This is a genomic window from Streptomyces sp. NPDC043878 (assembly GCF_056435735.1).
Genome location: NZ_JBWKDW010000014.1, coordinates 116,136 through 173,806, shown reverse-complemented (window position 1 = coordinate 173,806; position 57,671 = coordinate 116,136). Strand labels below are relative to the sequence as shown.

Below are 57,671 nucleotides of genomic sequence, written 5' to 3'. Positions count from 1 at the left end.
TGCGGGGGCTCCTCGAAGGCGGGTCCTGAGGGACGACCGACGGCGCAACGCCAGAACTCCGCGGGGAGGGGGTCGGCCTCGGTTACAGGCCCTCGCCGCGGCAGCTAAGGAGGAGAAGCAGCCCGATACGCATGATGCTCCGCAGCCTAGCCGAGCCGCGCTGGAGGCGTGGGCCCGTATCAGTATGCGGGATCACGCCGACCAGAAGGGGCGAAGTGGACAAAAAGTGCTCCATACCACTCCGCCACGGAGCGTGACGTTTCTTGTCCGCACATTTCACCAATCATGGTGGCGGGTAGTGACACCGTCATGACTCAGTGCAAGGGTGCGGGGCATGACGAAGACCAACGGGGGCTTCGAGCCCGTCTTCTGCACCGTCGTACCGCCCCACGTCCTCGACCGCCTCGCCCGCAGCGCGGACCCCGCGATCGCCGGCGCGGCCCAGCGCACCCTGGTGCGCGACGCCCAGGAACGCGCCCGCCGCCGGGTGACCGCCGAGTACGGCCTCGCCACCGCCCCGGCCGCGAAGGCGCCCGCCGACCAGCCGCTGCGCACCCTCTACGACGCCCGGCACGGCACCGCCCTGCCCGGCACCAGGGTGCGCGGGGAGGGCTCGGAACCCGGCCAGGACGCCACCGTCGACCGCGCCTACGCCGGTCTCGGCGCCACCTTCGACCTCTACCTCCAGGCGTACCGGCGCCACTCCATCGACGGCGACGGCCTGCCCCTCGACGCGACCGTGCACTACGACGAGCACTACAACAACGCCTTCTGGAACGGCGAGCAGATGGTCTTCGGCGACGGCGACGGCGAGATCTTCCTCGACTTCACCATCCCGGTCGACGTCATCGGCCACGAACTCACCCACGGCGTCACCCAGCACACCGCGAACCTCACCTACTACGGCCAGCCGGGCGCCCTCAACGAGTCGATGTCGGACGTCTTCGGCTCGCTCATCAAGCAGTACACGCTCGGCCAGACCGCCGCCGAGGCCGACTGGCTGATCGGCGCCGGCCTGCTCGCCCCGGGCGTCACCGGCACGGCCCTGCGCTCCATGAAGGAACCGGGCAGCGCCTACGACGACGACGTGCTCGGCAAGGACCCGCAGCCCGCGACGATGGACGGCTACGTCCGCACCGGCCGAGACAACGGCGGGGTCCACATCAACTCGGGCATCCCCAACCACGCCTTCTACCTGACCGCCACCGCGCTCGGCGGCCACGCCTGGGAGCGGGCCGGACAGCTCTGGTACGACGTCCTGACCGGCGGCGACCTCAAGGAGCGGGCGTTCTTCGGCGACTTCGCCCGGCTGACCGTCGACGCCGCGCGCGAGCGCTACGGCGCCGGCGGTGAGGAGATCCAGGCCGTGAGCAAGGCGTGGGAACAGGTGGGGGTGCGGATCCTGTGACTCCGTACTAGACAGGGACCCATGCGTATTCAGGTGAGTCGCACGGGCGGGTTCGCGGGCATCGAGCGCCGAGGCGAGGTCGACACCTCGGGACGGCCCGACGCCGGCGAATGGCAGGCCCTGGCCGAGCAGGCGCTCGCCGACGGCCGGGGCACCCCCGCCGAGGGGGTGCCGGACGGTTTCGTGTACGAGATCACGGTGGACGGCCGGACGGTCCACGCGGCCGACCCACGGCTGACGGAGGAGCAGCGCCGGCTGATCTCGCTGGTGCTGAAGGAGGGTGCGTAACTCGTTGTTCACGCCCGCCCGTTGACTTCTGTTACCGCTGGTACGGATGATCCGGCGCATGGCGACGAACCCGATACCCCAGTTCCCGGCAGGCTTCCTGTGGGGCGTCTCGACCTCGGCCCACCAGATCGAGGGGGCGGTGGACCTGCGCGGGCCGTCCGTGTGGGACACCTTCACCGCCGAGCCGGGCCGGATCAAGGACGGCTCGACGGCGGCGGTGGCCTGCGACCACTACCACCGCTACGGCGAGGACGTGGCGCTGCTGGCCGGCCTCGGCGTGGACGCGTACCGCTTCTCGATCTCCTGGCCACGGGTGAACACGCCGGGCGGCCTCGACTTCTACGACCGGCTCGTCGACGCACTGCTGACAGCGGGCGTACGCCCCGTCCCGACCCTCTTCCACTGGGACCTGCCGGCCGAACTGGACTGGCTGGAGCGGGACACGGCGTCGCGGTTCGCCGACCACACCTCCGTCGTGGTGGACCGGCTGGGCGACCGGGTGAAGAAGTGGATCACCCTCAACGAACCCGCCGAACACACCCTGCTGGGTCACGCCCTCGGCACCCACGCCCCCGGCCGGCAGCTCCTCTTCGACTCGCTGCCGGCCGCCCACCACCAGCTGCTGGCCCACGGCCTGGCCGTACGGGCCCTGCGCGCGGCCGGCGCCACGGACATCGGCGTCGCCAACTCCCACGGCCCGACCTGGCCCGCGTCCGGGGAACCGGCCGACCTGGAGGCCGCCGCGTTCTACGACGTCCTGCTCAACCGTCTGTTCGCGGAGCCGCTGCTGCTGGGCGAATACCCCGAGGGACTCGGTGAGTTGATGCCGGGAGACGTGGCCTCGGACCTGAAGGTGATCTCCGAACCGCTCGACTGGTACGGCGTCAACTACTACGCCCCCACCAGGGTCGGCGCCCCCCAGGGCACCGAGATCGAGTTCGGCGGGATCACCATGCCGGCCGAACTCCCCTTCTCCGTGCGGGAGATCGAGGGCGTACCGGTGACCGACTTCGGCTGGCCGGTGGTCCCCGAGGGTCTCACCGAGCTGCTCACCGGCTTCAAGGAGCGCTACGGCGACCGTCTCCCGCCGATCGTCATCACCGAGAACGGCTGCTCCTACCCGGGCCTCGACGACCAGGACCGGATCGCCTACCTCGACGGCCACCTCCGCGCCCTGCACCGGGCAGTCGAGGCGGGGGTCGACGTCCGCGGCTACTTCGTGTGGTCGCTGCTGGACAACTTCGAGTGGGCGGAGGGCTACGAGCGCCGGTTCGGCCTGGTCCACGTGGACTTCGAGACGCTGGAGCGGACCCCCAAGGCGTCCTACGGCTGGCTGCGGGACGTCCTTCGGGCGCAGAGATGACGACGGCGGCGCTCGCCGAGCCCGTCGAACGGGTCGGCAGAGGCTGGGCGTCGGCGCTCTCGCTCGCCAACGGGGCGATCTGGGTGGGCTGGTACGGCCCCCTCCAGATCCTGCTGGCCTCGCAGTCGGAGGACTTCGCCCCCGGCACCGGCATGTCCAAGGAGACGCTGCTCGCCTGGGTGACCGGCGCGGGCGCCGTGGTGTCGCTGGTCGCCAACCCGCTGTTCGGCGCCCTGTCGGACCGGACGACGGCGCGCTGGGGCCGGCGTACGCCGTGGATCGTGGCCGGGGCGGCGGGCGGCGCGCTGTCGCTGCTGCTGCTCGCCGGGGCGGGCGGGGTGTGGACGATGGCGGCGGGCTGGTGCCTGGTCCAGCTGACGCTCAACGCGGCCTTCGCCGCGATCACGGCCGCGGTGCCCGACCGTGTGCCCCGCTCCCAACGGGGTTCGGTGGGCGGCTGGTTGGGAGCCGCGCAGATCCTGGGCGTGGTCGGCGGGACGGGCCTGGCGACGCTTGCCGGGGGCACCGGGGCGGGCTACGCGGCCTGCGCGCTGTTCACGGTGGCGGGCGTCCTGCCGTACGTCGTGCGCTACGAGGATCTGCGGCTGGCGCCGGCGGACCGGCCGCCCTGGTCCTGGCGGGGCTTCCTGGCGGGGTTCTGGCTGAGCCCGCGCCGCCACCCGGACCTCGGCTGGGCCTGGCTGACCCGCTTCCTGATCAACCTGAGCAACGCGCTGGTGCTGCTGTACCTGCTGTACTACCTGCGCGACCGTCTGCACCACGACGACCCGGAACAGGGCGTGCTGATCCTCACCGCGGTGAACGGCGTGACCCTGCTGGCCACGGTCGTCGCCGGGGGCGTCTGGTCGGACCGGATCGGCCGCCGCAAGCCGTTCGTGATCTGGTCGGGCGTGCTGATGGCGGTGGCGACGGCGGCTCTGGCCGGCTGGCAGACCTGGCCGGGCGCGATCGTCGCGGCGGCGGTCCTCGGCGTCGGCTTCGGCGTGTTCACCTCGGTGGACTTCGCCCTGATGACGGACGTCCTGCCCACGGCACTGGACCGCGGGAAGGACCTGGGCGTGATCAACGTGGCCAACGCCCTCCCCCAGGTGGCCGCCCCCGCCCTGGCCGCCCCGATCGTGACGTACCTGGGCGGCTACCGGGTGCTGTACCTGGTGGCGGCGGTGATCGGCCTGGCGGGAGCGCTGCTGGTACGCCGGATCCGGGGAGTGGACTGAGCCCGCTCCCCGCTCTCCTGGCGGGGGGTCCGGGGTCGGATCCCCCCGTCAGAAGCCCAGCTTCCGCAGCTGCCGGGGATCCCGCTGCCAGTCCTTGGCGACCTTCACGTGCAGGTCCAGGAACACCGGCGTCCCCAGCAGCGCCTCGATCTGCTTGCGCGACTTGATCCCGACCTCCTTGAGCCGCTTCCCCTTGGGCCCGATGATGATGCCCTTCTGGCTCGGCCGCTCGATGTACACGAACGCGTGGATGTCGAGGAGGGGCTTGTCCGCCGGCCGGTCCTCACGCGGCAGCATCTCCTCGACCACGACGGCGATGGAGTGCGGCAGTTCGTCCCGCACCCCCTCCAGCGCGGCCTCCCGGATCAGCTCCGCGATCATGACCTGCTCGGGTTCGTCGGTGAGGTCGCCCTCCGGGTAGAGGGCCGGCCCCTCCGGCAGCAGCGGGACGAGCAGGTCGGCCAGCAGGTCCACCTGCTGGCCGGCGACCGCCGACACCGGCACGATCTCCGCCCACTCGAACCCCAGCTCCCGGCCGAGCTGGTCGATCGCGATGAGCTGCTCGGCGAGCGTCTTGCTGTCCACGAGGTCGGTCTTCGTGACGATCGCGATCTTCGGCGTCTTCTTGATGGACGCCAGTTCCTTCGCGATGAAACGGTCACCGGGGCCGAGCTTCTCGTTGGCCGGCAGGCAGAAGCCGATCACGTCGACCTCGGCCCAGGTGGTCCGTACGACGTCGTTGAGGCGCTGGCCGAGCAGCGTCCGGGGCTTGTGGAGCCCGGGGGTGTCCACCAGGATCAGCTGGGCGTCGGGCCGGTGCACGATGCCCCGCACCGTGTGCCGCGTCGTCTGCGGCTGGTTCGCGGTGATCGCCACCTTCTGCCCGACCAGAGCGTTCGTGAGGGTGGACTTGCCCGCGTTGGGGCGGCCGACGAAACAGGCGAAGCCGGCCCGGTGGACGGTCTCCGGCGATTCCGACGGCTCGGATGACTGGCTGCGAACGCTCATGGGGCCCATTCTCCCTGATCCACAGAGCCCTGCCGTACAAGCGTCCGCCCCCGGGCCTCCCCGTGAGCTTCCGGAAACCCTCACGCAACGAAACCTGACGGAAACACGCTCGTGCACAGCCGGAAACCAGGGCCGGTGAACCTCTGACGAGCCCCCACACCGCAGGAGACGACCGTGACCCTCGCCGCCCCCCTCGCCGCAGGGCGTGCCGACACCGGCGACACCGCCTGGCTGCTCGCCGCCACCGCCCTGGTCCTGCTGATGACCCCGGGCCTGGCCCTGTTCTACGGCGGCATGGTCCGCACGAAGAGCGTCCTCAACATGCTGATGATGAGCTTCGTGTCGATCGCCCTGGTCACGGTGGTCTGGCTGGCGGCCGGCTACTCCCTGGCCTTCGGCGACGACGCCGGCGGCGGGCTGGTCGGCGGGCTGCGGCACGCCGGCATGGCGGGCCTCGGCCCGGACAGCGTGCACGGCACCGTCCCGACCCTCCTGTTCGCCACCTTCCAGCTCACCTTCGCGATCGTCACGGCCGCGTTGATCAGCGGCGCGGTCGCCGACCGGGTGAAGTTCGGCGCGTGGCTGGTCTTCGTGCCGGTGTGGACCCTGCTGGTATACGTTCCGGTCGCGCACTGGGTGTGGGGCCCGGGTGGCTGGATCGCGGAGCGGCTCGGTGCGCTCGACTTCGCGGGCGGACTCCCGGTGGAGATCACCTCGGGCGCCTCCGGACTCGCGCTGTGCCTGGTCCTCGGCCCGCGGCTCGGCTTCAAGAAGGACGCGATGCGTCCGCACAACCTGCCGATGGTCATGCTGGGCGCCGGTCTGCTCTGGTTCGGCTGGTTCGGCTTCAACGCGGGCTCGGCCCTCGGTGCGAACGGTCTCGCCGCGGCCGCCTTCCTGAACACGCTCGCGGCCGGCTGCACCGGTCTGCTCGGCTGGCTCTTCGTGGAGCAGCGGCGCGACGGCCATCCGACCACGCTGGGCGCGGCCTCCGGCGCGGTCGCGGGCCTGGTCGCCGTCACCCCCTCGTGCGGTTCCGTCTCGCTGCTCGGCGCGCTGGTCGTCGGGCTGGCCGCCGGCGTGCTCTGCTCGTACGCCGTGAGCTGGAAGTTCCGGCTGAACTACGACGACTCGCTCGACGTCGTGGGCGTCCACCTGGTCGGCGGGGTCGTCGGCACCCTGCTGATCGGCGTGTTCGCGGTCGACACCATGACGGGCGGCACCGAGGGGATCCTCTACGGCGGCGGACTCGCCCAGCTCAGCAAGCAGGTGGTGGCGGTCCTCGCGGTGGGGACGTACGCCTTCCTCGTCACGTACGGGCTCGGCAGGCTGATCGACAGGGTGCTCGGCTTCCGGGCGAGCGAGGAGCAGGAGCACACCGGCCTGGACCTTACGGTGCACGCCGAGACCGCCTACGATCACGGGGTCCTGGGCCATGGCGCCCCGGTCTCCGCATCCGCCCTCCCCTCCGGCCAGAAGGTCAAGACGCAGGCATGAAGCTCATCACCGCGATCGTCAAGCCGTACCGCCTCGACGAGGTCAAGACCGCCCTCCAGGAACTGGGCGTGCACGGTCTCACCGTCACCGAGGCCAGTGGCTACGGCCGGCAGCGCGGTCACACCGAGGTGTACCGCGGCGCCGAGTACCAGGTCGACCTGGTCCCCAAGGTCCGGATCGAGGTCGTCGTCGAGGACGCGGACTGCGACCCGGCCCTCGACGCGATCGTCAGGGCCGCGCGGACGGGGAAGATCGGCGACGGAAAGGTGTGGGCGCTGCCGGTGGAGACGGTCGTACGCGTGCGGACGGGTGAGCGCGGCCCCGACGCGCTCTGACCAGCAGGACACCTGCCACGACGCCCGCGCCGAACAGGACGGCCGCCACCAGCCACGGCAACGCGAGGAAGCTCGCGCTCGCCGACTCCCGGGTGTCCTTCGCGCTGGCCGTCAACGTCACGTCGCCCCAGTCGAGTTGGGGAGCGCCCCGCCACGGTTCGGTGAGGTGCACGCGCTGGCCGGGCAGCAGTTCGGCGGGGATCTTCGCGAGGTCGCGGGCCAGCAGCGTACGGCCGAACAGGCCCGTGGCCCGCAGCTCCACCTTCGGGTTCAGGGTGACGTTGCCGGTGTTGCGCAGGGTGTAGGAGACCGTCGCCGTGCTGGCCCCGAGACCGGGGACCAGCGGCTGGTGGTGGGTGAGGTGGACGTCCTCGACGGCGATCGCGGCGAGCGCGGGCCCGCCGACCCTCAGGTAGACGCGGGCTCCGACGGCCCGCTGCACGCCGAGTGCGAAGGAGCCGTCGCCCCGGTCGATCCGTTCGTCGAGGGCCACCAGCGCACCCGGGTGGTCGCCGGGTTCGGCGCCCTCGGGCACGGTGATCGTGAAGGGCACGGTGACCTTGCCGCGCGCGGGTACGGTGACCTTGGAGCGGGCCGGGCGCGCCCAGGCGCCCACGCCCCGCTGGGTCTCCTTCGGGGTGCGCACCGCGAAGCCGCCGTCACGCGCGGTGTTGTAGGCGTCGGCCGCGTACAGCCGGAAGGTCAGCGGCGCGGCCGTCTTGTTGGCGACGACCACCTTGTCCCGCAGGGTGGTTCCGGGGTCGGCGGACAGGTAGAAGTACGGCCGGGCCGCGACCTGCGAGGAGACGGGGTAGACCGACCAGCTGCCGTTGTCCGCGGCGTGCGCGGGACCGGCCGGGAACACGGCGAGGACCGGACACAGCAGCAGGCCCAGCAGGCTCAGGAGGAGGACGTACGGCTTGCGCATGGGTGCGGACCCCCACGGACCGGATCGGGGTGGACGGGCGGGTGCGGCCCTGTGCGGAGGGGCGCCCGGCCACCGGAGACGGACATGCGGTCAGGTGAGCGTGAGGGTGAGGACGCCGGAGTACGTGCCCGGCGGTGTGAACGCCGGCACGTTCAGGGACAGTCCCGCGTCCGCGGTGAACTCACCTCCGGTGAGCGTGCCGTTGGGGGTGGAGGCAAGGGTCGCTCCCGAACCGCCCACCGGGCCCGCCGAACCGGCCTGGCAGGTGCTCGGGCTGCCCGCCTTGGTGGCGCAGGCGGGGGTCCAGCTCAGCTTCCCGGCGTCGATCTTGGCGCCGGGACCCGTGAAGTCGGTGACCTTGCCGGTCAGGGACCAGCCCGCGGGACCGCCGCGGAAGTCCTTGACGGTCACCGAGCGCAGGGCGCCGTCCGAGGCGCCGCCCTTGCCGAAGTCGACCGCGGACAGGTTCACGGCGTCCCCGGCCTGGGACATGGACAGCGTGCCGGCCTTCACCGTGGTGGTGATCTTCTGGCTGCCGGCCGGGACCGGGGTGTCGTCGACGACGACGTAGGCCGCGGGGCCCGCGCCCTTGTCCGCGTTCCAGGCGGAGCCCTCGAACGCCACCACTCCCGTCGTCGTCTTGTCGCTGACGACGAGCGAACCGCTGAAGTGGCCCTGCGCGTCCGCGGTCACGGTCGCCGTGTCCGCGGTCTGGGTGGCGCCGGACCGTCCGGCCAGGGTGACACTCGCGCCCGGGGTGAAGTCGCTGCCGGAGACGGTGACGCTGTCACCGGGCTTGCCGGAGGCCGAACCCAGGGAGATGGCGCGGGTGTTGGCCGACGTTCCGTCGGTGGCGGTGACGGTCTCGGACACGGGTGCGGGCGGATTGGTGACCGTGCACGGCGTGTCGAGTTCGAGGATGTAGCTGGTGTGGATGTTGTAGTCGCCGGGCGAGAGGGTGATCGCGCCGGGCGCGGTGACGGTGAAGGTGCCGGTCATCGAGAAGGACGGGAAGGGGGCCTTGCCGGGCACCGGGTCGTTCTTCTTCGGTCCGGTGACGGTGATGCTGCCCGTCTGCGCCCCGCCGAGGATGACCTTGCCTGACGGCGTCATGATGTCGGCCGGCAGAGCGAGGTCGGTGGGGTTGTTCGCGGCGGGCTTGACCACCGTGTACTTCACGGTGACCGTGTCGCCGACCTTGGGAGCGGCCTTGTCCACCTCGATCTTCGCGGTGGTCGTGCCGTCGATCGGCGGGAGGCCCGCGACCGCGGGCGGGATGCAGTGCGTGGCGAAGTCGACGTCGGCGGACGCGGCGCCGGCCGGAGCGGCCAGCGCACCACCCGCGGTGACGGCGAGCGCGGTCGCCCCGAGCAGTGACGCCCAGCGCCGTCTTCGGGAACCTCGGGTGTTTCCGGAACTTCGGGGTGAACCCATGTGTGCCCCCTCCTCCAGGGTGCGGGCGCAGCGGCTCTTCTGCGCCGACAGGGGGCATTGAGGTGCGGATCGCGTGAGAAGTCAATGGACATCACGCGGTGAGCTGATGGGCCGTCAGTTTCCTGGTCCCGCCAGGAAACCGACGGCCTGTTGGCTCGGTTTCCAACCGCTATCAGCTGAACACGAACGGGCCAGGCGCCTGCGACCCGGTCGCCGTACAGGTGACGGTGATCCCGAAGACGACCATCTTCAGCGAACCGCCGTAGAAGTTCAGGCTGTCACCGGAGGCCACGGTGCCGTTGAGCGGACCGACCGTGATCGGGGCGCCGGTGGCCATGGCGGGGTTCACGGTGCCGCTGAAGACCCTGGCGGCACCGGTCGAGTTCGCCATCGTGAGCGTGGAACTGATGCTGTTCGCGCCGATCGGGATCGGCGCGGTGATGGCGGTGGAGGACAGTTTGAGGGTGGCGGCCGTGCCCGTCTGGGTGGCCGTGAGGGTGGCTGCGCCGCCTCCGAAGAGACCGCAGTTGGCGGTGACGGTCGCCGTCAACGGGGTGACGGCGACAGCCGAGGGCGCGAGGGCCAGCCCGGTGACCGCGAGGGCCCCGACCAGCATTGCCGCACCTGATCCGATTCGCTTGCCTCTCATGGGATCCGCTCCCTTCCCGAGTACGGGAATCCATGTGGGGGGTGGATGAGTGGGAGCCGGCGGAACGTCCCCCCGGAAGGGATGGGTGCGGACACCCTGCCCGGGGCCGAATCTGACGGTCCGTCGGAACGTGCGATCCCATTGATGCGCGAGCGACACGAAAACGGCAAGGTGGAAAACCGGCCTACCTCGGGCGCCCCACCGCGGGCTGCCCGATGCCCGGGTCCGCCCGCGGGCTGCCCGCTGCCCGGATTCACCCGCGGACTGCCCTCATCCGCCCGCGGGTTGCTCCGGACGCGGCCTCCCGCTGCCGTCGGCCCGCGGGAAACGGCCTGCTGTCAGCCCGCCGGGACGGTCAGCCGGACGGTCCCGTCGGGAGCGGCCACCAGGACCGGAGTCGCCGGCCCGCCGAGGTCCCGCACGGCGGCGAGATCGGCCTCGGCGGCCGCCTCCGACGCGGTCACCACCGCCGCCGCCTCCAGCGACCGCGCCCCCGAGGCCACCGCCATCGCCACCGCCGTCTGCAGCGCGCTCAGGCGCAGCGACGGCAGATCCACCGTCCCCGCGACATACGTCCGGCCCGTCTCGTCCCGCACGGCGGCGCCCTCCGGCACACCGTTGCGGGCCCGGGCCGAACGGGCCAGGGTGACGATCTTGCGGTCCTCGGGGTCGAGCGCGCTGCTGTCGGTCATGCCCCGAGCATACGGAGCGCCTCCGGCACGGCACGGCCACGGGGCCACCCTGCCGCGTCCCGGGGACACGGGAGGTCAGGGCCGGTCCAGCCGCAGCCGCTCCGCCCTCGGCAGGCCCGCCACAACGAGGTCGTAGGAGTCCTCGACGAGCTCTCTGACCAGCCGGTCGGGCAGGTCGCCGTCGGCGGTCACCGTGTTCCAGTGGCGCTTGTTCATGTGGTAGCCGGGGATGATCAGGCCCGGGTACTCACCCCGCAGCCGGACCGCGTCGTCCGGGTCGCACTTCAGGTTCACGGTGAGCGGGCTGCCCGCCAGGTTCGTCAGGGCGAACAGCTTGCCCAGCACCTTGAAGACGGATGTCTCGGGGTTGAACGGGAAGTCCTCCACGGCCGCGTTGAAGGACAGGCACAGGGTGCGCAGCTGCTCGGGCGTCACTCCGGCTTCTCCTCCTCCGCGGGGCCGCCCACCGGCTCCGCCAGCACGGTCACGATCTTGTTCCGGCGGCCTGCCGCCGCCTCCGCCGTCAGCTTCAGCTCGCGGCCGTCGGGCAGTTCCACCACCGCCGACGCCCCGGCGATGGGCACCCGGCCCAGCGCCTTGGCGAGCAGGCCGCCGACCGTCTCCACGTCCTCGTCGTCGTACTCCTCCAGGCCGTACAGCTCGCCCAGGTCGGTGATGTCGAGGCGGGCGGTGACCCGGTGGCGTTCGTCGCCGAGGTCCTCCACCGGCGGCAGCTCGCGGTCGTACTCGTCGGTGATCTCCCCGACGATCTCCTCGAGGATGTCCTCGATGGTGACGATGCCGGCCGTGCCGCCGTACTCGTCGATGACGACGGCGACGTGGTTGCGCTCCTGCTGCATCTCGCGCAGCAGGTCACCGGCGTTCTTGGTGTCGGGCACGAAGGCGGCGGGCCGCATCGCCGTGGACACCAGCTCGCTCTCGGCCTCCCGGCTGATGTGCGTCTTGCGGACCAGGTCCTTCAGGTACACGATCCCGACGATGTCGTCCTCGTTCTCGCCCGTGACGGGGATGCGGGAGAAGCCGGAACGCAGCGCGAGGGTGAGGGCCTGGCGGATGGTCTTGTAGCGCTCGATGACGACCAGGTCGGTGCGCGGGACCATGACCTCCCGCACCAGGGTGTCGCCCAGCTCGAAGACCGAGTGCACCATGCGGCGCTCCTCGTCCTCGATGAGGGACTCCTTCTCCGCGAGGTCGACCAGCGCGCGCAGCTCCGCCTCGGAGGCGAACGGTCCGCGGCGGAAGCCCTTGCCCGGGGTGAGGGCGTTGCCGATGAGGATCAGCAGCGACGGGATCGGGCCCATGATCCGCGCGAGCGGCAGCAGGACGTACGCGGCGGCCGTCGCCGTGTTCAGCGGATGCTGGCGGCCGATGGTGCGCGGGGACACGCCGACGGCGACGTACGACACGAGGACCATCACGCCGATCGCGGCGAACAGCGCCCCGACCGTCCCGTCGATCGCCTTCAGACAGGCGTAGGTGACCAGCGCGGCGGCCGCCATCTCGCAGGCGACGCGGACCAGCAGCGCCACGTTGAGGTAGCGGGTCGGGTCGGCGGCGACCTGCGCGAGCTTGGCGCTGCCGCGCCGGCCGGAGCGCACGGCCTCCTCGGCGCGGAAGCTGGAGACGCGCGCGAGGCCCGCCTCCGCGCAGGCGGCGAGCCAGGCGACGACGACCAGGGCGATCGCGCCCGCGACGAGGGGCAGGCTCATGAGACGGTCGGGGCCGGGGAGGGACCGGTGAGGCCCTTCTCCGCGCGCCAGCCGTCCACGATCGCCGCCTGGAGACCGAACATCTCGGCCTTCTCGTCGGGCTCCTCGTGGTCGTACCCGAGCAGGTGCAGCACTCCGTGGACGGTGAGCAGGTGGAGCTCCTCGTCCATGGAGTGCTGCGTGGGCGCCTCGGTGCCCTGCTTGGCGGCGACCTCGGGACACAGCACGATGTCGCCGAGGAGGCCCTGCGGGGGCTCGTCGTCGTCCTTCGACGGCGGACGCAGCTCGTCCATCGGGAAGGACATGACGTCCGTGGGCCCCGGCAGGTCCATCCACTGGATGTGCAGCTGCTCCATGGCGTCGGCGTCCACCACGATCACCGAGAGCTCGGAGAGCGGGTGGATGCGCATCCGTGCGAGGGCGTAGCGGGCGATGTCGAGGATCGCCTGCTCGTCGACCTCGGTTCCGGACTCGTTGTTGACGTCGATCGACATGGGCGTGCTGGTCTACTTCCGCTTGTTACGGGCGCCCTTGTGGGTGCCGTTCTCCGTACCGTTCTCGCTGTCGTACTTCTCGTACGCGTCGACGATACGGCCGACCAGCCGGTGCCGGACGACATCCTGGGACGTCAGCCGCGAGAAGTGCACGTCGTCGAGGCCCTCCAGGATGTCCTGGACCTGCCGCAGACCCGACGCGGTGCCGCTCGGCAGGTCGACCTGCGTCACGTCACCCGTGATCACGATCTTCGACTCGAAGCCGAGCCGGGTGAGGAACATCTTCATCTGCTCGGGGCTGGTGTTCTGTGCCTCGTCCAGGATGATGAAGGCGTCGTTGAGGGTGTTGTGCGTCAGCAGGTAGTCCTGCGTGACGTACAGCGAGTCCTCGGCCGCCACCTGGATGCAGACGGTCTCCTCTCGCCCCGCCGGCTCGATGCCGTCGATGAAGCGCATCGGTCGGCCCCCGCCTCCGGCCGCGAGGTACGTGTCGCGCTTGCGGACCAGGCGGAAGGGCTCGATGCCCTCGGGGAGGCGGATGTCGACGATGTGGGCGTCGTGCCGGTACCGGACCTCCCGGCCCTTGGCGAGACCCGGCGTGCGGCCCTCAGCAGCCCGGCGGCGGGTGTACGCGACACCGCCCAGCGACTGGACCAGCGCGATGACGTCGTCCCGGAGCGAGATGGATGTCGTCGTGTACTGGATACGGCAGGTGCGGTCCTTCTGCCTGACAGGACCACCGTCCGAGTCCAGCAGGCCCTGCAGGACAGCCAGTCGTACCTCGGCCGAGTTGTGCAGATAGGCGTCCGGGACGAACTTGGTGTGCGAGCGCGTGCGCAGCAGATCCAGCTCCCGCAGAACCCGTGTGACAGGGTTCTCCAGGGTGACCACGTCGCCGGCGGACCTGGTCCGGTTGAGGACGTGGTCGGGGCCGCCCTTGTGTCGCACGGTGACGCCCGGAAGCACGTTCCCCAGTGCCTGGGCCAGCTCCGGGTCCTCCGTCGCGAAGGACGGCGTGGTGGACCCGGTGAGACACCCGTCGCCGAGCAGCAGCCCCAGTGCGTACGGGTCCATGGGGACCTCCCGCTCCGGGAGACAGACCGGCGCCGTGAGCAGCGGCAGCTCGTAGCGACGCGCGTGGGCCGCGCGCAGGTTGCCGATCATGTCCTGCGTCTCCATGACACGCCACGGCTTGTCCCGGCGCTTGTCGGAGGCCGTACGGACGGTCCACAGGTGCTCGCCGCAGCACAGGGTCCAGGAGCCGTCCTGCGCGGTGACGCGGTAGACGTCCTTCTCGCCCTGTGGGTACACGCCGAGGACGGGCGTCGGCTCACCGTTCGAGCCGATGACCAGATCACCGACCTGAAGGTCACCGATGGGCCGCCAGCCGTCGGGTGTCAGCACGTTGGTGAACCGCGGCTGGGCGCGCCCGCGCATGTAGGCCAGCGGGGCCACCTCGATGGTCCCGGCCGCCATCAGCCTCGGGATCGAGTCCGGGTCCAGCATGTCGTGCAGCGCGTCGTACAGCGGGCGCAGGTAGGGGTCGATCTTCTCGTAGAGCGTGCCGGGCAGGAAGCCCAGGCGCTCTCCGGCCTCGACCGCGGGGCGGGTCAGGATGATGCGGTTGACCTGCTTGGACTGGAGCGCCTGGACCGCCTTGGCCATGGCCAGGTAGGTCTTGCCGGTGCCCGCGGGTCCGATGCCGAACACGATCGTGTGCTTGTCGATCGCGTCGACGTACCGCTTCTGGTTGAGGGTCTTGGGGCGGATGGTGCGGCCGCGCGAGGACAGGATGTTCTGCGTGAGGACCTCGGCCGGGGTCTCCTGGCCGTCGCTCTCCCCGTTCTCGCTCGCCCTGAGCATGGCGATCGAGCGTTCCACTGCGTCCTCCGTCATCGGCTGTCCGGTGCGGAGCACCAGCATCATCTCGTCGAACAGGCGCTGGACGAGGGCGACTTCACCGGCGTCGCCGACCGCGCTGATCTCATTGCCCCGGACGTGGATGTCGGCCGCCGGGAAGGCCTCTTCGATCACGCGGAGGAGAGTGTCGCCGGAACCCAGCACGGTCACCATGGGGTGCTGGGCGGGGACGGTGAACTCTGCTCTCGCCTGCCCCTGCGCGGGGGTGTGAGCTGTGGGTGTCTGAGTCATGGGCCGGCGCTGTAGGCCTTGCTCGTCCTCCTCGATACGACTCGCCCGCCTCCGGGGCGGTCTGGCGCTTCAAGGGTACGCCGCGGGACTGACAACACCGTAGGAGTTTTGCGGCCGGACACCGGCGCTTCGGCGGGGCGGGCGGGGCCCGGCGCGGCGGCCGGGTCAGGCCGACCCGCCGAACCCGATCGTGGGCACCGCCCGGCGCAGCGGCCAGGGCCGGGGCTCGGCCAGGCCGGGCAGCATGTCCGCCAGGAACGCGTACCGGCTGAGCGCCTCCGGGTCCTGCTCCCGGACCGACTGCACGGTGCGCCACCAGGCCGCGACCTCGGACCAGCCGGGGGCCGACAGGGAGCCGCCGAACTCCTGCACCGACAGGGCCGCGGTGAGTCCCGCGAAGGCGAGCCGGTCGGCCAGCGGCCAGCCCGCCAGGCTGCCGGTGACGAAGCCGGCCACGAAGACGTCGCCCGCGCCGGTCGGGTCGAGGGCCTCCACGGCGATGGCCGGGACCTCCGCGCTCTCCCCGGTCCGCCGGTCCACGGCGTAGGCGCCGTCCGCGCCGAGGGTGACCACCGCGACCGGTACGTGGTCGGTGAGGGCGTGCGCGGCGGCGCGCGGACAGCCGGCGCCCGTGTACCGCATGGCCTCCTCGGCGTTCGGCAGGAACGCCTCGCAGTGCTCCAGGTCCGCGAGGCCGGCGAGGTCCCAGGCGCCGGTGTCGTCCCAGCCGACGTCGGCGAAGACGCGGGTGCCGCGCCCCGCGGCCTGGGCGATCCAGGGGGCCCGCTTGCCGGGCGTGAGCGAGGCGACGGCGGCTCGGGCGTGCGGCGGGCACGTGGGCGCGGGCTCCTCCGGGGGCGGCTCGTGGCCGTGGGAGACCATCGTGCGCTCCCCCTCGTACGCCATGGAGACGGTGACCGGGGAGTGCCAGCCGGGCACGGTGCGCGACGCGGAGAGGTCGATGCCCTCGCCCTGCGCGAGGGCGTCCCAGCAGTACTCGCCGTAGTGGTCGTCGCCGAAGGCGGCGGCGAGCGATGTCTTCAGGCCGAGGCGGGCCAGGGCGGTGGCCATGTTCGCGACGCCTCCGGGGCTCGACCCCATGCCGCGTGCCCAGGACTCGGTGCCGCGCACCGGGGCGGAGTCGAGCCCGGTGAAGATGATGTCCAGGAAGACGGTCCCCGTGAGGTAGACGTCCCGCGGCGGGTCCTGCGGCGCGCGCAGGGCGGCGAGCGGGTCGACCTGGGGCCGGTCGCGGTGGTCCTCTCCGGTGGACATGGTCACGGTGACTCCCTGACAGGTGCGGTTCAGGCCAGTCTGCACCACACCCGTGCCGACACCGCGTGACCTCACCGGGCGCCCGCGCTTGGGCGCCCCCCGGCGCCGGACGGGCCCTGCGCGAGGGACGGCCGCCTCGCGCCGGACGGCCCCTGCGTGCCGGCCGGAGGGGGCGGTCTACCAGCGGGGGACGCTCGGGGTGACCCAGCCCGGTTCGGCGACCCGCATGGCCGCCGCGTCGTCGCGCTCGCGCAGGGAGCCGTCGTCGTCGAGCCAGCGCCGGTGCAGGAACGCCAGCCGGTCCTGGTCGAGGGTGACGCCGAGGCCGGGCGCGTCGGAGACGGTGACCTGGCCGTCGTCGAAGGTGAGGCGTTCGGTCAGCACGTCCTCGGACTGCCAGGGGTAGTGGGAGTCGCAGGCGTGGCGGAGGTCGGGGACCGTAGAGGCGACGTGGGTCATCGCGGCGAGGCTGATCCCCAGGTGGGTGTTGGAGTGCATCGAGATCCCGACACCGAACGTGCGGCAGACGGCGGCGAGTCGCTGGGTGTTGCGCAGTCCGCCCCAGTAGTGGTGGTCGGAGAGCACCACCTGGACGGCGCCCTTGGTGAACGCCTCCTCGATCTCGGCGAAGGTCGTCACGCACATGTTGGTGGCGAGCGGTACGCCGGTCCGCGCGGCCACCTCGGCCATGGCGGGGGTGCCGAGCGCGGGGTCCTCCAGGTACTCGAGGACGTCGCCGAGTTCCGCGGCCACCTTCAGCGAGGTCTCCACGGACCAGGCGCCGTTGGGGTCCAGGCGCAGCGGGTGTCCGGGGAACGCCTCGGCGAGGGCGCGGACGGCGGCGACCTCCTCGTCCGGCGGGAAGACACCGCCTTTGAGCTTGAAGGAGGTGAAGCCGTGGCGCTCCGTGAACCTGCGGGCCTGCTCGACGACTCCGGCGGGGTTGACGGCGGCGCCCCAGTCGTCCTTCTCGGCGCGCACGCCGGCCGGGTGGGCGGCCCACTTGTAGAACAGGTAGGCGCTGTACTCGACGGTGTCCCGGACCTTGCCGCCGAGCAGCTCGTGCACGGGCAGGCCGAGCGCCTTGCCGAGGGCGTCGAGGCAGGCGACCTCGAAGGCGGAGACCACGGACAGCCGCAGCTTGTCGGCGGTCTGGACACCGCGCAGTCCGCCGACGTCGACCTGGCCGGAGACGTGTGCGCTGTCGACGGCCACCTCGTCGGCGAGGGCGAACAGGCCGTTCAGGTCGCTGACCCGGCGTCCGGTCAGGCGGGCGGCGAACGGGCGGGCCAGGTCGAGGTACCTGGTGTCGCCGTACGTCTCGCCCACGCCGGTGATCCCGTCGGCCGTCTCCACCTCCACGATCAGGCGGGGGGTGTACGGCTGGTGGACGCCCTGGGTGTTGAGCAGGGGCGGGTCGGCGACCAGGATCGGGGTCAGCCGTACGTCCGTGACGGTGAGGTTCACAGGGTGGCTCCCACGAGGTCGAGTCCGGCGGTGAGCAGGGTCGCGAGGTCGGCCAGGTCGGCGGCGGACGGGTCGGTGAGCGGGGCGCGCACGGGTCCCACCGGGCGGCCGCGGAGCCGGGCCGCGGCCTTCACCAGCGACACGGCGTATCCCGGTACGCGGTCGCGGAGTTCGACGAGGGGGACGTAGAAGCCGCGCAGCAGTTTCTCGACGGTGCCGTCGTCGCCGTCGCGGAGGGCGGTGAAGAAGGCGTTCGCGATCTCGGGGGCGAAGGCGTGCACGGCGGAGGAGTAGGCGGGGACGCCGACGGCGGCGTAGGAGCGGGCCTGGATCTCGGCGGTGGAGGCGCCGTTGAAGAACAGGAAGTCCTCGGGGGCGGCGAGCGTGAGCCGTTGCAGCCGGTCGAGGTCGCTGTGGCCGTCCTTGAGCCCGATGACGTGCGGGATGCGGGCGATGCGCTTCAACGAGTCGGCTGTGTAGGCGACTTGGCCGCGCTGGTAGGCGATGAGCGGGAGCGTGGTGCGGGCCGCGAGCTGTTCCAGCTGGGCGACCAGGCCGTCCTGCGGGGCGGCGACGAGGTAGTGGGGCAGGACGAGGAGGGCGTCGGCGCCGGCGTCCTCGGCGATGCGGGCGAAGCGGGTGGCCTGGGCCCAGCCGTAGCCGACGCCGGCGACGACGGGCACGCGGCCGGCGGTCTCCTCGACGGCGACGGTGACGACCCGGCGGTACTCGTCCTCGTCGAGGGAGAAGAACTCGCCGGTGCCGCAGGCGGGGAAGACGGCGCCGGGGTCGGTGGCGACCTGGGCCGCGAGGTGCGCGCGGAGGCCGTCGGGGTCGAGCGAGCCGTCGTCGTGGAAGCTGGTCAGCGGGAAGGACAGCACGCCGCGTGTCATGCCCTCCCGCAGCCGCCGGACCGTGTCGGTGTCGAGGCTCACCCTCGCTCATCTCCCTGTGCAGACGTTATCTACGTATGTAGATGGAGGTTAGATACGCGAACGGTGGCCGTCAAGCGACGGTCCGGTCCGCTTACGATCGGCACATGTCAGAGACAGGCGGCGTCCGCGAGGTGAAGTCCGCGGCGCGCACCGTCGAGCTGCTGGAGGTGCTGGCCGCGCGCGGCGAGCGGCCGGCCCGCCTCCAGGAACTCAGCGACGAACTGGGCGTGCCGCGCAGTTCGATGTACGCGCTGCTGCAGACCCTGATCTCGCGCGGCTGGGTCCGCACCGACGTCACCGGCTCCCTGTACGGCATCGGCATGCACGCCCTGCTGACCGGCACCAGCTATCTGGACTCCGACCCGCGCGTGCGCGCCGTACGCCCGTATCTCGACGAGGCGTCGCAGGCCCTGGGCGAGACACTGCACCTGGGCCGTCTCGACGGCCGGCACGTGACGTACCTGGCGACGCGCGAGTCGCACGAGTACCTGCGCACCATCAGCCGGGTGGGGCGGCGGCTGCCCGCGCACGTGGGCGCGCTGGGCAAGGCGCTGCTGGCCGAGCGGGGCGACGACGAGCTGCCCGAGGGACCCTACGAGGCGCTCACCCCCCGCTCCCACACGAGCAGGCGGTCCCTGGCTGCCGACCTCGCGCGGGTGCGGGCGCGGGGGTACGCGATCGACCGGGAGGAGGGCGTGACCGGCATCGTCGGCTTCGGTTTCGCGCTGCGCTACGACTCCCCCGTGCGGGACGCGATCAGCTGCTCGGTACCGGTGGCCCGGCTGACGCCGGAGCACGAGGGGCGGATCGTCGCGGTGACGCGGGAGATCAGGGCGAAGATCGAGGCGACGGCGCGGGGCACCGGCGGCGCACCGCACTGGCGCCGGTAGACACACGGGAAGGGCCTGGCTCGGCCGGCCCCACACCCCGGCGGGCGACGGCCGCGCCGGGGTCCTCGTGGCATCGGCTCAGGGGAACTCGTACGCCTCCACCTCGGCGAGGTACCGGGACCGCCGCTCCTCGTCGTCCTCCAGGAAGGACGCGGCGAACGAGTTGCGGGCCAGCTCCCGCAGCCGCTCGTCGCCGAGGCCGAGCGCCTGTCGTACGGCGTCGAAGTTGTCGCCCGCGTAGCCGCCGAAGTAGGCGGGGTCGTCGGAGTTGACCGTGCAGAGCAGCCCCGCGTCCAGCATGGCGGGCAGCGGGTGGTCGGCGAGGACGTCGACCGTGCGCAGGCGGACGTTGGACAGGGGGCACAGCGTCAGCGGGATCCGGTCGCGGACCAGCCGCTCGACCAGCGCCGGGTCCTCCATGCAGCGCAGACCGTGGTCGACGCGCTCCACGCCGAGCACGTCCAGAGCCTCGGTGATGTACTGCGGCGGGCCCTCCTCGCCGGCGTGCGCCACGCGGCGCAGCCCGAGCGCGGCGGCCGCCTCGTACACCGCGCGGAACTTCGCCGGCGGGTGCCCGACCTCGGCCGAGTCGAGCCCCACCCCGGTGATCCGGTCCAGGTACGGCTTGGCCGCGTCCAGGGTCTCCAGGGCCGACTCGGCCGACTCGTCCCGCAGGAAGCACAGGATCAGCCGGGTCGACACGCCGTGCGCCGACTCGCTCGACTCCAGCGCCCGCCACAGCCCCTCGACGACCGTGTCCATACCGACGCCGCGCGCGAGGTGTGCCTGCGGGTCGAAGAAGATCTCCGCGTGCCGCACCCCCTGCGCCGCCGCCCGCGCGAGGTAGGCGTTCGCCAGGTCCGCGAAGTCCTGCTCGGTGCGCAGCACGGCCATGAGCTCGTAGTACAGGTTCAGGAAGGACTGCAGGTCCTCGAACCGGTACGCCTCACGCAGCGCGTCGGTGTCGGCGTACGGCAGCACGACACCGTTGCGGGCGGCCAGCTCGAAGGCCAGCTCCGGCTCCAGGGTGCCTTCGATATGGAGGTGCAGTTCTGCTTTCGGGAGAGGCATCGAAGTATCGTACGGGGGTTTTATCGGCGTTTCGGAACCGGGACCCGCAGCAGATCGTGCGCCACGGTCAGGGCCCCCTCGAAGCCGGCCGCCCGCGCCGCGCGCTCGAAGGCGTCGGGGTCGGGGTAGCGCTGGCTGAAGTGGGTGAGCACCAGGTGGCGCACGCCCGCGTCCCGCGCCACCCGGGCGGCCTGACCGGCCGTCAGATGGCCGTGCTCCACCGCGAGTTCCTCGTCCTCGTCGAGGAAGGTGGACTCGATGACCAGCAGGTCGCAGCCGTCCGCGAGCGCGTGCACACCGTCGCACAGCCGGGTGTCCATGACGAACGCGAACCGCTGCCCCCGGCGCACCTCACTGACGTCCTCCAGCCGCACCCCGCCCACGGACCCCTCGCGCTGGACGCGGCCCACGTCCGGGCCCTTCACACCGAGTGCGGCGAGCCGGTCGGGCAGCATGCGGCGGCCGTCGGGCTCGACCAGCCGGTAGCCGTAGGACTCGACGGGGTGGGAGAGCTTGCGGGCCTCCAGGGTGTAGCCGGGCGCGGTCGCGAGCACGCCGTCCGTGTCGACCGGAACCCGGGTGAGTTCGACCGTCTCGCGGTAGGCGGTCGCGTACCGCAGGCGGTCGAAGAAGTGGGCGCCGGACAGCGGGTAGTGCGCGGTGATCTCGTGCGGGACCCGGTCCAGGTTGACGCGCTGGATGACTCCGGCGAGGCCGAGGCTGTGGTCGCCGTGGAAGTGCGTGACGCAGATCCGGTTCAGGTCGTGGGCGGCGACCCCCGCCCGCAGCATCTGGCGCTGGGTGCCCTCACCGGGGTCGAACAGGATGCCCTCGCCGTCCCAGCGCAGCAGGTAGCCGTTGTGGTTGCGGTGCCGGGTCGGGACCTGGCTGGCGGTGCCGAGGACCACCAGTTCGCGTACGGACATCGCCCGCTATCCGGGGGGCCACTGCATGCCGCGGCCGCCCAGCACGTGGGCGTGCGCGTGGAAGACGGTCTGGCCGACGCCGGCGCCGGTGTTGAAGACGACCCGGTAGCTCTCCAGGCCGTCCTGCTCGGCGACCGCCTTCGTCTCGCGCAGCACGTCCGCGGTGAGCGCGGGATCGGCTTCCGCGAGCGCGGCGGCGTCCTGGTGGTGCGCCCTGGGGATCACCAGGACGTGGGTGGGCGCCTGCGGGTTGATGTCGCGGAACGCCACGGTGGTCCCGGTCTCCCGGACGATGGTCGCCGGGATGTGCCCTGCGACGATCTTGCAGAACAGGCAGTCGTCCTGCGGCTCCCCAGCCATGCGGTGTCTCCTCCACGCGTGGTGATCTCTGACGTCGGCATGGTATCGACTCGACCGCCGCGGGGGCGCTGCCCCCGGACCCCCGCTCCTCGAACGCCGGAGGGGCTGATCTTCCAGCCCCTCCGGGGGGTTTGCGGACGAGGCCCGTTCAGGGCCGAAGCGGGGGTCCGGGGGCGGCAGTCCGCAGAAGGGTCACGGCAGCGAGGGGGGCGTCTTGGCCGGGGTCTCCTCCAACGCGGCCAGCGCCAGCTCGATCGCCTTGTCGAGCTGCGCGTCGCGGCCCGCCGCGTGGTCCTGGGGACGCTGCACGACCTCCACGTCCGGGTCCACGCCGTGGTTCTCCACGCCCCACTCGTACCCCTCCAGCCAGAACGCGTACTTGGGCTGGGTGATGAGCGTGCCGTCGACCAGGCGGTAGCGGCTGTCGATGCCGATGACACCGCCCCAGGTGCGGGTGCCGACCACCGGCCCGATGCGCAGCGCCCTGATCGCCGCGTTGACGATGTCCCCGTCGGAGCCGGAGAACTCGTTGGCGACGGCGACGACAGGACCGCGGGGCGCGTCCTGCGGGTAGCTGACGGGACGCATCCCGCGCGGCAGGTCCCAGCCGACGATCCGCCGGGCGAGCTTCTCGACGACCAGCTGGGAGGTGTGGCCGCCGCGGTTCTCGCGGACGTCCACGACCAGGCCCTCGCGGGTCACCTCGACGCGCAGGTCACGGTGGATCTGGGCCCAGCCCGGCGCCTGCATGTCCGGCACGTGGAGGTAGCCGAGCCGGCCGCCGGACCGTTCGTGGACGTAGGCCCGCCGGTCCGCGACCCAGGCGTGGTAGCGCAGCGGTTCCTCGTCCGCGACGGGCACGACGACGGCATGGCGTGCGTCTCCGCCGCCGGACGGGGAGATGGTCAGCTCGACCGGTCTGCCCGCCGTCCCCACCAGCAGCGGGCCGGGCCCGGCGACCGGGTCGACCGGTGCCCCGCCGACCGCGACGATCGCGTCCCCGGCGCGCACCGCGACTCCTGGCGCGGCGAGCGGGGAGCGGGCGTCGGGGTCCGAGGTCTCCGTGGGCAGGATCCGGTCGATGCGCCAACTGCCGTCCTCGTGACGGGAGATGTCGGCGCCGAGCAGCCCCTGCCGGGCGCGCCGGCCGGCTCGGCCGCGCGGGACGACGTAGGCGTGCGAGGTACCGAGTTCGCCCTGCACCTCCCACAGCAGGTCGACCAGGTCGTCGTGGGTGGCGACCCGGTCGAGGACCGGCCGGTAGCGGTCGAGGACGCCGTCCCAGTCGACTCCGCCGAGGTCCGGCCGCCAGAAGTGGTCGCGCATGATGCGGCCGGTCTCGTCGTACATCTGGCGCCACTCGGCCGCCGGGTCGACCGTCTGGCGGACCCGGCCGAGGTCGACGGTGATGTTGGTGTCGCTGTCCTCGTCGTTGGAGGCGCGCCGGTCGCTGGGGACGACCTTGAGCCGGCCGTCGGTCCACAGCAGGACGCGTTTGCCGTCGCCGCTGACCGCGAAGTGGTCGGCGTCGGCGGCGAGATGCTCGATGCGCTGCTGGACGAGGTCGTAGCGTTCCAGCTCGGTGTCGGGGTCCGGGGCGTCCGGGGTGGCCCGGGAGGCGCCGAGCACTCCGCGCACGGGGTGCCGCAGCCACAGCACGCCGTCCTTGGCCGCGCGCAGGTTGGAGTAGCGGGCGGCCTCGACCGGGAACGGCACGATGCGGTCGGCGAGGCCCTCCAGGTCGACGCGGGTGGCGGGGGTGCCCTCGCTGTCGGGCGTCTCGTCCTTGTCCGGTGCCTCGAAGGGCCGGCCGTGCCGCTGCGGTCCGAAGGGGGACGGGGTGGTCGCGGCCAGGGTGATCAGGTGCGGGCGTACGCCCTCCACGAACGCCAGGTCGAAGACGTGCTCGTCGTAGACCGGGTCGAAGGAGCGGGTCGACAGGAAGGCGAGGTGCTTGCCGTCGAGGGTGAAGGCCGGCGCGTAGTCCTTGAACCGCAGCGGGGTGGCCTCGGTGACCGACAGGTCGGTGGTGTTGGCGAGCCGCAGCTGACGCAGCGGGTCGATGCCGGGGTGCGACCAGGCCAGCCAGGCGGAGTCGGGTGAGAAGACCAGCCCGGACACGTCCCCGTCCTCGCTGCGGTCGACCTCGCGGACCTCGCCGGTCTCGCGTTCGACGAGCAGGACGCGGCCGTCGTGCGCGGCGACGGCGGCGCGGCTGCCGTCGGGCGCCATGGCGAGACCGAGGACCCGGCCGAGTTGTCCGGCGGCGAGCCGGCGCGGGGTCGCACCGGGCGCGAGTCCGGTGGCGGGCGCGAACTCCAGGGCGTCCTCGCCCTCCGCGTCCGTCACCCACACCACCCACTCCTCGCCCTCGGCGCGGAAGGTGCGCGGCAGCCGGGCCCGCACACCGGGCTCGGCGGCGAGGGCGCGGGCCGGTCCGGAGCGGTGGGTGACCCAGTGGACACCGCCGCGGACGGCGACCGCGCTGCCGCGCCCGGTGTGGTCGGGGGCCGCGGAGCCGAACCAGCGGGCGGCGTTCACCGGGAACGGCTGCCGGCCGGTGCGCTGGCCGCCGAGCCGGATGTCCAGCCTGCGGGGTTCGGCGCCGTCGAGGTCGTCGAGCAGCCACAGTTCACCGGCGCAGCAGTACACGACCCTGGTGCCGTCACCGGCCGCGTGGCGGGCGTAATAGCCGTCGAGCGGGGTGTGTCGCCGCAGGTCGGACCCGTCGGCGAGGGAGGAGTACAGCGCGCCGACGCCCTCGTGGTCGGACAGGAACCCGATCCTGTCCCCCGCCCACAGCGGGTACTCGATGTTCCCGTCGAGGTCGGCGTGCAGCCGGACGAACTCGCCCTGGCCGTCGTGGTCGATCCACAGCTTGCCCGCGGTGCCGCCCCGGTAGCGCTTCCACCAGGCGGCCTCGCGTCCCATGGGCGCGGACAGCAGCACCGTGGCGGGCCCCTCGGCGACGTCGCCGACAGGGCCGTAGGGCAGGGTGGTGGCCGGTCCTCCGTCGAGCGGGACGGCGCGCGCCCAGGTCCGGCGCAGGCTGGCCTGGCCGTGGGTGGTGATCGCGAGGACCTGTCCGTCCGGGGTCCAGCCGCGCACCTGGGTCCTGCCGCTGCCCCAGTACGTCAGGCGCCTGGACGGCCCGCCGTCGACCGGGGCGATGTACACCTCGGGGGCGCCGTCCCGGCCGGAGGTCCAGGCGACGGTCGTGCCGTCGGGGGAGATCCGGGGCTGGGTGACCGGCACGTTGTCGGCGCTGACCCGCCAGGCGCGGCCCCCGTCGAGGGGGGCCAGCCAGACGTCGTCCTCGGCGGTGAAGGCGACCAACTCGCCGTGCGGGTGCGGAAAGCGGAGGTAGGCCGGTGTGGGCGACTGTGTCACCCGGTCACCCTACGCAGCGGCCGCCCGCCGCGCACAGGGAAACGGATCACTTCCCCTCGACGGGACGGCACCGCGGATCGGTCTGGCACCAGATGGTCCGGGTGACGGTCACCGTGGTGGTGGGTCCCCGCTGTCCGGGGTTGTCGACGCGGGGGGCGGTCGTGGCGTCGCAGTTGCCGAGCCCGTCCACGTGGAAGCGCACCCTGCCGCCCACCTTGGCGGTCAGATCGCCGCGCACACAGGCGCCGTTGACGGCGTGGGTGACCTTGCCGGTGACGGCGATGTCCTGCCCGTCGTCCGTCTCCCCCTTGCAGTCGACGCTCGCGACGGTCCGCTCGGTCGCCGAGGGCGCGGTGGAGGCCGACGCGTGGCCGTCGTAGGAGGCGGTGCAGGTCAGCCAGCGGACGTCCACGTTCTGCCGCTCCAGCCGCTTGGTCGCGGTCTGGTCGGTGGTGAACGCCACGCTCGCGGAACTCAGTCCGTTCGGATCGCAGGCGGCCGCGCCGCCCACCGCGACCACCGCGAACACGGCCGCTGCCGCCACCCGCCGGCCCCGCGGCCGACGCCAGATGCGCCTCAAAGCCCCCATGGAAGGCAGCCTGCCACCGACCGCGTCGTCGCGGAAGGGCGCATACGGCCACTCACGCGCCCGCGTGCGCCCCGCTGTCAGCCGCGCAGCAGCAGCCACTCCTGGAGTTCCACGAGGTTGCCCTCGGGGTCCTTGAGATGGGCGACGCGCAGCCGGTCGGTCATGGACTCCGGGCCGTTGAGCAGGGTCGCGCCGCGGGTCGCGAGGTCCGCGCAGTAGCCGTCCAGGTCGTCGACGCGCAGCACGACCAGGGAACGGTGGCCGCTCGCCGCGTCACCGAGTTCGCCCAGCACCTCGGCCATCATGGCCCGGTCCTGGAGCGCGATGCCCGCCGAGCCGGCCGCGGGGCTGAACTTCTCGTACGGCCCGTCCGCCGCCCCCGACTGCGGCCGCAGGCCGAGGACTTCGGCGTAGAAGCGGTAGCAGGCGGGGAAGTCGGTGACCAGCAGGCGTACTTGTGCGAGTTCCACGATCAGCTCTCCGGGGGTCAGGACCAGCGGCCGGTGCGGCCGAGGAGCAGGGCGGTGGCCGCCGTGCCGGCGGTCGAGGTGCGCAGCACGGTGGGACCGAGCCGGTACGCCTTCGCGCCGGCCTCCTCGAACAGTGCCAGCTCCTCGGGCGAGACACCGCCCTCGGGCCCCACGACCAGCACGATCTCGCCGGTGGCGGGCAGTTCGGCCGTCGCGAGCGGGGCGCTGCCGTAGGCGCGGTCCTCGTGCAGTACGGCGGCGAAGTCGGCCGTGGCCAGAAGTGCCGCGACCTGCTTGCTCGTCGACGCGTCCGCGACCTCGGGGAAGCGGACCCGGCGGGACTGCTTGCCGGCCTCACGGGCGGTGGCGCGCCACTTGGCGAGGGACCTCAGCCCGCGCTCGCCCCGCCACTGCGTGACGCAGCGGGCGGCGGCCCACGGCACGATCGCGTCGACGCCGGTCTCGGTCATCGTCTCCACGGCCAGCTCGCCCCGGTCCCCCTTGGGCAGGGCCTGGACGACGGTGATCCGGGGCTGCGGCGCGGGCTCCTCGGACACGCGGGTGAGCCGCAGGACCAGCCGGTCCTTGCCCTCGGCGGCGGTCACCTCGCCCTCGGCCCACCGGCCGGCGCCGTCGGTGAGGACGACGGCCTCCCCGGCGCGCAGCCGCTTCACGGAGACGGCGTGCCGTCCCTCGGGGCCGTCGAGGACGTAGGGTCCGCCGTCACCCGGCGGGACGGCCTCGACCACGAACACCGGGGCGGTCATCGGCCCGTGCCCCCGGCCGGGAACTCCGACAACGCTGTCCTGGCGGCGTCGAGTTCGGCGGCCAGCACCTCGACGAGCCGCCCGGCGGGCAGCTCGCGGGCCATCCGGTGGCCCTGCCCGGCCCACAGCGCCATGCCCTGCGCGTCGCCCGCCTTGGCGGCCGCCTTGCGCAGCGGGGAGGTCAGGTGGTGGATCTCGGGATAGGCCGCCGGCGCGTACGGGCCGTGCTCGCGCATGAACCGGTTGACCAGGCCGCGGGCCGGACGGCCGGAGAAGGCGCGGGTCAGCTCGGTGCGCACGAACAGCGGGTTGGTCAGCGCCTGCTTGTGCACGGCGTGCGCGCCGGACTCGGGGGTGGCGAGGAAGGCCGTGCCGAGCTGGGCCGCGTGGGCGCCCGCGGCGAGCACCGCGGCGATCTGGCTGCCCCGCATGATGCCGCCGGCGGCGACGACCGGTAGGTCCACGCTCTCGCTCACCTGGGCGACCAGCGACAGCAGTCCGATGCCGGAGCCGTCCGCCTCCGGGTCGTCGCGGTGGGTGCCCTGGTGGCCGCCCGCCTCCACGCCCTGCGCTATCACCGCGTCGGCGCCCGCCCGCTGCACGGCGAGGGCCTCCTCCACGGTGGTCGCGGTGACCAGGGTCACGGTGCCGGCGCGGCGCAGGGCCTCCAGGGTGTCGGGGCCGGGGACGCCGAAGTGGAAGGAGACCGCCGGCACCGGGTTGTCCAGCAGCACGGCGAGCTTGGCGTCGTAGCCGTCGTCGCGGCCGGTGTCGGGGTCACCGAGTTCGGTGGCGTACCAGCTGGCCTCGCCGGCCAGCTGGTGGGCGTAGACGTCCACGGTCGCCGGAGCGGGCGGCGCGGTGCCGGCCGGGCCGCCCGCGCCGGCCCCGGGGTACTCCGGCTGCGGCATGAAGAGGTTCACGCCGAACGGCCGGCCGGTGAGCCCCCGCACCTGCTTGATGTCCTCGTACATCCCGTCCGCGGTCTTGTACCCGGCGGCCAGGAAGCCCAGCCCGCCCGCCTCGGACACGGCGGCGGCGAGCTGCGGGACGGAGACACCGCCCGCCATGGGAGCCTGCACGATCGGATGGCGGCAGAGATCGGTCAGTGCGGTGGACATGACGGCATGTTGTCACGTCCACCCGACAGGTCCGAATCCGGCCTTCCGCCCGGCACGGGCCACCCGCACCGCCTGGCGGACGGCCTCAGCCACCGCCCGTCACCGCCCGTTGAAGGCGTCCTTGAGCCGGGAGAACAGCCCCTGCTGACCGGGCTGGAACTGCCCCGTCGGCCGCTCCTCGCCGCGCAGCTTGGCGAGTTCCCGCAGCAGTCGCTCCTGCTCCGGGTCCAGCTTGCTCGGGGTCATGACCTCGACGTGGACGATCAGGTCGCCGCGTCCGCCGCCCCGCAGATGCGTGATGCCCCGGCCGTGCAGCGGGATCGACTGGCCGGACTGGGTGCCCGGGCGGATGTCGACCTCCTCCATCCCGTCGAGGGTCTCCAGCGGCACCTTGGTGCCGAGGGACGCCGCCGTCATCGGGAGGGTGACCGTGCAGTGCAGGTCGTCGCCGCGCCGCTGGAAGGTCGAGTGCGGCAGCTCGTGGATCTCGACGTAGAGGTCACCGGCGGGGCCGCCGCCGGGGCCTACCTCGCCCTCGCCCGCGAGCTGGATGCGGGTGCCGTTGTCGACACCGGCGGGGATCTTCACGGTCAGCGTCCGGCGCGAGCGCACCCGTCCGTCGCCCGCGCACTCCGGGCACGGGGTGGGCACCACGGTGCCGAAGCCCTGGCACTGCGGGCACGGCCGCGAGGTCATGACCTGGCCGAGGAAGGACCGCGTGACCTGCGACACCTCACCGCGTCCGCGGCACATGTCACAGGTCTGGGCGGAGGTGCCCGGCGCCGCGCCCTCACCGTTGCAGGTGGTGCAGACGATGGCCGTGTCGACCTGGATGTCCTTCGTGGTGCCGAAGGCCGCCTCGTCGAGCTCGATCTCCAGCCGGATCATCGCGTCCTGGCCGCGCCGGGTGCGCGAGCGCGGGCCCCGTTGCGACGCCGTCCCGAAGAACGCGTCCATGATGTCCGAGAAGTTCCCGAAGCCGCCGGCCCCGAAGCCGCCCGCGCCACCGCCGGCCTGCGAGAGCGGGTCGCCGCCGAGGTCGTAGACCTGCTTCTTCTGCGGGTCCGAGAGCACCTCGTAGGCGGCGTTGATCTCCTTGAACCGCTCCTGGGTCTTCGGGTCCGGATTGACGTCCGGGTGCAGCTCGCGTGCGAGCCGCCGGAAGGCCTTCTTGATCTCTTCCTGCGACGCGTCGCGGCGCACGCCGAGAACGGCGTAGTAGTCCGTGGCCACTTACGACTCCGCCAGGATCTGTCCGACGTACCGTGCCACTGCGCGTACCGCTCCCATCGTTCCCGGGTAATCCATGCGGGTCGGTCCGACCACGCCGAGCTTGGCTACTGCCTCGCCGCCCGAACCGTAACCGACCGACACCACAGAAGTGGAGTTGAGTCCCTCATAGGCGTTCTCATGACCGATGCGTACGGTCATGCCCGAATCCCCCGCCTCACCCAGCAACTTGAGAAGCACGACCTGCTCCTCCAGTGCCTCCAGGACGGGCCGGATGGTGAGGGGGAAGTCATGTCCGAAGCGGGTCAGATTGGCGGTGCCGCCGATCATCAGCCGCTCCTCGTTCTCCTCGACGAGCGTCTCCAGGAGGGTGGAGAGCACCATGGCGACCGTACCGCGGTCCTCGACGTCGAACGCCTCCGGCAGGTCCTCCACGAGCTGCGGCACGTCGCTGAAGCGTCGGCCGGCGACCCGGCTGTTGAGCCGGGCCCGCAGATCCGCGAGCGACGCCTCCCCGAAGGGCGCCGGGGCGTCCACCATCCGCTGCTCGACCCGGCCCGTGTCCGTGATCAGCACGAGCATCAGACGCGCGGGGGCCAGCGCGAGCAGTTCCACGTGCCGCACGGTCGAGCGGGTCAGCGACGGGTACTGCACCACGGCGACCTGCCGGGTGAGCTGGGCGAGCAGCCGCACGGTGCGCGCGACGACGTCGTCGAGGTCGACCGCGCCGTCGAGGAAGTTCTGGATGGCGCGGCGCTCGGGCGCGGTCATCGGCTTGACGCCCGCGAGCTTGTCGACGAACAGCCGGTAGCCCTTGTCGGTGGGGATGCGCCCGGCGCTGGTGTGCGGCTGGGCGATGTACCCCTCGTCCTCCAGGGCCGCCATGTCGTTGCGCACGGTCGCCGGGGACACGCCGAGGCTGTGCCGCTCGGTGAGCGCCTTGGAACCGACCGGCTCCTCGGTGCCCACATAGTCCTGGACGATGGCGCGCAGCACCTTCAGCCTGCGTTCACTCAGCACCGCGCTCACCTCCAGACGTCGTCCCCCGGGCCCTGCTCCTGGCACTCTGTCGGTCCGAGTGCCAGCACCGACCCGCCCAGTGTACGGCCGGGGGGTGCACCCCGGGCAAGGCCGGTCGCACGGCTCGCTGCCGGCACCCCGGCGCACGACCGGCCACCGCTGTCACCTGCCCCGCGAGAGCCGCCGGACACGGCCCGGAGCGAATCCGGTGTTTCCCGCCGGGCGGGCGGCGCCGATCGCCGGACACGGCCTAGCGTCGCGGTATGACGGTGACTTGGGAAGAGCTCGGGTGGGAGTGGCTGGCAGTCGGGGTCGGGCGGCGCAGACTGCCGGGCTGGGACTGCACGGCCGGGCTGGTCGTCGGGGCGGACGCGGTCCTCGTGGTGGACGCCGGGTCCCGTCTCGCGGAGGGCGCGCTGCTGCGGGCGCGGGCCAAGGAGCTGGCGGGCCGGGATGTGACCCATCTCGCGCTCACCCACCCCCACTTCGACCACGTCTTCGGGGCGGCGGCGTTCACGGACGCGGAGGTGTTCGGCGCGGCCGGCTTCGACACGGTGACCGGGGCGGCCGGGCGGGAGGAGATGCGCGCGGACGCGGTGCGCAACGGGCTGGACGAACGGGCGGCGGGCGAGGCCGCGGCCGCGCTCACCCCGCCCGGGCAGCTCGTCCACGGTGAGCGGACCCTCGACCTGGGCGGCCGGCGGGCGCTGCTGGCGGACGCGGGTCCCGGCCACACCGCGCACGACCTGGCGGTGGTGGTGCCGGGCGACCCGCGGGTGGTGTTCTGCGGCGACCTGGTCGAGGAGTCCGGCGAGCCGCAGGCCGGCCCGGACGCCGTACCGTCGCGGTGGCCCGCCGCCCTCGACCGGCTACTCGCCCTCGGCGGCGCGGACGCGCTGTACGTGCCGGGCCACGGGGCCGTCGTGGACGCGGCGTTCGTACGGACGCAGCGGGACACCCTGGCGGCCCGCTTCGGCGTGTCGCGGGGACCCTCGTAGGGCCACCCGGGCGCTTCTCCTATCGTCATCCGAATGCGCCCACCCGTCTCCCGCCACCACCCCTCCAACGAGGGCCCTTCGGGCCCGCGGCGCCGTCTGTACTCTCCGGACCTGACCCCGCCGTGGAAGAAGCCCCAGCCCGTGCCCGAGGTGCCGGCGGAGCCGGGTCTCGTGGTGGAGGAGCCGGGCACCGGCTTCTGCGGCGCGGTGGTCCGCTGCGAGGCCGGCACGGTCACCCTGGAGGACCGCTTCGGCAAGCACCGCGTGTTCCCCATGGAGCCGCGCGGCTTCCTGCTGGAGGGCCGCCCGGTGACGCTCGTACGGCCCGCCGGACAGGCTCCGGTACGGCCCTCCCGCACCGCGTCCGGTTCGGTCGCCGTCCCCGGCGCACGCGCGCGCGTGGCCCGCGCCGGCCGCATCTACGTCGAGGGCCGGCACGACGCCGAACTGGTCGAGCGGGTGTGGGGCGACGACCTGCGCATCGAGGGCGTGGTGGTCGAGTACCTGGAGGGCGTCGACGACCTGCCCGCCATCGTGGCCGAGTTCGCGCCGGGACCCGACGCCCGCCTGGGTGTCCTGGTGGACCACCTGGTGCCGGGCAGCAAGGAGTCCCGTATCGCCGCGTCCGTGACCAGCGACCACGCGCTGGTCGTCGGCCACCCCTACATCGACGTCTGGGAGGCGGTGAAGCCGTCGGCCCTGGGCATCGCGGCCTGGCCCCGCGTCCCGCGCGGCCAGGACTGGAAGACGGGCGTGTGCCGGGCGCTGGGCTGGCCCGAGAACACGGGCGCGGCCTGGCAGCACATCCTGTCGAGGGTCCACTCCTACCGGGACCTGGAGCCGGAGCTGCTGGGCCGGGTCGAGGAGCTCATCGACTTCGTGACGGCGGACGCCTGACCGGAGGCGGCGAGCCCTGCCGGGCCGACCCCGGCGCGGGTCAGTCGACCAGGTCCCTGACCACCGCGTCCGCCAGCAGCCGTCCCCGCAGGGTGAGCACCGCGGCCCCGTCGTCGTACGGCCGCCGCTGCAGGAGTCCGTCGTTCAGCGCCCGGCCCGCCGCGGCGAGCCCCGCCGCGCGCAGCAGCGACAGCGGCACGCCCTCCCGCAGCCGCAGCTCCAGCAGGATCCGCTCCACCCGGCGGTCCTCCGCGGACAGGACCTCCCGCCCGGCGCCCGGTGAGCGCCCCGCCGCGAGCGCCGCCGCGTAGGCCCCCGGATGCTTCACGTTCCACCAGCGCACTCCGCCCACGTGACTGTGCGCGCCGGGGCCCGCGCCCCACCAGTCGGCGCCCCGCCAGTAGAGCTCGTTGTGCAGGCAGCGGCCCGCGTCCGAGGTCGCCCAGTTCGACACCTCGTACCAGTCGTAGCCCGCCGCCGACAGCAGTTCGTCGGCCATCAGGTAGCGGTCGGCGTGCTCGTCGTCGTCCGTCATGGGCACCTCGCCGCGGCGGATCCGGCGAGCCAGCTGGGTACCCTCCTCGACGATCAGGGCGTACGCCGAGACGTGGTCGGGACCGGCACCGAGCGCCGCCTCCAGCGAGGCCCGCCAGTCGTCGTCGGACTCACCGGGGGTGCCATAGATCAGGTCGAGGTTCACATGCTCGAAGCCCGCGGCGCGGGCCTCCGCCACACAGGCCTCTGGGCGGCCCGGGGTGTGCGTGCGGTCCAGCACCTTCAGGACGTGCCGCCGCGCGCTCTGCATGCCGAAGGAGACCCGGTTGAAGCCGCCGTGCCGCAGGGCCGCGAGATACGCCGGGTCGACCGACTCCGGGTTCGCCTCCGTCGTCACCTCCGCGTCCTCGGCCAGCCCGAACTCCTCACGGATCGAGCGCAGCATCCGTACGAGGTCGCCCGCGGCCAGCAGGGTGGGCGTGCCGCCGCCGACGAAGACCGTACGGACCGGGCGCGGGTCGTCGCCGAGGACCTTGCGGGCCAGGCGGATCTCGTCGATCACCGTGTCCGCGTAGTTGTCCCGGGAGGCGAGCACCCCGCCGGTGCCGCGCAGCTCGGTCGCCGTGTACGTGTTGAAGTCGCAGTAGCCGCAGCGGGTCGCGCAGTACGGAACGTGCAGATAGAACCCGAGGGGGCGGTCGGCGGCCCCGGCGAGCGCGGACGCGGGCAACGCGCCGTCGCCGGGAACGGGCTCGCCGTCGGGAAGAGCGGAAGGCATGACCCCATTGTCCAGCACCGGGGGGTCGGGCGTGTCGGGGCGGGGGCGGTGGGGCTGGCGGGGGTGCGGGGGCTGGCATGGGGGTGGGGGGCTGGCATGGGGGTGCCGGGGGGTGGGCGGCTGGCGCGGGCTGCGGGCTGCGGGCTGCGGGCTGCGGGCTGCGGGCTGCGGGCTGCGGGCTGCGGATGGTCTCGCTGCCGTACGACTGCCACAGGTGCCCGAGGCCGTGGGGCCGGCGCCGCCCGGCCACCCGCACCCACCCGCACCCACCCGCACCCACCCGCACCCGCGTGCGTACGTCGTCCGGCGGGCGGCCGGCGGGTCTCCGAGCCGGAGACGGCGCCGGCCGCGCGGGCCGCCGCCACGCGCACGGGCGGGGGCCGGGGACGGGTGCGGACCGGGGACGGGGGCGTGGGTCCGGCGCGGGCGCGGGGCCAGGGACGGGCGCGGGCCGGGGAAGAAGCCGCGTCACTCCGCCTGGAGGACCAGGAGCGCGAGGTCGTCCTCCGGCGGGCCCGTGCCGAAGTCGTGCACGAGGCACTTGATGCGCTCCGCGATCAGCTGGGCGCTCAGCCCCACGCAGCCGGTGAGCGCCGCCGCGAGGCCGTCGCCGTCGTCGAACTGGCGGGAGCCGGAGCGGCGTTCCGTCACGCCGTCGGTCACGCACAGCAGGCTGTCGCCGGGCCGCAGCACGAAGGTCTCGCTGACGTACGTCTCGTCCTCGACCACCCCGAGGAGGGTCTGCGGCCGGGCGGCCGTGCAGACCTCGCCGCCCGCCCCGAGCAGCAGCGGCAGCGGGTGCCCGGCGGAGGCGAGTGTGCAGCGCACCCCGCCGTCGAAGGGGACGAGCTCGCCGTAGAGGAGGGAGAGGAAACGGTTCTGGGGACCATCGCCGGGAAGGGCCGGTCCGGCGCCCGCGGCCACCAGCGCGCGGGCCGCCGCGTCCGCGGCCTCCGTCGCGTCGTCGAGAAGCAGCTGGTTGAGGCGGTCGAGGACGTCGGCGACGCGGTAGCCCTCCCGGGCCAGCAGCCGCAGCCAGGGCCGGGCCAGACCGATGACGACCGCCGCCTCGGGGCCCTTGCCCTGGACGTCGCCGAGCACGAAGCACCAGCGGCCGTCGCCGCCCGGGAAGAGGTCGTAGAAGTCGCCGCTCGGTCCGCCCTTGTCGCAGGGCTCGTAGACCAGGGCGCTGCGCATCCCGGGTATCTCCGCAACCGCCCCGGGCAGCAGCCCGCGCTGCAGTACGGCACTGATGGTGGCCTGCCGGGCGTACTGGCGGGCCGCGCCGATGGCGAGCGCCACCCGGCGGCCGAGGTCCTCGACCAGCCCGGTGATCTCGTCCGGGAAGCGCAGCAGACCGGCCCGGCCGATGACCAGGGTGCCCAGCGGGCGGCCGCCGGCGACGAGCCGGTAGGCGAGCGCGGAGCCGTGGGTTCCGTGCGGGCCGAGCGCCTCCCCGGGCCACGGGAAGGGGACCGGCCCGGAGCGCAGGTCGTCGGGCGGGCCCGGCGGGTCCTTCTCCAGGGCCCGGCGCAGCTCCTCGATCCGGTTCTCGCTGCCGTGCCAGACGCGGGCGAGCCGCGGCCCGGGCGCGAACCCGCCGCCCTCGCCCCAGCCCCCCGCCCCCTCGGTCTCGCCCGAACCGGGCGATCCCCACCGGCCCATGACCTCGTCCTCCATCCACACCGCGCACCAGTCGGCCAGACGCGGCACGATCAGCTGTCCGGCGAGGGCGGCGACCAGGTTCTCGTCGAGCTGCCCGGCGAGCAGGTCGGATGCCTCGGCGAGGAAGGACAGGGCGCCCCGGTCGAGCCATTCCCGGTCCTGTTCGGCCCGCAATGGTTCCGGCGCGAGGATGCCGGCGACGCGCAGACCGCGCTGGAGTGCGCGTTCCCCGACATACGCCACCTTCGCTGCGCCCGCCGTCCTGCCCTCGGCGGGCAGCCGCGCCCACACCGTCTTGGCGCCGATGCGGTAGGTGACACCCCAGGACTCGGCGAGCGCGGCCACCAGCCGCAGCCCGCGCCCGTACTCCGGGGTCTCGTACGGCGGCTCGGCGTCGGCGTCGCGCGGGGCGCGGGAGGGGTGGTGGTCCGCCACCTCCACGACGAGCGCGCCGGTGTCCGGCTCCAGCCGCCAGGCGAGCTCGACGTCGGTGCCCGCGTGCACGACGGCGTTCGTGACGAGTTCGCTGACGGCCACCACGGCGTCGTCCGCGAGACGGCCGGTGAGGTGCTGCGTGCCGGGCAGTCCGCGCTCGCGCCACTCGGCGAGCGAGTCCCGCACGAGCGCCCGGGCACAGCCCGGCGCGGCCGAACTCCCGGGCAACGCGGCATGCGCCTCGGCGCGGGCGGGGGGTGTGTCGGGGGCCGGGGGTTTCCCGGGGGGTGAGTGTTCGGCGGGCGCAAGCGGTTGGGCACGCGGTTGGTCACGCGTGGAGAGTTCGACAGACACCGGTAATTCGCTGGACGCCAACGATTCGGCGGACGCGAACGATTCGGTGGACGCCGGAAGTTCGGAAGCAGCGGACGCGGACGCGGGTGCGGACGCGGACGCGGGCGCGGGTTTCGACGCCGGCGCGGGCGCCGACGCCGGCGCGTCAGGGGCTCGCGCGGGCGTGCCGGAGTGATCCGGGGTCTCGCCCCCGGGCACCTCGGAGGCACGGGAAGCGGTCTCCCGTTGCGCCGGAATGGCCCCCATGGACAGCTCCCCGAACGGTTCGGACTAATACGCCTCGGTCGATGGCGACAGAGTGACAGACCGACCCCGCCCATAAGCGCCGAGTTACCGAAGTGGGCAGCCATGAGTGAGAACAGTGCTACGCATGTGCTCGAAGACGGACACAACGACGTTCATATTCGAGCATCCGGTGAGACACCACCGGGGCGCCGGGCCGGCGGCGGAGGCCGCGCTTCCGCCGCCGACCGCATGAGGCACCGTCACCATGAGCGCCGGGGCGACGACCGACGAGCGCGCCGGCATCCCCCTGGCCGACGACATGGAGGACAACCTGATCGCGCTGGAGGCGGTCCCGAGGTCCCTCAACGAGCCGCTCGTGCGCGCCCGTTCGGGCGAGGAGGCGATGAAGGCGCTGCTGCGCGGGCCGTTCGCCGTCACCCCGCTCGACGTCCGCAGGCCCGGCATGGACGGGCGCACCGGCTGGCCCGGGGGGACGGGGCGGCGGCGTGGTCCGTCGCCCCGCGAACGGTCAGGCCTCCCGCGAGCCCGCGTACATCTCGTCGATCAGGTGCTTGTACTCCCGCTCGACCACCGGCCGCTTCAGCTTCAGGCTCGGCGTGATCTCACCGTGCTCGACATCGAGATCCCGCGGCAGCAGCCGGAACTGCTTGATGGTCTGCCAGCGCTGAAGACCCTCGTTGAGCTCCCTGACGTATCCCTCGACGAGGGCGACGGTGGCGGGCGCGGCGACGACGTCGGCGTAGGACCTGCCCGCCAGCCCGTTCTCCTTGGCCCAGTCGAGGATCGACGGCTCGTCGAGCGCGATGAGCGCGGTGCAGAAGTTCCGGTCGGCGCCGTGCACCAGGATGTTCGAGACGTACGGGCACACCGCCTTGAACTGTCCCTCGACCTCGGCGGGCGCGATGTACTTGCCGCCGGACGTCTTGATGAGGTCCTTCTTGCGGTCGGTGATCCGCAGGTAGCCGTCGGGTGACAGTTCGCCGATGTCACCGGTGTGGAACCAGCCGTCGGACTCCAGCACCTCGGCGGTCTTCTCGGGCAGCCCGTGGTAGCCCTCCATGATGCCGGGGCCGCGCAGCAGGATCTCGCCGTCGTCCGCGATCCGCACCTCGGTGCCGGGCAGCGGCTTGCCGACCGTGCCGGTGCGGTAGGCCTCGCCCGGGTTCACGAAGGAGGCAGCGGAGGACTCGGTGAGGCCGTAGCCCTCCAGGATGTGGATGCCGGCGCCGGCGAAGAAGTAGCCGATCTCGGGCGCGAGGGCGGCGGAGCCGGAGACGCAGGCGCGCAGGTTGCCGCCGAACGCCTCGCGGATCTTGGAGAACACCAGGGCGTCGGCGACCCTGTGCCGGGCGCTCAGGCCGAACGGCGCCGAGGCCGTGCCGGTGCGCCGGAAGTTGTCCTGGGTGACCTTGGCGTACTCGCGGGCGACCTCGGCGGCCCACTGGAAGATCTTGTACTTGGCCCCGCCGCCGGCCCGGGCCTTGGCGGCGACCCCGTTGTAGACCTTCTCGAAGATGCGCGGCACGGCCGCCATGTACGTCGGCTCGACGACCGGCAGGTTCTCGATGATCTTGTCCACGCGGCCGTCGACGGCGGTGACGTGTCCGACCTCGATCTGGCCGGAGGTGAGCACCTTGCCGAAGACGTGCGCGAGCGGCAGCCACAGGTACTGCACGTCGTCGGCGCTGATCAGCCCGGTCGCGGCGGTCGCCTTGGCCATGTACGACCAGTTGTCGTGCGGCAGGCGGACGCCCTTGGGGCGGCCGGTGGTGCCGGAGGTGTAGATCAGCGTCGCGAGCTGGTCCCTGGTGATCGCGCCGACCCGCTCCTTGATCAGGTCGGGGTTCTTCTCCAGGTACGCGGCGCCGCGCTGCTCCAGTTCGGCGAGCGTGAGCACCCAGTCGCCGGTCTCGACGCCGGCCGGGTCGATGACCACGACGTGCGTGAGGTCGGGCAGCTCGCCGCGCTTCTCGCGCGCCTTGGCGAGCTGGGCCGCGTCCTCGGCGATCAGCACCCGGCTGTCGGAGTCGGCGAGGATGAAGGCGGACTCGTCGGCGTTGGTCTGCGGGTAGACCGTGGTGGTGGCCGCTCCGGCACACAGGATGCCGAGGTCGGCGAGGATCCACTCGACCCGGGTGGAGGAGGCGAGCGCGACGCGCTGCTCCGACCGCACACCCAGCTCGATCAGGCCGGCCGCGATGGCGTAGACCCGCTCGGCGGCCTGACCCCAGCTCAGCGACTTCCAGTCGTCCGGTCCCTGGCCGGAGGCCGGCGGCACGGGGTAGCGGTACGCCTCCGCGTCCGGTGTCGCCGCCACGCGCTCCAGGAAGAGGGCCGCCACGGTCGGCGGGCGGTTGTCGATCAGGGTCTGTGTGTCGCTCACGACATCCTCCGGGGCGCCCGCGGCGGTGCGGCTTGGCTCAGTTGCGGCTGCTGTTTAACTCGCGAGTAACTATCGAGCAGAGATCAGGGTAGAGCCCGACCGGCCGGTTCGTAAGAGGCCGCGGCCTGTCACTTCCTACAGAGAGCGACGCTACGCACGCGTAGGGGCCCGTCGCACTTTCGCACGACGAGCCCCCGTTGCGGCGGATTTGGCCGGGCAGGACACGGTCACCCGCAGTTACCCGCAGTTACCCGCGCCTACTTCTTGCCCTTGCCCGACCCCGCGTTGTCATCGCTGCTGAGCACCGCGATGAAGGCCTCCTGCGGAACCTCCACGGAACCCACCATCTTCATCCGCTTCTTGCCTTCCTTCTGCTTCTCCAGCAGCTTCCGCTTCCGGGAGATGTCACCGCCGTAGCACTTGGCGAGGACGTCCTTGCGGATGGCGCGGATCGTCTCGCGGGCGATGACCCGGGAGCCGATGGCCGCCTGGATCGGCACCTCGAAGGCCTGCCGCGGGATGAGCTCGCGCAGCTTGGCGACCAGCCGCACACCGTACGCGTACGCCGCGTCCTTGTGCGTGACCGCGGAGAAGGCGTCCACCTTGTCGCCGTGCAGCAGGATGTCGACCTTGACCAGGGCGGAGGTCTGCTCACCGGTGGGCTCGTAGTCCAGGGAGGCGTACCCGCGGGTCTTCGACTTCAGCTGGTCGAAGAAGTCGAAGACGATCTCCGCGAGCGGAAGGGTGTAGCGGATCTCCACCCGGTCCTCGGACAGGTAGTCCATGCCGAGCAGGGTGCCGCGCCGGGTCTGGCACAGCTCCATGATCGAACCGATGAACTCGGAGGGCGCCAGGATCGTGGCGCGCACCACCGGCTCGTACACCTCGTTGATCTTGCCCTCGGGGAACTCGCTCGGGTTGGTGACGGTGTGCTCGGTGCCGTCCTCCATCACCACGCGGTAGACCACGTTGGGCGCGGTCGCGATCAGGTCGAGCCCGAACTCGCGCTCCAGACGCTCCCGGATCACGTCCAGGTGCAGCAGCCCGAGGAAGCCCACGCGGAAACCGAAGCCGAGGGCGGCGGAGGTCTCCGGCTCGTAGACCAGCGCCGCGTCGTTGAGCTGGAGCTTGTCGAGGGCGTCGCGCAGCTCCGGGTAGTCGGAGCCGTCGAGGGGGTACAGACCCGAGAACACCATCGGCTTGGGGTCCTTGTACCCGCCGAGGGCCTCGGTCGCGCCGTTGTGGAGGCTGGTGATCGTGTCACCGACCTTCGACTGCCGCACGTCCTTCACCCCGGTGATGATGTAGCCGACCTCACCGACGCCGAGACCGTCGGCCGGGAGCATCTCCGGCGAGTTGGTCCCGATCTCCAGCAGCTCGTGCGTGGCGTTCGTGGACATCATCCGGATGCGCTCGCGCCTGTTGAGCTGCCCGTCGATGACCCGGACGTAGGTGACCACGCCCCGGTAGGAGTCGTAGACCGAGTCGAAGATCATCGCGCGGGCCGGGGCGTCCTGGACGCCGACCGGGGCGGGCACCTCCGCGACCACCTTGTCGAGCAGCGCCTCGACGCCGAGCCCGGTCTTCGCGGAGACCCTCAGCACGTCCTCGGGGTCGCAGCCGATCAGGTTGGCGAGCTCCTCGGAGAACTTCTCCGGCTGCGCGGCGGGCAGGTCGATCTTGTTCAGTACGGGGATGATCTTGAGGTCGTTCTCCATCGCCAGGTAGAGGTTGGCGAGGGTCTGGGCCTCGATGCCCTGGGCGGCGTCGACGAGGAGGACGGTGCCCTCGCAGGCGGCGAGGGACCGTGAGACCTCATAGGTGAAGTCGACGTGCCCCGGGGTGTCGATCATGTTCAGGATGTGCGTGTTGCCCGGATCGTGGGTCGGGGCCCAGGGCAGACGCACGGCCTGGGACTTGATCGTGATGCCACGCTCGCGCTCGATGTCCATCCGGTCGAGGTACTGGGCACGCATCTGCCGCTGATCGACCACGCCGGTCAGCTGGAGCATGCGGTCGGCGAGCGTGGACTTGCCGTGGTCGATGTGCGCGATGATGCAGAAATTGCGGACCAGAGCCGGGGCGGTACGGCTCGGCTCGGGCACATTGTTAGGGGTCGCGGGCACGCAGGGTCCTGTCTCTTGAGGCGCCTTGTGCCTCGGGTCGGATCGATACGTAGACTCCATGGTCCCACGGGTGGAGGGCGGAGGCGGATTTGCCCCGATCCCTTCCCGCGAGGGGCGGCGGTCCCCGGCCGGTTTGGGCTGCCCGACAGGCCACTGCTACTCTGGGTGGCTGTGTCTCATGCCCTCTCAGCAGGAGACACAACCCAAGAAATTCACCGGTGCGGGACCCGTGCGGCCCCGTGCCAGAACCTGTAGAGGCTCATTCGTGGCGAACATCAAGTCCCAGATCAAGCGGATCAAGACCAACGAGAAGGCGCGGCTGCGCAACAAGGCCGTGAAGTCCTCCCTGAAGACCGCGATCCGCAAGGCCCGCGAGGCCGCTGCCGCGGGTGACGTCGAGAAGGCCACCGAGTACCAGCGCGCTGCCGCGCGTCAGCTCGACAAGGCCGTCTCCAAGGGCGTCATCCACAAGAACCAGGCCGCCAACAAGAAGTCGGCACTGGCCGCCAAGGCCGCGTCCCTCAAGGGCTGACACTCATCTCTTGATCTGATCGCCGGAGGGAATCGAGCGGGCCCTCTCATCCGCTCCCGTCCGGCACCCCGGTATCCGCGCGCGGCCTGCGTTCGCCACGCGGGCGCGGATCCACCCTCTTGAACCGAGGCCCCGGTGCCCACCCTTCCCCAGGGCGGGCACCGGGGCCTTCGGCGTTCGGCCTCGTGTACGACCGGTGGGTCTCGTGGACGCGCGGCTTGATGGCCGCGCACGGGTTGTGGCCAGACGGGCTCGTGGCCCGAGGGAGCCGTGACCCGAGGGGGCCGTGACCTCGCGGGTTCGCAGCCCGATGGGGCCGTCGCCTCGCGGATCCGTCCCCCGACGGGTCCGCGGTCCGACGGCTTCATACCGGACGGCTTCGTGACGTCACGACCAGAATTCGTTGCTCCGGTCGATGTTCTCGACGCACTCGTCGAGGTCGCTGATCTTGTCTCCGACGATCCGGAAGACGATGCAGCCCGTCTCGTCCATGTGCCTGCCCTGGCGCTCGGCGGTGAAGCGGTGCACTGCCACCGCGTGACCCCGGCCGTCCACGAGCACGGAACGCACGTCCACGCGCAGGGTCCCTCCCGTCTCCGAGAAGAGCCGGCCGTACATGTCGATCATCGCGTCCTGCCCCTTGAAGTCCCCCGACAAAGGGTGACTGCCGGGCACATGATGGGTGGCGTCCGCCGTCATCAGCCCGCGCAGGGTGTCCATGTCCCCACGCGAGAAGGCCTCATAGCCCTTGCGGACGAGCGCTGCGTGCGGGTGTTCAGCCATTCCAACCGCCACCTCTCCATTGCGTAGGCGATCCGGCTGACAGTGCCGATTGTCCTCTCCGAACAAGGTCGGGGCGAGGGCAGCACCGGCATCGGTACCCGCCCCGCGGGCGCTCCTCGCGGCCGGGCACCTGCTGTGCAGGTCCCCGCTAGGCCCGCCCGCGCGACCGCGCCGCCCGGGCGATCGCCACGACGGCCTTCTCCAGGGCGTACTCCGGGTCGTCCCCGCCGCCCTTGACCCCCGCGTCCGCCTCGGCCACGGCCAGCATCGCGGCGGCGACACCGTCCGGCGTCCAGCCCCGCATCTGCTGGCGCACCCGGTCGATCTTCCACGGCGGCATCCCGAGCTCACGCGCGAGGTCGGCCGGCCGGCCACCGCGGGCCGACGACAGCTTGCCGATCGCGCGCACCCCCTGCGCCAGCGCACTGGTGATCAGCACCGGCGCCACCCCCGTCGCCAGCGACCACCGCAGCGCCTCCAGCGCCTCCGCCGCCCGCCCTTCCACGGCCCGGTCGGCGACCGTGAAGCTGGAGGCCTCGGCCCGCCCGGTGTAGTACCGCCCGACGACCGCTTCGTCGATCGTCCCCTCGACATCCGCGACCAGCTGCGCGACCGCCGAGGCCAGCTCCCGCAGGTCGCTCCCGATCGAGTCCACCAGCGCCTGGCACGCCTCGGGGGTGGCGGAGCGCCCCAGCGTGCGGAACTCACCCCGGGTGAAGGCCAGCCGGTCCGCCGGCTTGGTCATCTTCGGGCATGCCACCTCACGCGCCCCGGCCTTCCGCGCCGCGTCCAGCAGCCCCTTGCCCTTGGCCGCACCCGCGTGCAGCAGCACGAGCGTGATCTCCTCGGCGGGCGCCCCGAGATACGCCTTCACGTCCTTGATCGTGTCGGCCGACAGATCCTGCGCATTGCGTACGACGACGACCTTGCGCTCCGCGAAAAGCGAGGGACTCGTCAGCTCGGCGAGGGTTCCGGGCTGCAACTGCTCCGGGTTCAGATCACGTACGTCCGTGTCTGCGTCGGCTGCCCTGGCGGCGGCCACCACCTCCCGCACGGCACGGTCGAGCAGAAGATCCTCCTGGCCCACGGCAAGGGTCACCGGGGCGAGCGGACTGTCATTCGCAGTGTTCCTGGCCATCGCGACAAGCATCGCACGCGCCACTGACACTGATACCCGGAAGCGGGTTCCGGTGGTGGTGGCTCTGCCACTGACTGACACAGCCGGGGGCCGGCCATGGCCGGCCCGGGGCCGCCTGCCCCGTAGCGACCCGGACCGCGCCTCCCACTCCCGCCGGGCCCGCCGCAGGCTGCCCAGTCCCGTCTTGGGCACGCCGCAGGCCGCCCGCTCCCGTCATGTCCCGCCGCAGGTCGCCCCCTTGTCGGCCCGCGGGGTCACGGCTCCTCGCGCCAGCCGTCCCACTCCCCCACGAACTCCTCCAGTTCGCGCAAGTCCAACCGCTCCTCCTCGTCCCGCAGCACAAGAAGCCACTGCGCGTCCTCGGCGTCGTCCTCACCGGCCAGCGCGTCCCGGACGAGCTGCGGCTCCTCACTGAGCCGGAACCGCTCCCCGAGCGCCTCGGCCGCCTCCTCCGCCGCATCCCGGTCGGGCAGCACCAGCACATGTCTCACATCGCTCACGGAACCATTGTCCGGTGTCCGCAAGGCCGGCCGTCCGCCGGCGCGTGGCGAGAGGGCCGGTCGGCAGGCCGGCGAGAGGGCCGACGGTGACGGTGCGCCGTGCAGCCCGGGTGGCGGGCGGCGGGTGGCTGGCGGCTGACGGCTGACGGCTGACGGCTGACGGCTGGCGGCTGGCGGCTGACGGCTGGCGGCTGACGGCTGACGGCTGACGGCTGACGGCTGGCGGCTGACGGCTGACGGCTGACGGCTGACGGCTGACGGCTGACGGCAGTGTGCGGCGGCGGGCGGGGGGACTCAGGTGCCGGCCGGGCGCACCACCGGGACCCGGTCGAGGGTGATGCCGAACCGGTCCCGGTACACCGCGAGGACCTCCTCGTCCGTGGCCGGCTCGCCTACCACACGCGTCCCGTCGGCGGCCGTCACCGTCAGCCTGCGGCCGCTGAGCGTGATCCTGCCGCCGTCCTCGGTGACCCGCGAGCACACGAGCGACCGCATGAAGTGCGACTTCGGCGAGGTGCTGTGCCACCAGGCCCCGGCGACGAAGTCCTCCAGCACCCGCGGCCGTGTCTCCAGGCGGTACTGCGCCCTGCCGCCCAGTGCCACGTCCAGGTCGACCGCCGCCACCTCCTCGGACCCGCCCCGCGCCCCAGCCGCGTCCGGCTTCGCCCCGCCGATCCGGAACACACCACCGGGGTCCACCTGGTCCCCCCGCTCGGAGAACTCCAGCGGGTAGTGGCTGTGCGCCCCGAACCCGACGTCGGCCAGCCACTCGCCGCCGTCCACCGTCCGCACCCGCAGCGCGAGATGGTCGTAAGGGATGCCCGGCCGCCCCTGGTCCCCGTACACCCGCGCCGCGAGCAGCACGACCTCGAAACCGAGCGCGGCCAGCAACGCCCCGAACGCGCCGTTCAGTTCGTAGCAGAACCCGCCCCGCCGCGCGTTGACCAGCTTCTCCAGCAGCCGCTCCTCGCTCAGCACGATCTCCTCCCCGAGGTGGACGGACAGGTTCTCGAAGGGCACGGCCCGCAGATGGCGCAGGTGCAGCTCACGCAGGGCGTCGTCGGTGGGCCGCGCCGGGCGCTCGGCACCCAGGCGGCGGAGATAGGCATCGACCTGTGCGGAATCCATGACCTCAGTCTCTCGCCACCCGCACCTCCCCGCCGACCCCACCGGTGACCGCCAGCGCCCCGTCCCGGTCCGTCCGCAGCACCGCCGCACCCCCGGCCCGCAGCGCCGCGACCGTACTGGGAGCCGGGTGCCCGTACGGGTTGCCGGTCCCGCAGGAGATCAGCGCCAGCCGCGGCGCCACCCGGCGTATGAGGTCCGGGTCCTGGTAGGCCGACCCGTGGTGGGCCACCTTGAGCACGTCCACGCCGGCCAGCCGCGCACCCTCCGGGGACCTCAACAGGTCCTGCTGGGCCGATGGTTCGAGGTCCCCCAGGAGCAGGAACCGCAACCCCGCCGACCGGGCGAGCAGCGCGACGCTGGCGTCGTTCGGCCCGTCGGGTTCCGCTGCCGGCCGCACCGGCGGCCACAGCACCTCCCAGGACAGCGAGCCGGTGCGCCGTCGCTCCCCGGCCGCGGCCGGCGTCACGGGAATCCCCCGGGCGGCCGCCGCCCGACGCACGAACGCCACCTGGTCCGCGGGTTCCTCGAACCCGGTCGTCTCGATCGCGCCGACCGCGCGTCCACGCAGCACACCCGGAAGGCCCGCCACGTGATCGGCGTGAAAATGTGTCAGCACGACCAACGGAATCCTGGTGACGCCGAGCGCGCGCAGACAGTGGTCCACCGGCTCCGGATCGGGTCCGGCGTCCACCACGACCCCGACGCCGTCCCCCGCCGACAGCACGGTCGCGTCGCCCTGTCCCACATCGCACACGGCGAACCGCCAGCCCGGCGGAGGCCAACCCGTGATCACCCTGGTCAACGGTGGTGGCTGCACGATCGCGAGCAGGAGCAGCACCCCGCAGGCCGCGCACAGCCAGGGGTGTCCCAGCAGCCTCCGGCCGGCGAGCACGACCACCGCCGTGACGAGCGCCAGCAGCAGCGCCCCGGCCCAGCTGCCCGGCCAGTCCACTCCTCCGCCCGGCAGCGCGGCCCCGGTCCGGGCGATGCCGGCGATCCACCCGGTGGGCCAACTCGCGCACCAGGCCAGTGTTTTGGCCACCGGCATCGTCACCGGCGCTGCGGCCAGCGCGGCGAAGCCCAGCACGGTGGCCGGCGCGACCGCGAACTCCGCCAGCAGATTGCACGGCACCGCCACCAGGCTCACCCGCGCCGACAGCACCGCGACCACCGGCGCGCACAGGGCCTGCGCGGCAGCGGCCGCCGCCAGCGCCTCGGCCAGTCGGGGCGGAACCCGGTGCCGCCGCAGCCCCGCACTCCAGCGAGGCGCGATCGTGAGCAGGGCGCCGGTGGCCAGCACCGAGAGCAGGAACCCGTAACTGCGGCTCAGCCACGGGTCGTACAACACCAGCAGCAGGACGGCCGTCGCCAGGGCCGGGATCAGGGACCGGCGGCGTCCGGTCGCGAGCGCGAGCAACGCGACGGCTCCGCAGGCCGCGGCCCGCAGCACACTCGGGTCCGGTCTGCACACGACGACAAAGGCGAGCGTCAGTGTCCCGCCGAGCAGCGCGGTCGTCCGCAGCGGAAGGCCGAGACGCGGCGCGAGACCACGGCGCTCCACGAGCTGGGCCAGGCCGGGCGGTCCGATGAGCAGGGCGAGCAGGATGGTGAGGTTGCTGCCGGACACGGCCAGTGTGTGCGTGAGATCCGTCGCCCGGAAGGCCGCGTCCAGCTCGGGGGTGATCCGCGAGGTGTCCCCCACCACCAGTCCCGGCAGCAGCGCCCGTGCGTCCGCCGGCAGCCCGTCGGTCGCCTCCCGCAGCCCGGCGCGGAGCCGGCCCGCGAACCGCTGCGGTGCGGACGGCTGCCCCACCACGTCCGGTGCCGTCCGGCCCCGCACCCGCAACACGGCCGCGATCCGGTCTCCGCCGACCATCGGGGGCGCCAGCCGCGCGGTCACGCTGAGCCGCGTCGACGGCAGCAGCTCCAGCCAAGGCGAGCGCCCCCCGCGCACCGTGCCCGCGTCGACGAGCACCAGCACCGGTGTGCGCGTCACGGTGCCCGTCCCGTCCGCGTTCTCGACGCGTCGGACCTCGGCGTTGATCAGCACCGACGTGGGGGCCGCGTGATCGCCGGTGATCCGAGGCCGGGTGAGGCGGGGATCGGAGCTGGTCTCGATCTCCGCGACCACGGTGGCGTTCTGCCGTGCCAGCGCCGGGATGGGCCCCCGCCGAAGGTCGGCCCCGTGCAGACCGGCGGAGGCGGCAGCCGCGGCGACACAGAGAAGCAGGGCGGCGACGGAGACGCGGGGCCAGGTGACGCGCCCGGAACGGAGGGACCGGCGGGACCTGACCAACCGGCCGAACCGAAGGCACCGGAGGGAAGGCGCGTTCGGCCGTGGGCCGGGGGAGCCGCCCTCGCCGCGCCGCCGTTTCATGAGCAGCGCGCCGGCTGTGACCAGGCAGGCGGCCACGACGCCGATGGTCCACTCCGGCGAGGCGACCACCAGCAGTGCGGCCGTCGCCCACGCGGCGAGCGCCGGGGGTACGAGTCGTAGATCCGTCGGTCCTTCCTGTCGGGGGTGGGCGGCTCCCTGAGGGAGATCGGCGGCGTGCCCTTCGGGACGGCCGGGCACGGCCGGGTGAGGTCGCTCCGTGGACCGGACCCGCCGCCTGGTCGGGTGTCGATGTGCGGCGGCTCGCTCTCGGCGGGCCGGCGTCTGCTGTCGGCCGTCGGGGCGGAGGCCGGAGCCGGGGCTCATGGCTGTACGAGTTCGCGCAGGTCGGCGAAGCGGCGGTCGCCGATGCCGTTGACCTGACGCAACTCGCCCACCGAGCGGAAACCACCGTGCTGGGTGCGGTAGTCGATGATGTGCTGGGCCAGCACGGGGCCGACGCCCGGCAGGGTGTCGAGCTGCTCCACCGTGGCTGTGTTGAGGGAGACGGGTGCCGCCGGTGCCGCTCCCGCCGCACCGGGCATGCCGCCGACCTGGGCTCCGCCCGGCGCCGGACCCTGGGGAGGTGCGGGGCGGCCGACGACCACCTGCTCGCCGTCCACGAGGAAGCGCGCGCGGTTGAGGCCGTCGGTGTCGGTGCCGGGGCGGACACCGCCGGCCGCGCGCAACGCGTCGGCGACACGCGAACCGGTCGGCAGGCGGTGAATCCCGGGATCTCGGACCTTGCCGCTGACGTCCACGACGATCTCGGGCCCGGCCGTACCCGTGGCGTTCGACGCGCCGGCCGAACCAGCGGGATCCGCCTCCTTGCCCTGCCGTCGTTCGGAGTAGGGGGCGACCGCCCGCACCACCTCGGGCGCCCGGACGGACTGGGTCCGCCCCGTCCAGAAGTGCTGGACGGCGAAGGCCGCGGAGACCACAAGCAGTACGGTCAGCGCGACCACGCTCCGCCGTTCCAGTGCACACCTCACCTGCAGCCACACGGGCAGCCGATCCCGCAGCGCGGGCCCTACCCGCGCCCAGGGACCTCGCCCGTCACCCGCCACCCCCTCGTGAACCTCCGTTGGTAGAAAGCCACTTGACGCGTCCGGACTGTCCCGACAACCCCAGCCGTACGGACTGGGCGAGTCGTATGGACCGTGCGAGCCGTCCGAGCCACGTGAGGCACCGGGTCCGTCCGATCCGTCACCGTCCGCACCGACTGCGGCCACGCCGCCGTACGGGCCGTTGGCGTACAGGTCATACGCGGAGCGCGAGGTCCGGGAGGTGTACAGGGCTTGCGACGGGTGCGAATCCGCGCTCGCATCCGCCTTCAAGGCCACACCCGGATGACGCGCAGTCGACTCGATGTCCCCATCGTCGCCACGAGCGCTCAACTCGTCCTGGTCCGACGCCTCTCCCCCGCCAGGCGACCTGTTCCCGGACTCCGGCCACTCCGCGCCGCGATCACCCCGACCACCTCGATCACCTCGACCGGCTCGATCACTGCGACCGGCTCGGTCAGCCTGATCGCCTCCGTCGTCCTGATCACTTCGGTCACCCCGATCGGCCAAATCACCCCGACCGGGGGCATGTTCCACGGCTCCGGCCCGCTCGCCGAAGAGTGTCTCCGCACGTCGGCGGAGTTCCTCCGCCGACGCGTGCCCGTGGCGGGTCCTGGTGCGGCCGGCCGGCCGGCGGTGCCGGGTGCGGCCGTCGGAGGTCGGGCCGCGTCCGGGGCCACTGCTTACGGTCGCTGTGCGTGAACGTGATCGAAGTGCCATGCGACGAGGATCGATCACCTCGGCGACCCCGCGATGATCTTGGATAAAATCGGTGGACGACCGCCCACTTGTGGATAAGTCCGTCACCCGCACGAGTCATGCGTCCTGCCCGCACGCCGACAACCCGCCGACGGAACCAGCCCGTCCCCTCGGTCACCCCCGGGCACCCGCCACACCCGGGCCGGGCACGTCAGGCCACACCCCGTCAGCGAGACGAGACCACAACTCCCAGCAGGCCGGGACCCGTGTGCGCCCCGATCACCGCACCCACCTCGCTCACGTGCAGCTCGGCGAGTCCCGGCACCCGGGCTCGCAGGCGGTCCGCCAGAGCCGAGGCACGGTCGGGCGCCGCCAAGTGGTGGACGGCGATGTCGACGGGGGCACTGCCCGCCCGGTCGGCCACGATCTCCTCCAGACGGGCGATCGCCTTGGACGCCGTCCGCACCTTCTCCAGGAGTTCGATACGTCCGCCGCCCAACTGCAGCAGGGGCTTCACCGCGAGGGCGGAGCCGAGGAGGGCCTGCGCCGCACCGATCCGGCCGCCGCGGCGCAGATAGTCGAGGGTGTCGACGTAGAAGTAGGCCGCCGTCCCCGCGGCCCGTTTCTCCGCGGCTGTGACGGCCTCGTCCACCGTGCCGCCCGCTCCCGCCGTCTCCGCGGCGGCCAGCGCGCAGAATCCGAGCGCCATCGCGACCATTCCGGTGTCCACCACGCGCACCGGCACGGACGCCTCGCGGGCGGCGACGACCGCGGCGTCGTAGGTGCCGGAGAGTTCCGCGGACAGGTGCAGGGAGACGATGCCGGTGGCGCCGGACTCGGCGACCTTGCGGTAGGTCTCCGCGAAGTGCCGGGGGCTGGGGCGGGAGGTGGTGACCGACCGGCGTTTCTGGAGCGCCTGGGCCAGCGAACGGGTCGAGATCTCGGTGCCCTCTTCGAGCGCCTGGTCGCCGAGGACGACGGTCAGGGGCACCGCGGTGATGCCGTGGCGCTGCATCATCCGTGGCGGCAGGTAGGCCGTTGAATCGGTGACGATCGCGACATGGCGGGACATGAGCTGGAGGTTACCTGGCGTAGCGCCCGGGTGGCAGCCCGGCCCCGCTGAGCCGGGACGGCCGTGTCCGGATCAAGTGGTGCTCTCAGGACGGGGTTTCTTCTGCCACGGGTACGCCGGCCGGCCGGCCGGCGGGGTGATGGCGGGCGGCGTCGGTTCCTCGGCCGCGGGTGATCGGGGCGTCTCCGGCCAGGTCTGGTGGACCGTGGTGCGATCGGTGGCGGGGGCCTGGGGCCAGGGGGCGGCCTGGGGCGGCGGCTCGGGCGTCGTCCAGTGCCGCAGGGCGCCGGACTCGACGTCGATCTGCGCGCTGAGCGAGTCCAGGTCGTCGTTCGCGAAGCGGTGGGCGCGGTCGCGGGCCGCCCAGCGCAGGGAGTCCGCGGAGTGGGTGAGCCGTTCGGCGCGCTCGCGCAGGGAGGGCAGCCGCGCGGCCAGTGTCGCCCGGTCGGGCTCGGACTCCATGCGCTTCAGTTCGCCGTCGAGTTCGTGGCCGTGCGCGCTGAGCCGCTCGAACAGGCCGAGGGACTCCTTCAGCGTCCCGTCCTCGGCCACGCCCGCCAGCAGGGTGTCCTGGGTCGCGCGCATCGAGGTGCGCAGCTTCAGCCGCAGCTGGGCTATCTCGCCGGCCGGTCCGGGCTGCGCGAAGGACTTGGCACGCAGCGTGTGGTCCTCGACCGTGCGGCGGGCCTGGGTGATCGTGCGGTCCACGCCCCGCTTGGCGGCTCCGACCACCTTCACCGTGGCGTAGGCGCCGAGCACCAGGCAGAGCACGAAGAGCAGGGCGACGATGGTGATCACTGCTTCCATGACGCTCCTCCTCGGCCGGTCACGGCGCGCGGCGCGCCACTTCTCAACGGTAAACGCAAAGGGCAGGCGCGGAGTTCCAGAAAAACCCCGAACCTGCCCGTAGGGGACTACCCCGAGCCGCACCCGCGGCTCCGTGGCCCCTACGCGGTGACGATGTTCACCAGCTTCGGCGCCCGCACGATCACCTTGCGGATGCCCGCGCCGTCCAGCGCGGCCACGACCTTCTCGTCGGCCAGCGCGACCTTCTCCAGCTCCACGTCGGAGATGGACGGGGAGACCTCCAGGCGCGCCTTGACCTTGCCCTTGACCTGGACCACGCAGGTGACGGTCTCGTCCACGACGTACGCCGGGTCGGCGACCGGGAAGTCCCGGTGGACGACCGAGTCGGTGTGGCCCAGCTTGCGCCACAGCTCCTCGGCGATGTGCGGGGCCAGCGGCGCGACCAGCAGCACCAGGTCCTCGGCGACGGAACGCGGCACCGGGCCGGCGGTCTTCGTCAGGTGGTTGTTCAGCTCGGTGATCTTGGCGATGGCGGTGTTGAAGCGCAGCCCTTCCAGGTCCTGGCGCACGCCGTCGATCGCCTTGTGCAGGGCACGCAGCGTCTCCTCGTCGGCCTCGGCGTCGACGACGGTGACCTCGCCACTCGCCTCGTCGACGATGTTGCGCCACAGTCGCTGCAGCAGCCGGAACTGGCCCACCACCGCGCGCGTGTCCCACGGCCGCGACACGTCCAGGGGGCCCATCGCCATCTCGTACAGGCGCAGCGTGTCGGCGCCGTACTCGGCGGCGATCTCGTCCGGAGTGACCGCGTTCTTCAGGGACTTGCCCATCTTGCCCAGCAGCCGGGAGACCTTCTCGCCCTGGTGGTAGTAGGCGCCGTCGCGCTCCTCCACCTCGGCGGCCGGCACCGCGATGCCCCTGCTGTCGCGGTAGACGAAGGCCTGGATCATGCCCTGGTTGAACAGCTTGTGGAACGGCTCGACCGAGGAGACGTGGCCCAGGTCGAACAGGACCTTGGACCAGAAGCGCGCGTACAGCAGGTGCAGTACGGCGTGCTCGGCGCCGCCGACGTACAGGTCGACGCCGCCGTGCGGCTGGCCCTCGCGCGGACCCATCCAGTAGCGCTCGATCTCCGGGTCGACCAGCTCGCGGTCGTTGTGCGGGTCCAGGTAGCGCAGCTCGTACCAGCAGGAACCGGCCCAGTTGGGCATGGTGTTGGTCTCGCGGCGGTACCTGCGCGGACCGCGGCCGTCGCCCAGGTCCAGGGTGACGTCGACCCAGTCCTCGTTGCGGGACAGCGGGGTCTCCGGGGAGGTGTCCGCGTCGTCCGGGTCGAAGGTGCGCGGCGAGTAGTCCTCGACCTCCGGCAGCTCCAGCGGCAGCATCGACTCCGGCAGGGAGTGGGCGACGCCGTCCTCGTCGTAGACGATCGGGAAGGGTTCGCCCCAGTAGCGCTGGCGGCTGAACAGCCAGTCCCGCAGACGGAAGTTGACGGTGCCTTCGCCGATGCCCTCGCGCGCCAGCCAGTCGGTGATGCGCGCCTTGGCCTCGACGACTCCCAGACCGTCCAGGGAGACGGCGTCCTGGGAGGAGTTGACGATCTTCGCGTCGTAGGACACGAAGGCGTCGTCCCACGTGGAGGTGTCGGTGCCGCGGCCGTCGGTCGGCTCGACGACACAGCGGATCGGCAGTTCGAAGGCGCGCGCGAAGGCGAAGTCGCGCGTGTCGTGGGCGGGGACGGCCATGATCGCGCCGGTGCCGTAGCCCATGAGCACGTAGTCGGCGATGAAGACGGGGATCCGCTCGCCGGTGACCGGGTTGGTCGCGAACACGCCGGTGAAGACGCCGGTCTTGTCCTTGGCCTCGGCCTGCCGCTCGACGTCGGACTTGGCGGCGGCCTGCGCGCGGTAGGCGGCGACGGCCTCGGCAGGGGTCGCGTGGCCGCCGGTCCACACCTGGTGTGTGCCCTCGGGCCAGGAGTCCGGGGTGAACTTCTCGACGAGCGGGTGCTCGGGGGCCAGCACCATGTAGGTCGCGCCGAACAGGGTGTCCTGGCGGGTGGTGAAGACGGTGATGTGCTCGCCGTCGACCGGGAAGTCGACGCGGGCGCCCTCGGAGCGGCCGATCCAGTTGCGCTGCTGCAGCTTGATGGCCTCGGGCCAGTCCAGTGCGTCCAGGTCGTTCAGCAGGCGGTCGGCGTAGGCCGTGATCCGCATGTTCCACTGGCGCAGCTTGGCCTTGAAGACGGGGAAGTTGCCGCGCTCGGAGCGCCCCTCGGAGGTGACCTCCTCGTTGGCCAGCACGGTACCCAGCCCGGGGCACCAGTTGACGGGCGCGTCGGAGGCGTAGGCCAGGCGGTACTCGCTCAGGACGTCGGCGCGCTCGACGGCGCTCAGCTCGCTCCACGCGCGCGTGGTGCCCGGTACGGCGCGTTCACCGCTCTCGAAGCGGGCGACCAGCTCGGCAATGGGGCGGGCCTTGTCCGCCTCGTCGTCGTACCAGGAGTTGAAGATCTGCAGGAAGATCCACTGGGTCCACTTGTAGTAGTCCGGATCGATCGTCGCGAACGACCGGCGCTTGTCGTGGCCCAGGCCCAGCCTGCGCAGCTGGGACTTCATGTTGTTGATGGCCGCCTCGGTGGTGATCCGGGGGTGCTCTCCGGTCTGCACGGCGTGCTGCTCGGCGGGCAGGCCGAAGGCGTCGAAGCCCAGGGTGTGCAGGACGTTGTGGCCGGTCATCCGCTGGAACCGGGCGTAGACGTCGGTGGCGATGTACCCCAGGGGGTGGCCGACGTGCAGTCCGGCACCGGACGGATAGGGGAACATGTCCATGATGAACTTCTTGGGCCTGGCGACCAGCGCCGGGTCGCCCGCGAGGTCACCCGTGGGATTGGGGGCCGCGTAGGTGCCCTCGGCGTCCCAGAAGTCCTGCCAGCGTGCCTCGACCTCGGCCGCCATGGCGGCCGTGTAGCGGTGCGGCGCGACCGCATCGGAGGCGGCAGCGGGGTTCGTCTCGCTCATGATCCTCAAAGCTCCATCGATCGTCTCTGCCGGCGGCTGCGACATCCAAGAAACGAAAAATCCCCTCGCACAGGAGGGGACGCCGCGCCGATTCCACACCAGCCGGCTGTCCGGCGGTCGGGACTGATCAGCGCGGCTCGCTAAGCAGAAGGCGTACGGCACGCATGGCGTTAGGGTACCGCAGGCGTTGAGCACGCCGCGACGCGCTTACGTATGCCTTCTTGGCACCGGGTGCCGCCCGCGCGGCGACCCCCTGGGTCGCGTCGTCATCACGCACAACAACTGAACAAGGCCAAAAGTTACTTCGCGTAACGGCCGCTAAAGGACATCACGACGACATCGTGGTCGTTTGATAACAACGCAATAACTCAAACCTCGTACCCACCGGTATGGCGCCACTTAGAGTGCGGCAACGGGACCGCTTTCCCGAACTGCTCGGAGTTGCCCCCATGAACGATCGTCGTAGTAACAGCTCGCTTCCCCGTACAGGCCGGTCGGCCTACGGGATGGCGTCGGCTGTCGTCCTGCTCCTGATACCCGTGATGGTGCTGGTAGGAGGTGACAGGTTCCGTGACTTCCTCAACTTCGGCGCGGGCGTCCTGTCGCTGGTGTCGCTCAGTTGCTCGGTGATCTGGGGCCTCGTCGCCCAGGACCGGATCTTCCTGAACACACGTCAGCGGATCATCGGCCAGGCGGTGCACCGGACGACCGCGGTCGCCTCGATCGCGTTCCTGCTGCTGCACATCACCACCAAGATCGCGCTCGATCACACCCAGCTGATCGCCGCGGTACTCCCCTTCTCCCTGGGCGTCACCGGAAGCGCCGGCCTCATCGGGCTCGGCTCCCTGGCCGGCCTGCTCATGATCTTCGTCGGTATCACCGGTGCGCTGCGCAGCAAGTTCGCCTCGCCGGCCCCGGTGGCGGCCCGCTGGCGGGCGATGCACATGCTGGCCTATCCGGCCTGGTGCGCCGCGCTCATCCACGGGCTCTACGCGGGTCGCGCGGCGAAGCCGATCTTCGTCATCCTCTACGGCCTGTCCCTGCTCGGGGTCACCGCGGCCCTCGCCCTGCGCGCGGCGCCCCGGCCGATCAAGCGCCAGGTCGCCGACCGGATCGCCGCGGTCCTCGGCCCCGAGGAACGGCCGGGCCGTGAGGGACTGGAGGCGAGCCGGGCCAGGATGGCGGAGTCCACGCTCTCCGGCTTCGACAGCCGGCGTGACAGGCAGTCGCGCGGCGCCGGGTCCCGCTTCGACCCGCCGGCGGCGCCCGCTCCGGCCCCGGAGCCCAACGGCTTCGCGGCCGCCTACCGGACCGTCTCGACCCCGCAGCGCCCCCAGCAGCCCTACGCCGCAGACCAGACCGCGCGCATGAACGTGCCGATGGACATGCAGCCCACGGAGGCGATCCCCCGCATGGACGGCGGCGGCAGCACCTCCGGCAGCTGGCCGATCCCGTCGCCGCCGCCCGTGGGCGAGGCGCCGCCGTCGGCCTACGACCCCCTGCAGGACACCGGATACAACATCCCGACCTATGGCAGTTCGGGCACCGTCGGGTACGGGACGAGTGACATGTACGACACGGGTGAGTCGAACAGTGCCTATGGCACGTATAACCCGAACGACACGTACAACAGCGGTCCCGCCACTGAAACGCTGCCCGGTGCTTCCTACGACTTCGACGCGCCGGGCTCGGGCGAACCTTGGAACACGCCTTCCGGAGGCTTTAAGTGAACGAGGCCCTGCCCGACGTCCCAGAAGTCCGCGTGGTCGGGCTTCCACAGCTCACGTCGGGTTTCGACCTTGTCGAAAGGCTCGATCTGCCCATGCACCTCAAGGTGCACGGGCCGCTCGAGCCCCTGGGCGGCGAACAGCTCGCGAAGCTCGCCGAGAACATCAACCTGAAGGGCCGCGGCGGCGCGGGCTTCCCCTTCCACAAAAAGCTGCGCTCGGTCGCCGAGGCGGCGATCAAGCGCGGTGTACGGCCGGTCGTCGTCGTCAACGGCAGTGAGGACGAACCGGCCTGCCGCAAGGACACGGTGCTGATCAACCGTGCGCCGCACCTCATCCTGGACGGCGCACTGCTGGTCGCTGAGGCGCTGGGTGCCCGCACGCTCGTGGTGGGGGTCACCCGTGAATCGACCCAGCGCTCCATGGAGGCCGCGCTCGCCGAGCGCGGCCTGAGCAACGGGCGCCGGTCGGCGCTGCGCGCCAGTGTCCAGCGCAACCCGATCCGGATGGTCACCGGCGCCGCCGCGTCGCTGATCCGCTCCATCGACGGCGGCCCCGCGATCCCGCCCGGCCGCAAGGTCAGCGCCTCGCAGAACGGCGTGGGCGGCGCGCCCACGCTGCTGTCCAACGCGGAGACCTTCGCCCAGCTGGCCATCGCCGCCCGCATCGGCCCGGAGCGCTACGGCAACACCGGCCTGTACGACGAGCCCGGCACCGTCATGCTGACGGTCTCGGGCGCCGTGCCCCGCCCGATGGTCATCGAGGTGCCCACGGGCGTCCCGCTGCGATACGTCCTGCAGCTGGCCGGCGCCCCGCCGGTGCCGCAGGGCGTGCTGACGGGCGGCTACCACGGCAAGTGGATCGACGCGGCGACGGTCAACGAGGCGGTCGTCTCCCGCAACTCCCTGGACGCGGTGGGCGGGTCCCTCGGCGCGGGGGCGATCCTGCCGATCAGCCAGGAGACGTGCCCGCTGGGCGAGTCCCTGCGGGTGGCGCAGTGGCTGGCGGATGAGAGCGCGGGCCAGTGCGGTCCCTGCTACCTCGGTCTGCCGGCCGCCGCGCGCGGCATGGAGGACATCATCAACGGGGGCGGCCCGGCCGCCCTGGAGGCCCTCAAGCAGGTCGCCAAGAACGTCAAGCGGCGCGGTGCGTGCTCGCACCCGGACGGCTCCGCGATGTTCCTGGAGTCGACCATCAAGGCGTTCACCGACGACCTCGCCGCGCACGTCCTCGGCAACGGCTGCGGACGGCCCGTGGAGGGCGTGCTGCCGCTCTTCGAGGCCGGGATGGCCCCGGCGGGCATCACGAGCGGCGTCGCGGCGGACGACGGTGGCAGCCGCCAGAAGATCTTCGTCGACTGGACCCTGTGCCGCGGTCACGGCCTGTGCGCGGACATCCTCCCGGAGGTCTTCCAGCTCGGCGCCGACGGCTTCCCGACGGTGGCACAGGCGAAGGTCCCGCAGTACGCGGAGGCGAAGGCACTGCGGGCGGTGCGCCGCTGCCCGGCGCTCGCCCTGCGCCTGGAGGAGGACACGCGCGCGCAGGCGCCGTCCCGCAACCTCCCGGTGCTCTCCCAGGGCCGCGGCCGCCGCGCACTGGGCCGCTGACCACGCGCGCGGGGGGGGGGGGGGGGGGGGGGGGGGCGCCGCCGCGGGGGGGGGGGGGGGTGTGGGGGGTGGGGGGTTGGGATTATGTGTGGTTGAGGGGGTGTCCCAGGGCGTGGT

48 protein-coding genes and 1 pseudogene are annotated in these 57,671 nt (G+C 72.4%); 14 read left to right on the top strand and 35 right to left on the bottom strand.

The features are described from left to right. The first annotated feature begins 334 nt into the window (after positions 1-334). The 4 genes from AC07AZ_RS20955 to AC07AZ_RS20940 are packed head-to-tail and all read left to right on the top strand — an operon-like array spanning position 335 to position 4,297. Complete coding sequence (locus tag AC07AZ_RS20955; protein ID WP_478849844.1) at positions 335-1,408, top strand: M4 family metallopeptidase; 1,074 nt, start codon at positions 335-337, stop codon at positions 1,406-1,408. Between the two features lie 21 nt (positions 1,409-1,429). Beyond that, on the top strand, positions 1,430-1,696 hold the full coding sequence (locus AC07AZ_RS20950) for a protealysin inhibitor emfourin (RefSeq protein WP_478849842.1): 267 nt from the start codon (positions 1,430-1,432) through the stop codon (positions 1,694-1,696). Between the two features lie 46 nt (positions 1,697-1,742). After that, entirely contained in the window at positions 1,743-3,059 is a 1,317-nt protein-coding gene (locus AC07AZ_RS20945) for a GH1 family beta-glucosidase (RefSeq protein ID WP_478849840.1), read from the top strand. Next, entirely contained in the window at positions 3,056-4,297 is a 1,242-nt protein-coding gene (locus AC07AZ_RS20940; protein ID WP_478849838.1) for an MFS transporter, read from the top strand. Before AC07AZ_RS20945 ends, AC07AZ_RS20940 begins: the two co-directional genes overlap by 4 nt. A 48-nt stretch (positions 4,298-4,345) precedes the next feature. On the opposite strand, the gene era is transcribed toward AC07AZ_RS20940, so the two are convergent. After that, positions 4,346-5,314, bottom strand: coding sequence for a GTPase Era (gene era, locus AC07AZ_RS20935; protein ID WP_478849836.1), 969 nt, complete (start codon positions 5,312-5,314; stop codon positions 4,346-4,348). 165 nt (positions 5,315-5,479) lie between these two features. Between era and AC07AZ_RS20930 the strand changes: the two genes are divergently transcribed. Both AC07AZ_RS20930 and AC07AZ_RS20925 read left to right on the top strand, forming a co-directional pair. Further along, the gene (locus AC07AZ_RS20930; RefSeq protein WP_478849834.1) at positions 5,480-6,802 is read left to right on the top strand and encodes an ammonium transporter; all 1,323 of its coding nucleotides are present in this window, start codon (positions 5,480-5,482) and stop codon (positions 6,800-6,802) included. Further along, complete coding sequence (locus AC07AZ_RS20925) at positions 6,799-7,137, top strand: P-II family nitrogen regulator (RefSeq protein ID WP_478849832.1); 339 nt, start codon at positions 6,799-6,801, stop codon at positions 7,135-7,137. The genes AC07AZ_RS20930 and AC07AZ_RS20925 overlap by 4 nt, the downstream gene beginning before the upstream one ends. On the opposite strand, the gene AC07AZ_RS20920 is transcribed toward AC07AZ_RS20925, so the two are convergent. From AC07AZ_RS20920 to AC07AZ_RS20870, 11 genes are all read right to left on the bottom strand, one after another. Further along, a complete protein-coding gene (locus AC07AZ_RS20920; RefSeq protein ID WP_478849830.1) occupies positions 7,031-8,065 on the bottom strand; it encodes a DUF916 domain-containing protein in 1,035 nt (344 codons plus the stop codon). The two genes, AC07AZ_RS20925 and AC07AZ_RS20920, sit on opposite strands and share 107 nt — an antisense overlap. Before the next feature lie 90 nt (positions 8,066-8,155). After that, the gene (locus AC07AZ_RS20915) at positions 8,156-9,499 is read right to left on the bottom strand and encodes a WxL domain-containing protein (RefSeq protein WP_478849828.1); all 1,344 of its coding nucleotides are present in this window, start codon (positions 9,497-9,499) and stop codon (positions 8,156-8,158) included. 172 nt (positions 9,500-9,671) lie between these two features. Then, complete coding sequence (locus tag AC07AZ_RS20910) at positions 9,672-10,148, bottom strand: hypothetical protein (RefSeq protein ID WP_478849826.1); 477 nt, start codon at positions 10,146-10,148, stop codon at positions 9,672-9,674. 338 nt (positions 10,149-10,486) lie between these two features. After that, positions 10,487-10,840: a cytidine deaminase gene (locus AC07AZ_RS20905; RefSeq protein ID WP_478849824.1), complete on the bottom strand. Its 354-nt coding sequence runs from the start codon at positions 10,838-10,840 to the stop codon at positions 10,487-10,489. Positions 10,841-10,915: 75 nt separating this feature from the next. Next, positions 10,916-11,275 carry an MmcQ/YjbR family DNA-binding protein gene (locus AC07AZ_RS20900; protein WP_478849822.1) on the bottom strand — a complete coding sequence of 120 codons (360 nt, stop codon included), beginning with the start codon at positions 11,273-11,275 and terminating at the stop codon, positions 10,916-10,918. Then, the gene (locus AC07AZ_RS20895) at positions 11,272-12,570 is read right to left on the bottom strand and encodes a hemolysin family protein (protein ID WP_478849820.1); all 1,299 of its coding nucleotides are present in this window, start codon (positions 12,568-12,570) and stop codon (positions 11,272-11,274) included. Before AC07AZ_RS20895 ends, AC07AZ_RS20900 begins: the two co-directional genes overlap by 4 nt. Then, entirely contained in the window at positions 12,567-13,064 is a 498-nt protein-coding gene (gene ybeY, locus AC07AZ_RS20890) for an rRNA maturation RNase YbeY (protein WP_478849818.1), read from the bottom strand. Before ybeY ends, AC07AZ_RS20895 begins: the two co-directional genes overlap by 4 nt. A 12-nt stretch (positions 13,065-13,076) precedes the next feature. Next, positions 13,077-15,215 (bottom strand): PhoH family protein, encoded by a 2,139-nt coding sequence (locus tag AC07AZ_RS20885; RefSeq protein ID WP_478849816.1) that lies wholly within the window; start codon positions 15,213-15,215, stop codon positions 13,077-13,079. A 165-nt stretch (positions 15,216-15,380) separates the two neighbouring features. Further along, entirely contained in the window at positions 15,381-16,490 is a 1,110-nt protein-coding gene (locus AC07AZ_RS20880) for a carbohydrate kinase family protein (RefSeq protein WP_478849814.1), read from the bottom strand. A 177-nt stretch (positions 16,491-16,667) separates the two neighbouring features. Then, positions 16,668-17,957 carry a glucarate dehydratase family protein gene (locus tag AC07AZ_RS20875; RefSeq protein WP_478849812.1) on the bottom strand — a complete coding sequence of 430 codons (1,290 nt, stop codon included), beginning with the start codon at positions 17,955-17,957 and terminating at the stop codon, positions 16,668-16,670. Next, positions 17,954-18,892, bottom strand: coding sequence for a 5-dehydro-4-deoxyglucarate dehydratase (locus AC07AZ_RS20870; protein ID WP_478849808.1), 939 nt, complete (start codon positions 18,890-18,892; stop codon positions 17,954-17,956). Before AC07AZ_RS20870 ends, AC07AZ_RS20875 begins: the two co-directional genes overlap by 4 nt. 104 nt (positions 18,893-18,996) lie before the next feature. Here AC07AZ_RS20870 and AC07AZ_RS20865 point away from each other — a divergent pair, with 104 nt between their 5' ends. Further along, a complete protein-coding gene (locus tag AC07AZ_RS20865; RefSeq protein WP_478849806.1) occupies positions 18,997-19,782 on the top strand; it encodes an IclR family transcriptional regulator in 786 nt (261 codons plus the stop codon). Between the two features lie 78 nt (positions 19,783-19,860). Here the strand turns inward: AC07AZ_RS20865 and AC07AZ_RS20860 are convergent, their stop codons facing one another. From AC07AZ_RS20860 to hrcA, 10 genes are all read right to left on the bottom strand, one after another. Continuing rightward, positions 19,861-20,853, bottom strand: a complete 993-nt coding sequence (locus AC07AZ_RS20860; protein ID WP_478849804.1) for an adenosine deaminase — start codon at positions 20,851-20,853, stop codon at positions 19,861-19,863. A gap of 20 nt (positions 20,854-20,873) precedes the next feature. Then, complete coding sequence (locus AC07AZ_RS20855; protein WP_478849802.1) at positions 20,874-21,779, bottom strand: ribonuclease Z; 906 nt, start codon at positions 21,777-21,779, stop codon at positions 20,874-20,876. A 6-nt stretch (positions 21,780-21,785) separates the two neighbouring features. Then, entirely contained in the window at positions 21,786-22,139 is a 354-nt protein-coding gene (locus AC07AZ_RS20850; RefSeq protein ID WP_478849800.1) for an HIT domain-containing protein, read from the bottom strand. Positions 22,140-22,331: 192 nt separating this feature from the next. Then, entirely contained in the window at positions 22,332-25,529 is a 3,198-nt protein-coding gene (locus tag AC07AZ_RS20845; protein WP_478849798.1) for a S41 family peptidase, read from the bottom strand. Between the two features lie 46 nt (positions 25,530-25,575). Further along, on the bottom strand, positions 25,576-26,118 hold the full coding sequence (locus tag AC07AZ_RS20840) for a hypothetical protein (RefSeq protein ID WP_478849796.1): 543 nt from the start codon (positions 26,116-26,118) through the stop codon (positions 25,576-25,578). Positions 26,119-26,195: 77 nt separating this feature from the next. Next, positions 26,196-26,588, bottom strand: coding sequence for a VOC family protein (locus tag AC07AZ_RS20835; protein WP_478849794.1), 393 nt, complete (start codon positions 26,586-26,588; stop codon positions 26,196-26,198). Between the two features lie 17 nt (positions 26,589-26,605). Then, positions 26,606-27,355 carry a 16S rRNA (uracil(1498)-N(3))-methyltransferase gene (locus AC07AZ_RS20830; RefSeq protein WP_478849792.1) on the bottom strand — a complete coding sequence of 250 codons (750 nt, stop codon included), beginning with the start codon at positions 27,353-27,355 and terminating at the stop codon, positions 26,606-26,608. Further along, on the bottom strand, positions 27,352-28,476 hold the full coding sequence (locus AC07AZ_RS20825) for a nitronate monooxygenase (RefSeq protein WP_478849790.1): 1,125 nt from the start codon (positions 28,474-28,476) through the stop codon (positions 27,352-27,354). Before AC07AZ_RS20825 ends, AC07AZ_RS20830 begins: the two co-directional genes overlap by 4 nt. A 99-nt stretch (positions 28,477-28,575) precedes the next feature. Next, the gene (gene dnaJ / locus AC07AZ_RS20820; protein ID WP_478849788.1) at positions 28,576-29,709 is read right to left on the bottom strand and encodes a molecular chaperone DnaJ; all 1,134 of its coding nucleotides are present in this window, start codon (positions 29,707-29,709) and stop codon (positions 28,576-28,578) included. Continuing rightward, on the bottom strand, positions 29,710-30,726 hold the full coding sequence (gene hrcA, locus AC07AZ_RS20815; protein WP_478849786.1) for a heat-inducible transcriptional repressor HrcA: 1,017 nt from the start codon (positions 30,724-30,726) through the stop codon (positions 29,710-29,712). It abuts the gene before it with no gap. A gap of 263 nt (positions 30,727-30,989) precedes the next feature. Between hrcA and AC07AZ_RS20810 the strand changes: the two genes are divergently transcribed. Next, positions 30,990-31,724, top strand: coding sequence for an MBL fold metallo-hydrolase (locus AC07AZ_RS20810; protein ID WP_478849784.1), 735 nt, complete (start codon positions 30,990-30,992; stop codon positions 31,722-31,724). 33 nt (positions 31,725-31,757) lie between these two features. Continuing rightward, entirely contained in the window at positions 31,758-32,621 is an 864-nt protein-coding gene (locus AC07AZ_RS20805) for a DUF3097 domain-containing protein (RefSeq protein ID WP_478849782.1), read from the top strand. Between the two features lie 40 nt (positions 32,622-32,661). Here the strand turns inward: AC07AZ_RS20805 and hemW are convergent, their stop codons facing one another. Together hemW and AC07AZ_RS20795 are read right to left on the bottom strand one after the other, a co-directional pair. Next, positions 32,662-33,894: a radical SAM family heme chaperone HemW gene (gene hemW, locus AC07AZ_RS20800; protein ID WP_478849780.1), complete on the bottom strand. Its 1,233-nt coding sequence runs from the start codon at positions 33,892-33,894 to the stop codon at positions 32,662-32,664. 468 nt (positions 33,895-34,362) lie between these two features. Next, positions 34,363-36,222: a SpoIIE family protein phosphatase gene (locus AC07AZ_RS20795; RefSeq protein WP_478849778.1), complete on the bottom strand. Its 1,860-nt coding sequence runs from the start codon at positions 36,220-36,222 to the stop codon at positions 34,363-34,365. A gap of 106 nt (positions 36,223-36,328) precedes the next feature. On the opposite strand from AC07AZ_RS20795, the gene AC07AZ_RS20790 reads away from it, so the two are divergent. Both AC07AZ_RS20790 and AC07AZ_RS20785 read left to right on the top strand, forming a co-directional pair. Then, a complete protein-coding gene (locus AC07AZ_RS20790; RefSeq protein WP_478849776.1) occupies positions 36,329-36,523 on the top strand; it encodes a hypothetical protein in 195 nt (64 codons plus the stop codon). Between the two features lie 315 nt (positions 36,524-36,838). Then, a pseudogene (locus tag AC07AZ_RS20785) lies at positions 36,839-37,045 on the top strand (response regulator); the annotation flags it as partial. Between the two features lie 57 nt (positions 37,046-37,102). Here the strand turns inward: AC07AZ_RS20785 and AC07AZ_RS20780 are convergent. Together AC07AZ_RS20780 and lepA are read right to left on the bottom strand one after the other, a co-directional pair. Further along, positions 37,103-38,977, bottom strand: a complete 1,875-nt coding sequence (locus AC07AZ_RS20780) for an AMP-dependent synthetase/ligase (RefSeq protein ID WP_478849774.1) — start codon at positions 38,975-38,977, stop codon at positions 37,103-37,105. Between the two features lie 257 nt (positions 38,978-39,234). Continuing rightward, positions 39,235-41,103 carry a translation elongation factor 4 gene (gene lepA / locus AC07AZ_RS20775; protein WP_478849772.1) on the bottom strand — a complete coding sequence of 623 codons (1,869 nt, stop codon included), beginning with the start codon at positions 41,101-41,103 and terminating at the stop codon, positions 39,235-39,237. A 265-nt stretch (positions 41,104-41,368) separates the two neighbouring features. Between lepA and rpsT the strand changes: the two genes are divergently transcribed. After that, positions 41,369-41,635: a 30S ribosomal protein S20 gene (gene rpsT / locus AC07AZ_RS20770; protein WP_371671591.1), complete on the top strand. Its 267-nt coding sequence runs from the start codon at positions 41,369-41,371 to the stop codon at positions 41,633-41,635. A 387-nt stretch (positions 41,636-42,022) separates the two neighbouring features. Here the strand turns inward: rpsT and AC07AZ_RS20765 are convergent, their stop codons facing one another. The 9 genes from AC07AZ_RS20765 to leuS form a co-directional block, all read right to left on the bottom strand. Next, a complete protein-coding gene (locus AC07AZ_RS20765; protein WP_478849769.1) occupies positions 42,023-42,418 on the bottom strand; it encodes a nuclear transport factor 2 family protein in 396 nt (131 codons plus the stop codon). Between the two features lie 148 nt (positions 42,419-42,566). Continuing rightward, on the bottom strand, positions 42,567-43,556 hold the full coding sequence (gene holA, locus AC07AZ_RS20760; RefSeq protein ID WP_478849767.1) for a DNA polymerase III subunit delta: 990 nt from the start codon (positions 43,554-43,556) through the stop codon (positions 42,567-42,569). Positions 43,557-43,810: 254 nt separating this feature from the next. Further along, positions 43,811-44,056 carry a hypothetical protein gene (locus AC07AZ_RS20755; RefSeq protein ID WP_478849765.1) on the bottom strand — a complete coding sequence of 82 codons (246 nt, stop codon included), beginning with the start codon at positions 44,054-44,056 and terminating at the stop codon, positions 43,811-43,813. 294 nt (positions 44,057-44,350) lie between these two features. Beyond that, positions 44,351-45,184 (bottom strand): arylamine N-acetyltransferase family protein, encoded by an 834-nt coding sequence (locus AC07AZ_RS20750; RefSeq protein WP_478849763.1) that lies wholly within the window; start codon positions 45,182-45,184, stop codon positions 44,351-44,353. Between the two features lie 4 nt (positions 45,185-45,188). Beyond that, positions 45,189-47,885 carry a ComEC/Rec2 family competence protein gene (locus tag AC07AZ_RS20745; RefSeq protein WP_478849761.1) on the bottom strand — a complete coding sequence of 899 codons (2,697 nt, stop codon included), beginning with the start codon at positions 47,883-47,885 and terminating at the stop codon, positions 45,189-45,191. After that, entirely contained in the window at positions 47,882-48,817 is a 936-nt protein-coding gene (locus AC07AZ_RS20740; RefSeq protein WP_478849938.1) for a ComEA family DNA-binding protein, read from the bottom strand. Before AC07AZ_RS20740 ends, AC07AZ_RS20745 begins: the two co-directional genes overlap by 4 nt. Before the next feature lie 730 nt (positions 48,818-49,547). Further along, complete coding sequence (locus tag AC07AZ_RS20735) at positions 49,548-50,393, bottom strand: DegV family protein (protein WP_478849759.1); 846 nt, start codon at positions 50,391-50,393, stop codon at positions 49,548-49,550. A 72-nt stretch (positions 50,394-50,465) separates the two neighbouring features. Next, a complete protein-coding gene (locus AC07AZ_RS20730; RefSeq protein WP_478849757.1) occupies positions 50,466-51,200 on the bottom strand; it encodes a hypothetical protein in 735 nt (244 codons plus the stop codon). Positions 51,201-51,340: 140 nt separating this feature from the next. After that, positions 51,341-54,220, bottom strand: a complete 2,880-nt coding sequence (leuS, locus tag AC07AZ_RS20725) for a leucine--tRNA ligase (RefSeq protein WP_478849755.1) — start codon at positions 54,218-54,220, stop codon at positions 51,341-51,343. Between the two features lie 506 nt (positions 54,221-54,726). Here leuS and AC07AZ_RS20720 point away from each other — a divergent pair. Next, the gene (locus tag AC07AZ_RS20720; RefSeq protein ID WP_478849753.1) at positions 54,727-55,950 is read left to right on the top strand and encodes a ferric reductase-like transmembrane domain-containing protein; all 1,224 of its coding nucleotides are present in this window, start codon (positions 54,727-54,729) and stop codon (positions 55,948-55,950) included. Continuing rightward, a complete protein-coding gene (locus AC07AZ_RS20715; protein WP_478849751.1) occupies positions 55,947-57,554 on the top strand; it encodes an NADH-ubiquinone oxidoreductase-F iron-sulfur binding region domain-containing protein in 1,608 nt (535 codons plus the stop codon). The genes AC07AZ_RS20720 and AC07AZ_RS20715 overlap by 4 nt, the downstream gene beginning before the upstream one ends. The last annotated feature ends 117 nt before the right edge of the window (positions 57,555-57,671 follow it).

Excerpts from the sequence above, each read along its gene's own strand:
- AC07AZ_RS20895 (WP_478849820.1), bottom strand. The coding sequence starts at position 12,570 with ATGAGCCTGCCCCTCGTCGCGGGCGCGATCGCCCTGGTCGTCGTCGCC.
- AC07AZ_RS20955 (WP_478849844.1), top strand. The coding sequence starts at position 335 with ATGACGAAGACCAACGGGGGCTTCGAGCCCGTCTTCTGCACCGTCGTA.
- era (WP_478849836.1), bottom strand. The coding sequence starts at position 5,314 with ATGGGCCCCATGAGCGTTCGCAGCCAGTCATCCGAGCCGTCGGAATCG.
- ybeY (WP_478849818.1), bottom strand. The coding sequence starts at position 13,064 with ATGTCGATCGACGTCAACAACGAGTCCGGAACCGAGGTCGACGAGCAG.
- AC07AZ_RS20730 (WP_478849757.1), bottom strand. The coding sequence starts at position 51,200 with ATGGAAGCAGTGATCACCATCGTCGCCCTGCTCTTCGTGCTCTGCCTG.
- AC07AZ_RS20865 (WP_478849806.1), top strand. The coding sequence starts at position 18,997 with ATGTCAGAGACAGGCGGCGTCCGCGAGGTGAAGTCCGCGGCGCGCACC.
- AC07AZ_RS20885 (WP_478849816.1), bottom strand. The coding sequence starts at position 15,215 with ATGACTCAGACACCCACAGCTCACACCCCCGCGCAGGGGCAGGCGAGA.
- AC07AZ_RS20915 (WP_478849828.1), bottom strand. The coding sequence starts at position 9,499 with ATGGGTTCACCCCGAAGTTCCGGAAACACCCGAGGTTCCCGAAGACGG.
- AC07AZ_RS20940 (WP_478849838.1), top strand. The coding sequence starts at position 3,056 with ATGACGACGGCGGCGCTCGCCGAGCCCGTCGAACGGGTCGGCAGAGGC.
- AC07AZ_RS20830 (WP_478849792.1), bottom strand. The coding sequence starts at position 27,355 with ATGACCGCCCCGGTGTTCGTGGTCGAGGCCGTCCCGCCGGGTGACGGC.
- AC07AZ_RS20805 (WP_478849782.1), top strand. The coding sequence starts at position 31,758 with ATGCGCCCACCCGTCTCCCGCCACCACCCCTCCAACGAGGGCCCTTCG.
- AC07AZ_RS20905 (WP_478849824.1), bottom strand. The coding sequence starts at position 10,840 with ATGACCGACAGCAGCGCGCTCGACCCCGAGGACCGCAAGATCGTCACC.
- AC07AZ_RS20750 (WP_478849763.1), bottom strand. The coding sequence starts at position 45,184 with ATGGATTCCGCACAGGTCGATGCCTATCTCCGCCGCCTGGGTGCCGAG.
- AC07AZ_RS20945 (WP_478849840.1), top strand. The coding sequence starts at position 1,743 with ATGATCCGGCGCATGGCGACGAACCCGATACCCCAGTTCCCGGCAGGC.
- AC07AZ_RS20765 (WP_478849769.1), bottom strand. The coding sequence starts at position 42,418 with ATGGCTGAACACCCGCACGCAGCGCTCGTCCGCAAGGGCTATGAGGCC.
- AC07AZ_RS20925 (WP_478849832.1), top strand. The coding sequence starts at position 6,799 with ATGAAGCTCATCACCGCGATCGTCAAGCCGTACCGCCTCGACGAGGTC.
- AC07AZ_RS20745 (WP_478849761.1), bottom strand. The coding sequence starts at position 47,885 with ATGAGCCCCGGCTCCGGCCTCCGCCCCGACGGCCGACAGCAGACGCCG.
- AC07AZ_RS20810 (WP_478849784.1), top strand. The coding sequence starts at position 30,990 with ATGACGGTGACTTGGGAAGAGCTCGGGTGGGAGTGGCTGGCAGTCGGG.
- leuS (WP_478849755.1), bottom strand. The coding sequence starts at position 54,220 with ATGAGCGAGACGAACCCCGCTGCCGCCTCCGATGCGGTCGCGCCGCAC.
- hemW (WP_478849780.1), bottom strand. The coding sequence starts at position 33,894 with ATGCCTTCCGCTCTTCCCGACGGCGAGCCCGTTCCCGGCGACGGCGCG.
- holA (WP_478849767.1), bottom strand. The coding sequence starts at position 43,556 with ATGGCCAGGAACACTGCGAATGACAGTCCGCTCGCCCCGGTGACCCTT.
- AC07AZ_RS20735 (WP_478849759.1), bottom strand. The coding sequence starts at position 50,393 with ATGTCCCGCCATGTCGCGATCGTCACCGATTCAACGGCCTACCTGCCG.
- AC07AZ_RS20880 (WP_478849814.1), bottom strand. The coding sequence starts at position 16,490 with ATGTCCACCGGAGAGGACCACCGCGACCGGCCCCAGGTCGACCCGCTC.
- AC07AZ_RS20920 (WP_478849830.1), bottom strand. The coding sequence starts at position 8,065 with ATGCGCAAGCCGTACGTCCTCCTCCTGAGCCTGCTGGGCCTGCTGCTG.
- AC07AZ_RS20910 (WP_478849826.1), bottom strand. The coding sequence starts at position 10,148 with ATGAGAGGCAAGCGAATCGGATCAGGTGCGGCAATGCTGGTCGGGGCC.
- AC07AZ_RS20860 (WP_478849804.1), bottom strand. The coding sequence starts at position 20,853 with ATGCCTCTCCCGAAAGCAGAACTGCACCTCCATATCGAAGGCACCCTG.
- AC07AZ_RS20720 (WP_478849753.1), top strand. The coding sequence starts at position 54,727 with ATGGCGTCGGCTGTCGTCCTGCTCCTGATACCCGTGATGGTGCTGGTA.
- AC07AZ_RS20825 (WP_478849790.1), bottom strand. The coding sequence starts at position 28,476 with ATGTCCACCGCACTGACCGATCTCTGCCGCCATCCGATCGTGCAGGCT.
- AC07AZ_RS20855 (WP_478849802.1), bottom strand. The coding sequence starts at position 21,779 with ATGTCCGTACGCGAACTGGTGGTCCTCGGCACCGCCAGCCAGGTCCCG.
- AC07AZ_RS20850 (WP_478849800.1), bottom strand. The coding sequence starts at position 22,139 with ATGGCTGGGGAGCCGCAGGACGACTGCCTGTTCTGCAAGATCGTCGCA.
- AC07AZ_RS20950 (WP_478849842.1), top strand. The coding sequence starts at position 1,430 with ATGCGTATTCAGGTGAGTCGCACGGGCGGGTTCGCGGGCATCGAGCGC.
- AC07AZ_RS20840 (WP_478849796.1), bottom strand. The coding sequence starts at position 26,118 with ATGGGGGCTTTGAGGCGCATCTGGCGTCGGCCGCGGGGCCGGCGGGTG.